This is a genomic window from Gordonia jacobaea (assembly GCF_965344965.1).
In the GTDB taxonomy this organism is placed as follows: Bacteria; Actinomycetota; Actinomycetes; order Mycobacteriales; family Mycobacteriaceae; genus Gordonia; species Gordonia jacobaea.
Genome location: NZ_CBDRLS010000004.1, coordinates 461,374 through 519,044, shown reverse-complemented (window position 1 = coordinate 519,044; position 57,671 = coordinate 461,374). Strand labels below are relative to the sequence as shown.

55 protein-coding genes and 2 tRNA genes (2 of these 57 only partly in view) are annotated in these 57,671 nt (G+C 66.0%); 18 read left to right on the top strand and 39 right to left on the bottom strand.

The genetic code is table 11. The annotated features are described in order from the left end of the window. Positions 1-425, bottom strand: the 5' portion of a protein-coding gene (locus ACRVY7_RS16570; RefSeq protein WP_431817824.1) for a hypothetical protein. The gene continues 25 nt to the left of window position 1, outside the view; 425 of the gene's 450 nt are visible here — the first part of the coding sequence; it begins with the start codon at positions 423-425; its stop codon lies off the left edge, out of view. Between ACRVY7_RS16570 and ACRVY7_RS16565 the strand changes: the two genes are divergently transcribed. After that, positions 424-1,107, top strand: coding sequence for an alpha/beta hydrolase family protein (locus ACRVY7_RS16565; RefSeq protein ID WP_431817823.1), 684 nt, complete (start codon positions 424-426; stop codon positions 1,105-1,107). The genes ACRVY7_RS16570 and ACRVY7_RS16565 overlap by 2 nt on opposite strands. Then, positions 1,104-1,520 (top strand): type II toxin-antitoxin system PemK/MazF family toxin, encoded by a 417-nt coding sequence (locus ACRVY7_RS16560; RefSeq protein ID WP_431817822.1) that lies wholly within the window; start codon positions 1,104-1,106, stop codon positions 1,518-1,520. The genes ACRVY7_RS16565 and ACRVY7_RS16560 overlap by 4 nt, the downstream gene beginning before the upstream one ends. Before the next feature lie 122 nt (positions 1,521-1,642). Here the strand turns inward: ACRVY7_RS16560 and ACRVY7_RS16555 are convergent, their stop codons facing one another. From ACRVY7_RS16555 to ACRVY7_RS16540, 4 genes are all read right to left on the bottom strand, one after another. Next, complete coding sequence (locus ACRVY7_RS16555; protein ID WP_431817821.1) at positions 1,643-2,491, bottom strand: transglutaminase family protein; 849 nt, start codon at positions 2,489-2,491, stop codon at positions 1,643-1,645. Beyond that, the gene (locus ACRVY7_RS16550) at positions 2,488-3,468 is read right to left on the bottom strand and encodes an alpha-E domain-containing protein (RefSeq protein ID WP_197494616.1); all 981 of its coding nucleotides are present in this window, start codon (positions 3,466-3,468) and stop codon (positions 2,488-2,490) included. The genes ACRVY7_RS16555 and ACRVY7_RS16550 overlap by 4 nt, the downstream gene beginning before the upstream one ends. Next, positions 3,468-5,219, bottom strand: coding sequence for a circularly permuted type 2 ATP-grasp protein (locus tag ACRVY7_RS16545; RefSeq protein WP_049698362.1), 1,752 nt, complete (start codon positions 5,217-5,219; stop codon positions 3,468-3,470). The genes ACRVY7_RS16550 and ACRVY7_RS16545 overlap by 1 nt, the downstream gene beginning before the upstream one ends. A 106-nt stretch (positions 5,220-5,325) precedes the next feature. Continuing rightward, positions 5,326-6,459: a sulfotransferase family protein gene (locus ACRVY7_RS16540; RefSeq protein ID WP_431817820.1), complete on the bottom strand. Its 1,134-nt coding sequence runs from the start codon at positions 6,457-6,459 to the stop codon at positions 5,326-5,328. A gap of 244 nt (positions 6,460-6,703) precedes the next feature. On the opposite strand from ACRVY7_RS16540, the gene rpsT reads away from it, so the two are divergent. Next, positions 6,704-6,964 (top strand): 30S ribosomal protein S20, encoded by a 261-nt coding sequence (gene rpsT, locus ACRVY7_RS16535; protein ID WP_049698364.1) that lies wholly within the window; start codon positions 6,704-6,706, stop codon positions 6,962-6,964. Between the two features lie 249 nt (positions 6,965-7,213). Here the strand turns inward: rpsT and holA are convergent, their stop codons facing one another. From holA to ACRVY7_RS16465, 14 genes are all read right to left on the bottom strand, one after another. Next, positions 7,214-8,188 (bottom strand): DNA polymerase III subunit delta, encoded by a 975-nt coding sequence (gene holA / locus ACRVY7_RS16530; protein ID WP_049698365.1) that lies wholly within the window; start codon positions 8,186-8,188, stop codon positions 7,214-7,216. A 46-nt stretch (positions 8,189-8,234) separates the two neighbouring features. After that, positions 8,235-9,764, bottom strand: a complete 1,530-nt coding sequence (locus ACRVY7_RS16525) for a ComEC/Rec2 family competence protein (RefSeq protein WP_431817819.1) — start codon at positions 9,762-9,764, stop codon at positions 8,235-8,237. 7 nt (positions 9,765-9,771) lie between these two features. After that, positions 9,772-10,881, bottom strand: coding sequence for a ComEA family DNA-binding protein (locus tag ACRVY7_RS16520; RefSeq protein ID WP_431817818.1), 1,110 nt, complete (start codon positions 10,879-10,881; stop codon positions 9,772-9,774). Between the two features lie 76 nt (positions 10,882-10,957). Next, positions 10,958-11,839 (bottom strand): DegV family protein, encoded by an 882-nt coding sequence (locus ACRVY7_RS16515; RefSeq protein ID WP_431817817.1) that lies wholly within the window; start codon positions 11,837-11,839, stop codon positions 10,958-10,960. A 9-nt stretch (positions 11,840-11,848) separates the two neighbouring features. Next, complete coding sequence (gene octT, locus ACRVY7_RS16510; RefSeq protein WP_431817816.1) at positions 11,849-12,655, bottom strand: diglucosylglycerate octanoyltransferase; 807 nt, start codon at positions 12,653-12,655, stop codon at positions 11,849-11,851. Further along, complete coding sequence (locus tag ACRVY7_RS16505; RefSeq protein ID WP_431817815.1) at positions 12,652-13,365, bottom strand: histidine phosphatase family protein; 714 nt, start codon at positions 13,363-13,365, stop codon at positions 12,652-12,654. Before ACRVY7_RS16505 ends, octT begins: the two co-directional genes overlap by 4 nt. Next, positions 13,362-13,724: a ribosome silencing factor gene (gene rsfS, locus ACRVY7_RS16500; RefSeq protein ID WP_005205149.1), complete on the bottom strand. Its 363-nt coding sequence runs from the start codon at positions 13,722-13,724 to the stop codon at positions 13,362-13,364. Before rsfS ends, ACRVY7_RS16505 begins: the two co-directional genes overlap by 4 nt. Then, positions 13,721-14,491 carry a nicotinate-nucleotide adenylyltransferase gene (gene nadD / locus ACRVY7_RS16495; protein ID WP_431817814.1) on the bottom strand — a complete coding sequence of 257 codons (771 nt, stop codon included), beginning with the start codon at positions 14,489-14,491 and terminating at the stop codon, positions 13,721-13,723. Before nadD ends, rsfS begins: the two co-directional genes overlap by 4 nt. 23 nt (positions 14,492-14,514) lie before the next feature. Beyond that, positions 14,515-15,954 carry a vWA domain-containing protein gene (locus tag ACRVY7_RS16490; protein WP_431817813.1) on the bottom strand — a complete coding sequence of 480 codons (1,440 nt, stop codon included), beginning with the start codon at positions 15,952-15,954 and terminating at the stop codon, positions 14,515-14,517. Continuing rightward, entirely contained in the window at positions 15,954-16,886 is a 933-nt protein-coding gene (locus tag ACRVY7_RS16485; RefSeq protein ID WP_431817812.1) for an AAA family ATPase, read from the bottom strand. Before ACRVY7_RS16485 ends, ACRVY7_RS16490 begins: the two co-directional genes overlap by 1 nt. Further along, positions 16,886-18,169: a glutamate-5-semialdehyde dehydrogenase gene (locus ACRVY7_RS16480; RefSeq protein WP_064870606.1), complete on the bottom strand. Its 1,284-nt coding sequence runs from the start codon at positions 18,167-18,169 to the stop codon at positions 16,886-16,888. The genes ACRVY7_RS16485 and ACRVY7_RS16480 overlap by 1 nt, the downstream gene beginning before the upstream one ends. Before the next feature lie 151 nt (positions 18,170-18,320). Then, positions 18,321-19,079 (bottom strand): HNH endonuclease family protein, encoded by a 759-nt coding sequence (locus tag ACRVY7_RS16475; protein WP_431817811.1) that lies wholly within the window; start codon positions 19,077-19,079, stop codon positions 18,321-18,323. A gap of 155 nt (positions 19,080-19,234) precedes the next feature. Continuing rightward, positions 19,235-21,517: an ATP-dependent DNA helicase RecG gene (gene recG / locus ACRVY7_RS16470; RefSeq protein ID WP_431817810.1), complete on the bottom strand. Its 2,283-nt coding sequence runs from the start codon at positions 21,515-21,517 to the stop codon at positions 19,235-19,237. Next, a complete protein-coding gene (locus ACRVY7_RS16465; RefSeq protein ID WP_431817809.1) occupies positions 21,517-23,178 on the bottom strand; it encodes a DAK2 domain-containing protein in 1,662 nt (553 codons plus the stop codon). The genes recG and ACRVY7_RS16465 overlap by 1 nt, the downstream gene beginning before the upstream one ends. Before the next feature lie 318 nt (positions 23,179-23,496). Between ACRVY7_RS16465 and rpmB the strand changes: the two genes are divergently transcribed. The 3 genes from rpmB to bluB all read left to right on the top strand — a co-directional run bounded on the left by rpmB (position 23,497) and on the right by bluB (position 25,217). Further along, positions 23,497-23,688, top strand: a complete 192-nt coding sequence (rpmB, locus tag ACRVY7_RS16460; protein WP_005180428.1) for a 50S ribosomal protein L28 — start codon at positions 23,497-23,499, stop codon at positions 23,686-23,688. A gap of 87 nt (positions 23,689-23,775) precedes the next feature. Beyond that, positions 23,776-24,588: an enoyl-CoA hydratase/isomerase family protein gene (locus ACRVY7_RS16455; protein WP_431817808.1), complete on the top strand. Its 813-nt coding sequence runs from the start codon at positions 23,776-23,778 to the stop codon at positions 24,586-24,588. Next, positions 24,585-25,217 (top strand): 5,6-dimethylbenzimidazole synthase, encoded by a 633-nt coding sequence (bluB, locus tag ACRVY7_RS16450; protein ID WP_431817807.1) that lies wholly within the window; start codon positions 24,585-24,587, stop codon positions 25,215-25,217. Before ACRVY7_RS16455 ends, bluB begins: the two co-directional genes overlap by 4 nt. A 69-nt stretch (positions 25,218-25,286) precedes the next feature. On the opposite strand, the gene ACRVY7_RS16445 is transcribed toward bluB, so the two are convergent. From ACRVY7_RS16445 to thiL, 3 genes are read right to left on the bottom strand one after another with little or no spacing between them, the layout of a single operon-like run. Next, entirely contained in the window at positions 25,287-25,967 is a 681-nt protein-coding gene (locus ACRVY7_RS16445; protein ID WP_431817806.1) for a uracil-DNA glycosylase, read from the bottom strand. A gap of 2 nt (positions 25,968-25,969) precedes the next feature. Next, on the bottom strand, positions 25,970-26,491 hold the full coding sequence (locus ACRVY7_RS16440; protein WP_049698377.1) for a gamma carbonic anhydrase family protein: 522 nt from the start codon (positions 26,489-26,491) through the stop codon (positions 25,970-25,972). Between the two features lie 43 nt (positions 26,492-26,534). Continuing rightward, the gene (gene thiL, locus ACRVY7_RS16435) at positions 26,535-27,593 is read right to left on the bottom strand and encodes a thiamine-phosphate kinase (RefSeq protein ID WP_431817805.1); all 1,059 of its coding nucleotides are present in this window, start codon (positions 27,591-27,593) and stop codon (positions 26,535-26,537) included. A 214-nt stretch (positions 27,594-27,807) separates the two neighbouring features. Between thiL and ACRVY7_RS16430 the strand changes: the two genes are divergently transcribed. Both ACRVY7_RS16430 and ACRVY7_RS16425 read left to right on the top strand, forming a co-directional pair. Then, the gene (locus tag ACRVY7_RS16430) at positions 27,808-28,053 is read left to right on the top strand and encodes an Lrp/AsnC ligand binding domain-containing protein (protein ID WP_049698379.1); all 246 of its coding nucleotides are present in this window, start codon (positions 27,808-27,810) and stop codon (positions 28,051-28,053) included. Positions 28,054-28,099: 46 nt separating this feature from the next. Continuing rightward, positions 28,100-28,765, top strand: a complete 666-nt coding sequence (locus ACRVY7_RS16425; RefSeq protein WP_431817804.1) for a DUF3515 domain-containing protein — start codon at positions 28,100-28,102, stop codon at positions 28,763-28,765. Between the two features lie 37 nt (positions 28,766-28,802). Here ACRVY7_RS16425 and ACRVY7_RS16420 read toward each other — a convergent pair whose 3' ends face one another. After that, complete coding sequence (locus ACRVY7_RS16420; RefSeq protein WP_049698380.1) at positions 28,803-29,816, bottom strand: NAD(P)H-dependent glycerol-3-phosphate dehydrogenase; 1,014 nt, start codon at positions 29,814-29,816, stop codon at positions 28,803-28,805. 137 nt (positions 29,817-29,953) lie between these two features. Between ACRVY7_RS16420 and cofC the strand changes: the two genes are divergently transcribed. From cofC to ACRVY7_RS16405, 3 genes are read left to right on the top strand one after another with little or no spacing between them, the layout of a single operon-like run. Continuing rightward, positions 29,954-30,865, top strand: coding sequence for a 2-phospho-L-lactate guanylyltransferase (cofC, locus tag ACRVY7_RS16415; protein ID WP_431817803.1), 912 nt, complete (start codon positions 29,954-29,956; stop codon positions 30,863-30,865). A gap of 7 nt (positions 30,866-30,872) precedes the next feature. Beyond that, entirely contained in the window at positions 30,873-33,071 is a 2,199-nt protein-coding gene (locus ACRVY7_RS16410; protein WP_431817802.1) for an RNA degradosome polyphosphate kinase, read from the top strand. Between the two features lie 45 nt (positions 33,072-33,116). Next, positions 33,117-34,031, top strand: coding sequence for an NUDIX hydrolase (locus ACRVY7_RS16405; protein ID WP_049698383.1), 915 nt, complete (start codon positions 33,117-33,119; stop codon positions 34,029-34,031). A 97-nt stretch (positions 34,032-34,128) separates the two neighbouring features. On the opposite strand, the gene ACRVY7_RS16400 is transcribed toward ACRVY7_RS16405, so the two are convergent. The 3 genes from ACRVY7_RS16400 to leuC form a co-directional block, all read right to left on the bottom strand. Then, positions 34,129-34,779 (bottom strand): HU family DNA-binding protein, encoded by a 651-nt coding sequence (locus ACRVY7_RS16400; RefSeq protein ID WP_049698384.1) that lies wholly within the window; start codon positions 34,777-34,779, stop codon positions 34,129-34,131. Positions 34,780-34,955: 176 nt separating this feature from the next. After that, positions 34,956-35,549 carry a 3-isopropylmalate dehydratase small subunit gene (leuD, locus tag ACRVY7_RS16395; protein WP_049698385.1) on the bottom strand — a complete coding sequence of 198 codons (594 nt, stop codon included), beginning with the start codon at positions 35,547-35,549 and terminating at the stop codon, positions 34,956-34,958. 70 nt (positions 35,550-35,619) lie between these two features. Next, positions 35,620-37,047 (bottom strand): 3-isopropylmalate dehydratase large subunit, encoded by a 1,428-nt coding sequence (gene leuC / locus ACRVY7_RS16390; RefSeq protein WP_049698614.1) that lies wholly within the window; start codon positions 37,045-37,047, stop codon positions 35,620-35,622. 114 nt (positions 37,048-37,161) lie between these two features. Between leuC and ACRVY7_RS16385 the strand changes: the two genes are divergently transcribed. Beyond that, a complete protein-coding gene (locus tag ACRVY7_RS16385) occupies positions 37,162-37,899 on the top strand; it encodes an IclR family transcriptional regulator (RefSeq protein ID WP_049698386.1) in 738 nt (245 codons plus the stop codon). 18 nt (positions 37,900-37,917) lie between these two features. Further along, positions 37,918-38,436, top strand: a complete 519-nt coding sequence (locus ACRVY7_RS16380) for a pyridoxamine 5'-phosphate oxidase family protein (protein ID WP_431817801.1) — start codon at positions 37,918-37,920, stop codon at positions 38,434-38,436. Positions 38,437-38,556: 120 nt separating this feature from the next. Here the strand turns inward: ACRVY7_RS16380 and ACRVY7_RS16375 are convergent. From ACRVY7_RS16375 to ACRVY7_RS16355, 5 genes are all read right to left on the bottom strand, one after another. Next, positions 38,557-38,629, bottom strand: a tRNA-Glu gene (locus ACRVY7_RS16375). Between the two features lie 50 nt (positions 38,630-38,679). Further along, positions 38,680-38,751 (bottom strand) — tRNA-Gln (locus tag ACRVY7_RS16370). A gap of 85 nt (positions 38,752-38,836) precedes the next feature. Further along, positions 38,837-40,315, bottom strand: a complete 1,479-nt coding sequence (gene gltX, locus ACRVY7_RS16365) for a glutamate--tRNA ligase (RefSeq protein ID WP_431817800.1) — start codon at positions 40,313-40,315, stop codon at positions 38,837-38,839. A 43-nt stretch (positions 40,316-40,358) separates the two neighbouring features. Beyond that, entirely contained in the window at positions 40,359-41,183 is an 825-nt protein-coding gene (locus ACRVY7_RS16360) for an alpha/beta fold hydrolase (RefSeq protein ID WP_431817799.1), read from the bottom strand. Beyond that, the gene (locus ACRVY7_RS16355; protein WP_431817798.1) at positions 41,180-41,953 is read right to left on the bottom strand and encodes a fumarylacetoacetate hydrolase family protein; all 774 of its coding nucleotides are present in this window, start codon (positions 41,951-41,953) and stop codon (positions 41,180-41,182) included. The genes ACRVY7_RS16360 and ACRVY7_RS16355 overlap by 4 nt, the downstream gene beginning before the upstream one ends. Positions 41,954-42,122: 169 nt before the next feature. Between ACRVY7_RS16355 and ACRVY7_RS16350 the strand changes: the two genes are divergently transcribed. Beyond that, positions 42,123-43,340, top strand: a complete 1,218-nt coding sequence (locus ACRVY7_RS16350) for an MFS transporter (protein ID WP_431817797.1) — start codon at positions 42,123-42,125, stop codon at positions 43,338-43,340. Positions 43,341-43,373: 33 nt separating this feature from the next. Here the strand turns inward: ACRVY7_RS16350 and ACRVY7_RS16345 are convergent, their stop codons facing one another. The 4 genes from ACRVY7_RS16345 to serA form a co-directional block, all read right to left on the bottom strand. Further along, on the bottom strand, positions 43,374-44,366 hold the full coding sequence (locus ACRVY7_RS16345) for a hypothetical protein (RefSeq protein WP_431817796.1): 993 nt from the start codon (positions 44,364-44,366) through the stop codon (positions 43,374-43,376). Further along, positions 44,363-44,713, bottom strand: coding sequence for a GntR family transcriptional regulator (locus ACRVY7_RS16340; protein WP_431817795.1), 351 nt, complete (start codon positions 44,711-44,713; stop codon positions 44,363-44,365). Before ACRVY7_RS16340 ends, ACRVY7_RS16345 begins: the two co-directional genes overlap by 4 nt. A 249-nt stretch (positions 44,714-44,962) precedes the next feature. Next, complete coding sequence (locus ACRVY7_RS16335; protein ID WP_049698394.1) at positions 44,963-45,973, bottom strand: 3-isopropylmalate dehydrogenase; 1,011 nt, start codon at positions 45,971-45,973, stop codon at positions 44,963-44,965. After that, complete coding sequence (serA, locus tag ACRVY7_RS16330; RefSeq protein WP_431817794.1) at positions 45,970-47,565, bottom strand: phosphoglycerate dehydrogenase; 1,596 nt, start codon at positions 47,563-47,565, stop codon at positions 45,970-45,972. The genes ACRVY7_RS16335 and serA overlap by 4 nt, the downstream gene beginning before the upstream one ends. A 344-nt stretch (positions 47,566-47,909) precedes the next feature. Here serA and ACRVY7_RS16325 point away from each other — a divergent pair, with 344 nt between their 5' ends. Then, positions 47,910-48,572 carry a chymotrypsin family serine protease gene (locus ACRVY7_RS16325; protein WP_049698396.1) on the top strand — a complete coding sequence of 221 codons (663 nt, stop codon included), beginning with the start codon at positions 47,910-47,912 and terminating at the stop codon, positions 48,570-48,572. Between the two features lie 189 nt (positions 48,573-48,761). On the opposite strand, the gene ilvC is transcribed toward ACRVY7_RS16325, so the two are convergent. From ilvC to ACRVY7_RS16310, 3 genes are all read right to left on the bottom strand, one after another. Then, the gene (gene ilvC, locus ACRVY7_RS16320) at positions 48,762-49,775 is read right to left on the bottom strand and encodes a ketol-acid reductoisomerase (protein ID WP_049698397.1); all 1,014 of its coding nucleotides are present in this window, start codon (positions 49,773-49,775) and stop codon (positions 48,762-48,764) included. A 98-nt stretch (positions 49,776-49,873) separates the two neighbouring features. Beyond that, positions 49,874-50,374, bottom strand: a complete 501-nt coding sequence (gene ilvN, locus ACRVY7_RS16315) for an acetolactate synthase small subunit (protein ID WP_049698398.1) — start codon at positions 50,372-50,374, stop codon at positions 49,874-49,876. After that, positions 50,371-52,341 carry an acetolactate synthase large subunit gene (locus ACRVY7_RS16310; protein WP_064870237.1) on the bottom strand — a complete coding sequence of 657 codons (1,971 nt, stop codon included), beginning with the start codon at positions 52,339-52,341 and terminating at the stop codon, positions 50,371-50,373. Before ACRVY7_RS16310 ends, ilvN begins: the two co-directional genes overlap by 4 nt. A gap of 335 nt (positions 52,342-52,676) precedes the next feature. On the opposite strand from ACRVY7_RS16310, the gene ACRVY7_RS16305 reads away from it, so the two are divergent. From ACRVY7_RS16305 to ilvD, 3 genes are all read left to right on the top strand, one after another. After that, positions 52,677-53,186 carry a PH domain-containing protein gene (locus tag ACRVY7_RS16305; protein ID WP_431817793.1) on the top strand — a complete coding sequence of 170 codons (510 nt, stop codon included), beginning with the start codon at positions 52,677-52,679 and terminating at the stop codon, positions 53,184-53,186. A gap of 56 nt (positions 53,187-53,242) precedes the next feature. Then, complete coding sequence (mgtE, locus tag ACRVY7_RS16300; protein ID WP_431817792.1) at positions 53,243-54,586, top strand: magnesium transporter; 1,344 nt, start codon at positions 53,243-53,245, stop codon at positions 54,584-54,586. A 316-nt stretch (positions 54,587-54,902) separates the two neighbouring features. Next, positions 54,903-56,747, top strand: a complete 1,845-nt coding sequence (gene ilvD / locus ACRVY7_RS16295) for a dihydroxy-acid dehydratase (protein ID WP_431817791.1) — start codon at positions 54,903-54,905, stop codon at positions 56,745-56,747. Between the two features lie 102 nt (positions 56,748-56,849). Here ilvD and ACRVY7_RS16290 read toward each other — a convergent pair whose 3' ends face one another. Next, positions 56,850-57,671 carry the 3' portion of a DoxX family protein gene (locus ACRVY7_RS16290; protein ID WP_431817886.1) on the bottom strand. Its footprint extends 414 nt past the window's final position, so only the last 822 of its 1,236 coding nucleotides appear in the window; the start codon falls outside the window, past its right edge — the gene reads right to left on this strand; it ends in the stop codon at positions 56,850-56,852.

Here is a 57,671-nt window from a genome sequence, read left to right as displayed (position 1 = left end):
GCGCGGTGCGAATCCCTGCGTGCGCGCACGGCGAGATGAGCCGTCGCAACGACTATCGATGCGACGAGCAACACAAGCGCGCCGAACGAGAGCAGAAGCCAGAAGTCAGCCCAGTTCGCGACGCCGACGAACACCAGCACGGCCATCGCGGGCACGACGAGCCATGAGACCCAGACGCGCAGCGCGACCGCGGCGATCAGTGGAGGTGATGCCAGCAGCACCCCCATCGCGATCAGCCTGCGCGGACCGAGCGCAGCGAAGATCGAGTCCTCACAAGTGGCGCCGGCGTGCGCACCGGCGACCGACAGTTCGCCGCTCTTGCCGCAACTCACCGTCACCTCGCCCACCGGCATGAACCCGCACGCCACCGCGTAGCCAACTGCCGCCACTGCCATCGCAAGCCACGCCACTCGTATGGCTCTCATGCCTGCAACTTATAACGTGGACGCCGTGAGTCCCGAGACCTTCACCGGCGACGGCGTCGTCGCAGACATCTACCGTCCGGACGGCCCACCTCGCGCGGTGCTCGTGTTGGCGCACGGCGCGGGAGGCAACCGACAGACCGCGATCATGCGGGCCTACGGCGCCGAGTTCAGCGCCCGCGGGCTGTTCGTCGCCTGTATCGATCTGCCGTACCGGCAGCGCAGGCCCAAGGGCCCGCCCAGCCCGTCGGGTGCGGCGGGCGATCGGGACGGCATCCGAGAGGCGGCCGCGCTGTTCGCATCCGAATCCGACGGTCCACTCGTCCTCGGTGGCCACTCGTACGGCGGCAGGCAGGCGTCGATGGTCGTCGCGGAGGATGGTGCCGCCACAGACGCGGCAGGGCTGCTGCTGTCGTCGTATCCGTTGCATCCGCCCGGCAAACCCGAACGCGCACGCACCGAGCACCTCGGCGACATCACGGTACCGACGGTGATCGTGCACGGAGCGTCGGATCCCTTCGCGACGACGGAGGAGATCACCGAAGCCATCGCGCTCATTGCCGCGCCGACCCGGCTCGTCGAGATCGAGAAAACGGGGCACGACCTCAAACCCGACAAGAAGCCGACTGCTCAGCTCGCGGCCGACGCCGTCGACGACCTGATCCTGAACGGACCGACGCGATGACCGCTCGCACGCGGGTGCGCCCCACCCATGAGGCGGCCCGCGAGATCGTCTACTCCCCCGACCTCGACGGCGCGGCCGATCCCGGCGAGATCGTCTGGACCTGGGTGCGTTACGAGGACGATCCGAGCAAGGGCAAGGACCGTCCGGTGCTGGTCGTCGGACGCGACCGCGGCGAAGAGCACACGCATCTCCTCGGCCTCATGCTCTCGAGCCAGGACTACCACCGCGACGACCCGAACTGGGTGGAACTCGGGGCCGGCGTCTGGGACGACGAACACCGCGAGAGCTACATCCGCCTCGACCGCGTGCTGTACGTCCTCGAACACGGAATTCGACGTGAGGGCGCGATCCTCGACGAGGAGCGTTTCAACGCCGTCGCCGACCGACTGCGGCGCGACTACGGCTGGCGGTAGATCGCTCGCGGTAGATCGGCGACCCGTCGAGCTATAGATGTGTGTCGAATCGAAGAATGTGGTTGCTGCAGCACCCAATTCCTTAGATTCGACACACATTCAGCGGCGGCGGCACGGGCCGGTCACGCCAGGCGCGTGATCTCCACGACGACGTCGAGGTCCGTCGCCTTGCCGCCGGTGTAGATGCCCTTGAGCGGCGAGACGTCGGAGTAGTCGCGGCCGACGCCCACCGAGACATGCTGCTCGGTGACGGGGGTGTCGTTGGTCGGGTCGTAGCCCCACCAGCCGCCGGTCCACACCTCGATCCACGCGTGGCTCTGCCCCTCGACGGTCTTGTCGATCTTGGCGTCGGGCTTCGGGTGCAGATATCCGGAGACGTACCGGGCGGGCACGCCGAGACCGCGCAGCATCGAAAGGCTGACGTGCGCGTAGTCCTGACACACACCCTTGCGCTCGTTCCAGGCGTCGACGGCGGTGCTGTGCACGCCGGTCGTTCCCGGTACGTACTCCATCTCCTCGTGCACGAACTTGCAGATCGCCTCGACGGCGTCCTCGGGCTCGAGCCCCTTGGCGATGCGACGCGCTGTCGCGCCCAGGCGCCCGTTCTTCGGCACATACGTTGTGAAGGAGAGCATTTCGTCGTAGCGGTCGGCGACGTACTCGCTCTCCAATTCCTCCCACGTCACGGCTTTGTCGGGGGCGGGACGCTCGCCGGCCTCGGTCTCGACGACCGACATCCCCGACACCTCCAGCTCCTCGTGCGGTGCATGGAGATCGAAGGCGGTGACCGCGGTGCCCCAGTAGTCGGTGTAGCGGTACGCACGGGTCGCGGGCACTGTCTCCACACGGTTGACGATCACGTTCTGCCGAGTGTCACTTCGCGGAGTCAGCCGGGCCTCGTTGAAGGACGAGGTGACCGGACTCTGGTAGGCGAAGCCTGTCGAATGCACGACCCTCAGACGCCAGCTCACAGTTCACTCTCCTCGATGAAGTGTTCTTCACCATCGCTGACCCGGGCGTCTGCCCACGACACATACGGTGACACATGGAAGTACTGACCCGTGACCGCCTCGTTGACGGCACGGCAGGTGTCCTGCAGATCGAGAAGTCGTTCCTGCAGTCCGTCGAGCAGTCGGCCCGGTTCCAGGAACTCGAGCGAGCTGCGCGCTCGACCCAGCAGCAGCAGCGCTTCGGCCTGCTCGCCGACGCGGCTCGGGCGCTTCTCGATCTCCGCGAGATTCTGCTCCGCGACACGAAGTGCGTGGAACACCGATCGCGGAAAGAGCCTGTCCAGCAACATGAACTGCACGATGTTCTCGGCGTCGAGCAGACCGCGATAGGTCCGCAGGTAGGTGTCGTGTGCACCGGCGGACACCAGAACATTCACCCACGCAGGCGAGTTGATCGGATCGTTGGCGCGCGAGAGCAGCATTCGGATGGTCATGTCGACCCGCTCCACCGAACGACCGAGCAACAGGTAGCGGTAGCCGTCGTCGTGACTCATCGTCGCGTCGGCGAGTCCGGCGAACATGGCGGCCCGGTTCTTCACGTACGAGAGGAACTCGTGAGGTCCGAGTCGACGCCCCCGACGCTCCGCCTCGGCCAGTCCGTTGTAGGTGGTGTTCAGACACTCCCACATCTCGCTGGACGTGACTTCCCGTGCGCCACGGGCATTCTCGCGCGCCGCACGGATGAGGTCGACGACCGATCCGGCCGACCCCTTCGCATACGCCACATGCTCGGTGAGCGACCACACGTCGAGCGGCCCGTCGGTGTCGGGCACCTCGAGTCCGAGAACCTGGATGACCATCCGAACCGCACCGTCGACGTCGGCGGAGGTGTCCTCGAGGAGCTGATGGATAGCGACGTCGAGCAGACGCGCCATGTCGTCGGCACGTTCGACGTAGCGGCCGATCCAGTAGAGGGATTCGGCGTTGCGGGCCAACATCATCGGGGATCACCGCTTTGCTGTTGCTGCTGTGTCTGTTCGAAGACCGGGTCGGGCGCGCTCTCGGCGGGCCTCGCCGCCTTGGCCGCCTTGGAGGTGACCACCTTGCCGCCGCCGAGTTCGCGCTCACTCTGTGTGGCCCTGCTTGCGAGCACCCACGTGTCCTTCGAGCCGCCACCCTGACTGGAGTTGACGACGAGTGACCCTTCGGGCAGTGCGACGCGGGTCAGTCCGCCCGGGAGCACCCAGACCTTCTCACCGTCGTTGACGGCGAAGGGACGCAGGTCGACGTGCCGCGGTCGTAGCGAGTCGCCGACCTTTGTCGGCACCGTCGACAGCTGCACCACGGGTTGGGCGATCCATCCGCGGGGGTCGTTGCGCACCTTGCGGGCGAGGGTGTCGAGCTCGGCCTTGGTGGCGTCGGGACCGAAGACGATCCCGTAACCACCCGATCCCTCAACAGGTTTCACGACGAGTTCGTCGATCCGATCGAGCACTTCGTCGCACTCCTCGGGGAGCCAGCAGCGCAGCGTGTCGACGTTGCCGATGATGGGCTTCTCGCCGAGGTAGTAGTTGATGATGTCCGGCACGTAGGTGTAGATGAGCTTGTCGTCGCCGACACCGTTGCCCACCGCGCTCGAGATCACGACGTTGCCCGCGCGCGCGGCGTTGAGCAGACCTGCCACGCCGAGCATCGAATCCGGACGGAACTGCATGGGATCGAGGAAGTCGTCGTCGATGCGTCGGTAGATCACGTCGACGCGTTGCTCGCCCTCGGTGGTGCGCATGTAGACGACGTTGTCGCGGCAGAACAGGTCTCGACCCTCGACGAGCTCGACGCCCATCAGCCGCGCGAGCAGCGAGTGCTCGAAGTACGCCGAGTTCGCGACACCGGGAGTGAGCACGACGATGTTGGGGTCGGCCTCGTTGAAGGCGGCCGAGGCCCGCAGGGCCCGCAGCAGGTGACTCGGGTAGTCGGCGACAGGGCGCACCTTGTGCGTGGAGAACAGGTCGGGAAAGACCCGCGCCATGGTGCGGCGGTTCTCCATCACGTACGACACACCCGACGGTGATCGCAGGTTGTCCTCGAGCACCCGGAAATCACCGTTGGCGTCGCGGATCAGGTCGATGCCCGCGACGTGAATGCGAACTCCGTTGGGAGGACGGATGTTTGCCGCCTGACGGTGAAAGTGCTCACACGAATGGACCAGCCGCTTGGGCAACACACCGTCGCGCAGGATCTCCTGCTCGCCGTAGACGTCGTCGAGGAACAATTCCAGCGCCTGCACGCGCTGGGTGATACCCGCTTCGAGCTTGTTCCACTCGCCGGCCGAAATGACCCGTGGCACAACGTCCAACGGGAACGGGCGCTCCATACCCGAGAGCGAGAACGTGATGCCCTGGTCGATGAACGCGCGCCCGAGTGCGTCGACGCGGGCTTCGAGGTCGGCGCGGTCGGACTCGGCCATGACCTTGAAGATGCCCCGATACGCGGGGCGTACCTCGCCGTCGGCGTCGAACATCTCGTCAAAGGCCTTGCCGTACGGCCCTTTCGAATATCCCTTGAAAATTCCGGTCTCGGTGGGGAGTGTCTCCCTGACGACCTTGGCCTTGGCGCTCTTGGCAACCTGTCCCGGTTCGGCACCCTTGCCGTTTGCCGACTTGGCGGCGGTGACTGACTTCGACGACGACGGGGGCGCGGTTTTGCGCGATGCCTTCTTGGCTTGCGCACCGGTTGACGCGGGACTCATAGACACACATGGTGCCTCAGATCGCCCCACTCGGCACGACGTCTGCGTGGGCGCGTCGCGGTGACCTTCTCCTGGCCCCATTCCTCGCTGCAGGCCGAGGCCAGCCCTAGCCCAGGGTTCGACGCAGCGAAACGACGCGCCGCCCGACCCGCCGAGCCACGTTCGCGGCGCGCGTCTGCAATCGGGCTCCGGTCTCGGGGTAAGGCATCGTCTTCGCGATTCCTGCGATCGCGTCGAGTGAGGCGTCGAGAATTTCGTCAACCGTCGGCGGCTGGGCGTCGTCGCCTGCCGTCGTGCTCACCGCGAGATCGCCGAGATCACCGGTCACGGGATATCCGGCCACGCGCACGGCGTCGATCATCGACTCGGCTTCGTCTGCGGCCCACGCACGCTGTTCGGTTGACAGTCCGAGAGGGGTGCCGCCGGTCTGTGCGAAGAGGACCTTGGCGATGATGTGACCCTTGACGACACGCTCGTACCGATCCCACTCGATGTCGTCGGGCTGCAGGCGCGAGTTCAGCCGTCGCAGGAGTTCTGCCTGCGCTGCCGAGAGCGAGGTGTTGTTGTTGGGAACGTCGATCGTCATCGGAGCCGGATCGACGTCGAGCACGGAGAGAAATCTCTCCCACAACGACGATGCGCCGGTTCCTGACTTCGCCACGGTGACCAGGTGAGCCCGTTCCGGTCCGACGAACTTGGCCCACCGTCCGAGGATGCCCACGTAGTCCTGGAATTCCCAGAAGGGCTCCTCCTCCATGTCGCCACCCCAGGACCCGGTTCGACGTGGCGCGTGCCGACGCACCGAGGTCACGAAATCGTCGAACGACGCAAGACGCTGGTTCTTGACGTTCTCCTGCCACACCGACGGCAGTTGTCGGGCCAGATCGCGAACGGTCACGATCACATGGACCTCGTCGGCGAAGGAGAGGTCGTTCACCAACGACTCGATCTGTTCCTCACGCGCCGTCGCGAACAACTCGTGCGACACCAGCGACGCCCCCGGCCACGCACGCATCTGCGAGACCATCGTCGACCAACTCCCGGCGAAGGCCGGGTCGACCCAGTCGAGATACCTGCCCGGCTGCAGATGCGTTGCGGCGTGAAAGTGATCGGCCATCTCGTTTCCCGGGTAGAGCAGCCCGGAGTGACGAAAAGCGAGGTCGCGGTTCCACCACAGGCGATCCTGGAGGTGCGTGGTGCCTGTCTTGGGTAATCCGACGTGAATGAAAACAACTGACATGATGGATCGAGCTTAGTTGCGCTAGGGCACATATCTGCGACCTCGTCACATGCCGCGTGGATTCACAGGAGATCGGTGACGAGTCGGGCCTGCGCACGCCGACGCCTGCGGATTTGGGACCCCTGTTTCCGGCTGGTAAAGTAGACCGCTGTCGCAGAGTCGACGGCGGACACGTGCTGTCCACCCGTCTGACCTGCTCAGGAACACCCAGCAACAATCACCAACAACTGATAGGTACAAACGCGTGGCAAACATCAAGTCCCAGGTCAAGCGCAACCGCACCAACGAGATCCGTCGGCAGCGCAACCAGTCCGTGCGCTCCTCGCTGCGCACCGCGATCCGTAGCTTCCGCGAAGCTGTCGACGCCGGCGACAAGGACAAGGCAGCCGAGCTCGGACAGACGGCAAGCCGCAAGCTCGACAAGGCAGCCAGCAAGGGCGTCATCCACGCCAACCAGGCAGCCAACAAGAAGTCGGCCATCGCTGTGGCCGTCAACAAGCTCTGAGGTAACAACCTCCGGCATCAGCCGGAACTGAACGAGTCAGAGCGCGCACCCGCGACGCGCCCCGTGCCCACGGGAGCACGCCGGGTCGCAGCGCCGACCGTTTCCCTTTCGAGACAACTCACCCCGGCGACTTCCACGCGGTCGCCGGGGTGAGTTGCGTGGTCGTGCACGCTTCAGTCCTGCAAGCTCCGGTCCTACAAGGCTTCGGTCCTACAACGCTTCGGTCGCTCGAGCTCAGCCCAGCGCGCTTCAGCGTCGACGCGATGACGGACGCAGCGAAGCCACGGCGTCGACCGCGTGCAGGAGCGCATAGTCTGCGTCGGCGGCCTGTCCCTTCACATCGCCGTTGAGCCCGGCGACCACCACGACCGCCTGTGCGATCGACGACGAATCCCATGCCCGTGCCTGCGACTGCACCTTCTTGACACGCGACGGCGGCATACCCAACTCCGACGCGGCCGCGTACTGGTCCATCGACCCGATTCCGCGTACGCGAGCAATCGCGTGCACCGCCTCTGCGAGCGCGTCGGCAAGCAGCACTCGCGGCACCCCGTGATGCACCGCCCACGCCAACGATTCAAGCGCCCCGGCCCGATCACCGGTGACGGCTTTGTCTGCGACCTCGAACCCGGTCACCTCTGGTCGCCCCTGGTAGTACAGCCGCACCGCATCGCGGTCGATTTTGCCGCCGGTGTCGGCAACGAGCTGACTGCACGCCGCGGCAAGCTCACGAAGCTCCGCACCGACCCCTTCGACGACCTGCTCGACGACCTCGGCGCTGACCTTGACGCCGAGCTCACGAAACTCCTTGCGGACGAAGTCCATTCGTTCCGACGGCCAGCGCGGCGCCGCGCAGTCGTGCTCGACCGCACCCGCCTTGCGGAGTTCGCCGACCATCGACTTCGTACGACCGCCCCCGGTATGGATCACCATCAGCGTGATGCCGTCGGGAAGCTCGCGTGCCGCCCGCGTGATCAGCGCTGCGGGCTCTTTGCCCGCCTCCGCCGCCGACTCGACGACGACGACGCGGTCTTCGGCAAACAACGACGGACTCAACAATTCGGCCAGTTCGTATTCGCTGACGTCGCCGGCTCGCACACGCGTGACCGGAATGTCGGCGCCTGCGTGGTGGGACAGCTCGCTCGTCACACCCGAGATCACACGTCCGGTGAGGAAGTCGTCGTCTCCGAGGAGCAGATGCAGGCGATCGGTCACGTCACTCATGGTGCCAGAACACCCCGACAGCGCGACGGCCCACCGGACACCTCCCCTACTGCCGACTGTGCGTCTCGTCGTGCCGACTGTGCGTCTCGTTGCGCCGACCGTGCGCACGACGCCGCGCCCACCCGATCACGCGCCGATTCAGCAGCGCCGCACCCAGGGCGGTGAACGTCATGACAAGCGCCATCCCGGCAAGCCCGTCGGGTACTTCGATTGCCGCCCAACTCAATCCGCCGAGTACGCGCGCAACGGTGATCATCCACCACAGTTCTGGCGACATCGCGCGTAGCAACACTTGCGCAACCACAGAACCCACGTCTCCGGCGAGGCCGATCAACGCGGCGAGTGTTCCCACCACACTGATCACTCCGACGACCGGCGCCACGACGACGTTGGCCAGAATCGAGACCACATTGAATGTCCCGCTGATCATCGCGATCAGCGGCGCTGTCACGACCTGGGCGGCGATGGCGATAGCGAACACCTCGGCCACGACAGGTGGGATTCTCCACTCGCGCAGCGTGTCTCGGATCGACGGCGCGATCAGCACGAGTCCGGCCGTGGCCACGACCGACAACGCGAACCCCGGCGCACTCGCAAGCTCCGGCCACCACAGGAGACCCCCGATCACGGCGACACCGTGCGCTGGCACCGCGCGGGCACGCCGCGTCGACAACAGCGCGAGCAGACCGACTCCGCCCATCATCGCCGCGCGCAGCACACTCGGTGACGGCCGTACCAGGACGACGAATCCGACGATGACGACCACTCCGCTGACCGCCGCCACCTTCGGTGATCCGCCGATCAACCGGATCAACGCGATCGCCGCACCGCAGGTGAGCGCAAAGTTGGCGCCGGAGACGGCGGTCAGGTGACTGAGCCCGGCCGCGCGGAACTGATCTCGGACATCTTCCGACAATGCACTCTCATCGCCGATGACCAACCCCGGCAGCAGTCCCGCCGATTCGCCGCTCAACGCCTGAGCCGAGTTCTGCTGCAGCGTTGATCGCACGACACCGGCTCCCCGCTGCAGCGGAGGAGGACGCCCCAGCAGCGTCGGCGGGCCCGACGCCGCCAATCTCGCAACACTCAAGTCACCCCCTCGAGGTGCGCGGATACTCACCAGGACGCGCACATGCTGCCCCGGCAGCAACCCCACCCATCCGGGCGCACGCGCGACGACGTCGGCGATGGCGGAGGGAACTCGACGCTCCCCGACGGCCAGCACCGTCACACGCGTGGTCACCTGACCCCGTTGTGCCGGTCCGAAGTTGCGCGGGTCGTCGCGGATCGACATCGTCACCGTCGCCTTGCCCGACATCCCCGACAGTGGATGTGCGTCGCGGGTCTCGAGCCGGAGCCACAGCGCCAGTGCGCATGTCGCCGCCATCCCCGCTCCGATCACCACGACGCCGACCACCTGCCAGGCAAGATTCCAGCGCCGTTGTCCGAACAGAGCTGCAGCGCAGATCACTCCGCCGATGACCAGCACGACAGGCATCGACCACGACGGCCCGAGCAGCCCGAGCAACGTGACAAGCCACACCACGAGAGCGGGCGCGACGAGTCGTAGATCCACCGCGGTGTCAGCCGGCGGTCACGAGGTCTCGCAGCTTCGCCAGCCGCGCGGGTCCGATGCCGTCGACCTCGCCGAGTTGGTCGACAGACGTGAACTTTCCGTGCTGCGACCGCCAGTCGATGATGGCCTTCGCAGTGACCGGGCCGACCCCGGGGAGAGCGTCGAGCTGCTCGGCACTCGCGGTGTTCAGGTCGACCTTTCCTCCCGCACTGTCCGACGCTCCCGAATCCCTTGCGCCGGAGCTCGTCTCGGAAGCGTCACCGGCCGTCGGCGGCGACGAAGAGTCCGACCTCCCCGCACCCGACGCGACCACCGCACTGCGAAGCGAGGCGTTCCCGTCCTTGCTCGCGTAGCCGACGAGCACCTGATCGCCGTCGCCCAGCACCTGAGCGAGGTTCAGCGACGTCGTGTCGGCTCCCTCGCGGGCACCTCCGGCACCCGACAGCGCATCGGCCACTCGGGACCGCGGTGCCAACCGCACCAGCCCGGGCTTCCGCACCAATCCGACGACGCTGACCACGATCTGGGCTGATGCAGCCGACGGCGCGGCGGCAGAAGGCACCGCGGGGGCGCCGGCCGACGGCACTGCAGCGACGGAAGGAATCGACGCGGACGGTCCCGCCGACGCGGGGAAGGCGACGGCCGGCACGACGTCGTCGCTGCGGAGTAGCCCGAATCCCGCTATCACACAGGCGATTACGCCCACAGCAATCAACGCTATGGCACCGGCAGGCGCCACTGCGAATCGACGACGTGGGCGGTACTCGTCCTCATCCGAATCGACATCTGCATCGTGGTCGAGGTCGAAGTCTTCTCGACGATCGTCGTCGAATCCGTTGGCACGTCGTCGTTCCCGACCATCGAGAGGGCGCCTGCGTTCCACCTCGGGAGCCAGCCAACCCGGCGTCGTGTCGATGCCCCAGGAACTCGACGACATGTCGTCATCCACAGGCGACGAGGTGGCGTCGAGTTCGGGCGTCCGGGTGGCGCCGGGTGCGGGGGCTGACAACCGGTCGAGCGGCGAGCGTCCGACCGCGGTGGGCGCGGTTCGCGAACCGCGCTCGACAACACCTCGCGCGGCGAATCCGCGGGCCGTCCGGGTTGGTTTGTCGCTCATAGCCTCTGACGCTACGGCGGACGCACCATCACACCGGCTCGTCGACTGTGCATCGACGCCGCCCTGTGGACGACGGTCAGGGTGTGGACAACCCCTCGGCCTCCGACTGTCCCCTGGTGATGGGATCGAGTTGGGTACCGATCACCACGCCGACCGCGCCGGGACCGACGTGACAGCCGAGCACAGGACCGAGATCGACGGTGATGCTCGACGTCACGCTCCGCAGGTTCTCCCGCAACCGGACGACGAGATCGGCTGCGGCAGCGGGAGCTTGGCAATGCTGCACTCCGAGAGTCACCGCGCGGCCGTCGGCGTAGTCGACGGCCGCTTCGGCCATCTTGTCCAGCGCTTTGGAGAACGTGCGCGTGCGTTCACGCAGAGTCAGCGTGCCGTCGACGACGTGCAGGATCGGTTTGATCGACAACGCGGACCCGAGCATCTTGCTCGCCGCGCTGATTCGCCCGCTGTTGCGGAGATTGTCGAGATTCTGCACGCAGAGCAGCGATTCGACAGTCGCGGCCTGGCGGATGGCGGCTTCGTACGCGCGATCCCGATCGGCCCCGTCGCGAGCGGCTTGCGCTGCTGCGATGGCGACGAATCCGACTGCCAGCCCGACCGACCGCGAGTCGACCACCCGCACCTGCCCCGAGTAGTCCTCCGCGGCCAGGCGCCCAGCGCTCCACGTGCCGGACAGCTTTCGCGACATGTGGACCGCGACGACCCCGTCGCCCTGACTGCGTTCGATGGCTTCGCCGTACGCCTGCACCAGATCATGCGGAGTGGCGCCCGCAGTCGTGACGCCCGGCGTCGACACGATGTCGGCGGGAACGTTGTCGTCGTCTTCGAGGTAGTCGACTCCGTCGAGCGTCAGATGCAGCGGAACCTGGATGATGTCGTAGCTGTCGGCGACGGCAGCGGGCAACCGCGCAGAGGAATCTGTGACGACGACAACAGGCACCCGTCTACGTTAGCCGGTGCGCCGTCCGGTTCGGACATCCGGATCGTCGAGCACCCGCAGAACCGGCGCCGCGACGACGTCGGCGACCGCCCGGTGGCACGCGAAGCCCCAGTGGATACCGTCGGGGTTCATCGCAGCGTCGGGGTTCATCACAGCGTCAGGGTTCGCAGCATCGGGATCGTCGTACGCATCGCGGGTCGGCGGATAGAAGTCGGCGTAGGAGACCCCGCGTCGCTCACACCACGCCCGCATCGCCGCGGTCGTCGGTATCCGCCCGCTGTGGACGTACCCGTAATAGGGGCTCCGATGCGTCGACGGCAGACACACGACGATCGGCAGGTCGGGGCGCAACTGGGTCAGCGCCTCGTAGATCTTGTCGAGGTAGTCGACGGTCACCGACGGCGGCAGGGCCACCGGCCAGCCGATCTTCGACGCACGCGGCTGGACCCACTGATACGCCGACCGGACGACCTGGCGGAGTCGGCCCGGCCGCACGTACCTGATCTGCTCACGCAACGCGGTCGGAAGCGGCGACGGCAACGAATCCATTCCGCCGAACGCGAGGATCACCGCGCGTGCGTGGGGTACCGCGGCCCAGATGTTCGGGTCCTGGGTCATCGCCCACCAGACGTCCCGGCTGGTCCAGCCGATCCGACCGAAGAGCCGCACCGGCAGACCACAGCGCGCCCCGACGATGTTCGGCCAGATGCGAGCGTCGTCGGCGGGTAGCCCGCCCTGCGGCCCGAAGTAGGCGAGCGAGTCGGAGAGGATGAGCAGGCAGTCGTCAGGCGTGCTCGCGACAACCGCGTCGGTCACTGCACCCCTGCGTCGGCGACCTCGGCCGAGGCGTTCCACACGTCCAGCCGCCACCGCGGCTTCTCACCGGGGAGTCCATGGCCCGACAGTTGCACCCAACTCGTGTTGGCCAGTCCGCCGAACACCGGCCAGTTGGCGACGGGAAGGTCGAGGAGCGCGGCGGTCATCGCGGCGATCACACCTCCGTGCGCGACGAGCACAACGGGCGACTCCGGGGTCGCGCCGCTCCCCCAGTCGTCCACACTCGCGAGCAGTTCGTCGACGACCGGTAGGGCGCGGGCCGCGACGTCGACGCGGCTCTCCCCGCCCGGCGGGCGCCACGTGGCGTCGTCGCGCCACAGCGCGCGCGCACCGGGCATGACGTCGTCGACCTCGTAGTGCGTCATACCCTGCCACTCACCGAGATGTGTTTCGCGGAGCCGTTGATCGGTGTCGACGGGCAGGCCGGTCAGCACAGCGAGCGCCTCCGCGGTGTCGCGAGCACGCCGCAGATCCGACGATCGGATGAGCATCGGATTACGTTCGGCGAGCGCGGCGGCGGCCGACTTCGCTTGCCGCACACCGAGATCGGAGAGATCGGTGTCGAGTTGGCCCTGCATCCGGCTCGTCGCGTTGTACTCGGTCTGCCCGTGCCGCAGCAGGATCAGCCTGCGGACCACCGGGGTGAGTCGTTCGACGGAGGTGTCGTGGTCGTCGGGCGCTCCACTCACGCCTGCGGCTCCAGGTCGATGACCGGGCAGTCCTGCCACAGCCGATCGAGCGCGTAGTAGGCGCGCTCGTCGGCATGCTGGACGTGCACGACGATGTCGACGTAGTCGAGCAGCGCCCAGCGACCCTCACGTGTGCCTTCGCGTCGGACGGGCTTGTAGCCCGCCTCGCGCATCTTGTCTTCGATCTCGTCGGTGACCGCGTTGACCTGACGCTCGTTGTCGGCCGACGCGATCACGAACAGGTCGGTGATGACGAGTTGTTCGGACACGTCGATCACCGTGACATCGGTGGCGACCTTGTCCTGCGCGGCAGCGACTGCCACCTTCGCCATGTCCAGTGACTCGGCTGCTGCTGTCACGTTCGTCCTTTCGAGCGTTGCGTTTCCGCACGGTGTGTTGAGGTGTCGGAGGTTGTCGGTGTGTCGTCGGCGTCGCTCTTGAGTGGCGCCGAGACACCCGGCGAGTTCACCCGCGGCCTGCGGTAGAGCCTGCGCTTGGCGATGTACTGGACGACGCCGTCTGGCACCAGGTACCAGACCGGTCGTCCCGTCGCCGCGCGTGCCCGACAGTCCGTCGAGGAGATCGCCAGGGCGGGAATCTCCATCAGATGAAGCGTATCGGCTGGCAGATTTCGCAGGTGCGTGGCCAGATGACTGGCGTTCAACTCGTATCCCGGTCGGCTCACCCCGACGAAGTTCGCGAGCTCGAACAGTTCCTCCCAGTCCTGCCACGACAGGATCGATTCCAACGCGTCGGCGCCGGTGATGAAGTAGAGCTGCGCGTCGGGAAGGGTTTTGCGCAGATCCCGCAGCGTGTCGACGGTGTAGGTGAATCCCTCCCGGTCGATGTCCACTCGACTCACGCTGAACTGCGGATTCGACGCCGTCGCGATGACCGTCATCAAATAGCGGTCCTCGGGGGGACTGACCTGCTTCGTCCGGTCGGGAACCGCCCCGCCGTCTTCGGTCAGCTTCTGCCATGGCCGTCCGGTCGGGACGAAGATCACCTCGTCGAGCGAGAACCGGTTGGCGACCTCACTGGCGGCCACGAGGTGCCCGTTGTGGATGGGATCGAACGTTCCGCCCATCACACCGATCCGTCGTGCACGCGGACGGTCATGTGCCATGAGGGGTCAGTTTACGCGAGCGATCACACCGGCAGGAGGTCGGCGATGACCGCGGACAGCTGGGTGGCGTTGCGGCACTCGAACATGTCGATGATCTCCGCGTAGTCGTCGGCCGCGGAATCGCCGGTACCCCAGTCGCCATGCGCCTCGGGGTTGAGCCAGTACGCGTGGCGCGCACGCTCCACCAACTCGCGCAGCGTGTTCTCGGAGGCGTCGTGGTAGTTGTTGCGGGCATCGCCGAGGATCAGCAGCGCTCCGCGATGTGTCAGCGTGTCGCCGTAGGCGTCGACGAACCCGCGCAGCATGTGCCCGTAGTCGGAATGACCGTCACGCGTGATGAGCCGGGCCTGCGTCAACATGCGATGCATCGCCTCACCGATGTCGGTGCCGCCGAACCCCTCGTCGTCGGTGAAGTACTCGGTGACGTCGTCGACGGTGTCGACGAACGCGAAGATCCGAACCTTCGCGAACTGCTGGCGCAGCGCGTAGACGAGTTGCAGCGTGAACTGCGAGAACCCGGACACCGAACCCGATACATCGCAGATGATCACCAGTTCGGGGCGACCGGGGCGCGGCTTGCGGTTCTTGAGTTCGATCGGCACCCCGCCCGTCGACATAGACGCGCGCAGCGTCGCCCGGACGTCGACGGCACCCCGGTGGGCGCGGCGTCGTCGAATCTCCAAGCGAGAGGCCAACAGACGCGCGAGCGGTGCGACGGTCCGTCGGATCTCGGTGAGATCCTTCTTGCCCGCCGAGAGGAAGTTGATGTTCTCGGGCAGCGTCGGCACCGCGTAGTCGCTGACCTTCTCGCGTCCGTTGCGGTCGGCCATCCGACGCTGCGTCTCCACCTCGATCGCGGTGCGCAGGCGGTTGGCGCGTTCGCGGGCGGCCCGCCGGAACGTCGGATCGTCGCCGACGCTCAGGTCGTCACCCGATCCGCCTGCCATCGCGGCGGCGATCCGTGCGATCAGTGTCTGGGGATCGATGCTCGAGAGCGCCTGATATGCCGAGTACGCCTCCCCGCGGCTCGACTGGTAGCGGCCCATCTCGTCGACCACCTGCGCCACCGCGGCGGACAGGCGTCCGTCGGCGTCGGCCGACTCGTCTGCGAGTAACTCTGCGAGCATCTCGCGCACGGCATCGACGTCGACCTCGCCGGACTCGTCGCGCGGCAGCTCCTCCTCCGCGCTGCGCGCGCCGATCGCGACGGGAAACCAGAGGTCGAAGATGCGGTCGAAGGCCGGCCGGTGCATGTGATCGTCGACGAGGGTCGCCGCGAGTCCCTCGCGCAGACTGCTGCGGTCGAGCAGGTCGAGGACCTCCATCGCCCGCGCGGCGTCGATCAGCGCCGACGGACCGACCGCGATCCCCCGTCGCCGCAGCGCGTCGACGAAGTCGGTGAGATGAGCGACGAGCGGCACTGCCGTCGCGATGTCGCCCGTGGCGGGTCCGGCCCCGGACATCAGCCCAGCTTGAGTTCTTTGACGGCGGTCTTCAGGTCGGGACGATGTTTGAGCACGACGCCCAGGGTGCGTGCGATCAGGCCTTCGTCGAGTCGGCCGCCCTTCGAGCGTTCCTCACCCGCGCCCAACGCGAGCAGTGTGTTCGCCCAGTCGATGGTCTCGGCGACCGACGGCTTCTTCCGAATGTCGAGGGTGCGCAGCACGCCGACGATGCGCACCAGTTCGGACGCGAGAGCGTCGGGCAGGTTCGGAACTCGTGATGCGAGAATCTCCTTCTCGCGCGCTGCGTCGGGGAAATCGATGAAGAGGTAGAGGCAGCGACGTTTCAGCGCCTCCGACAACTCCCTCGTCGCGTTCGACGTCAGGATCACGATCGGCCGACGCGACGCGACGACGGTCCCCATCTCCGGGATGGTCACCGCGAAGTCGCTGAGCACCTCGAGCAGCAGCCCCTCGACGTCGACGTCGGCCTTGTCGACCTCGTCGATCAGGAGCACGGTGGGATCGGTACGCGAGATCGCTGTCAGCAGTGGTCGCGGGAGCAGGAACTCCTCGGAGAAGATGTCGGTCTTCGCCTCGGCCCAGTCGCGCGTGCCGGTCGCCTGGATGTGCAGGATCTGCTTGGCGTGGTTCCACTCGTAGAGTGCACGCGCCTCGTCGATTCCCTCGTAGCACTGCAGACGCACGAGCTCTGCGTCGGTGGCCGCGGCGATGGCACGCGCCAACTCCGTCTTGCCCACTCCCGCAGGACCTTCGACGAGCAGTGGCTTACCGAGCCGGTCGGCGAGGAAGGTCGACGTCGCCGTCGCGTCGTCGGCCAGATAGCCGGTGGCGCGCAGCCTGTCGACGACGTCGGGCACGGCTGCGAACGAGGGAACGATAGGAGCCGCGTCCTGTGTCGCCGGGCCGTTCGTCGTTGTGGAGTCGGTCATCACGCGGGCCGGATCTGGCCGTCGCCCCACACGATCCACTTGGTGGAGGTGAGTTCCGGCAGTCCCATGGGTCCGCGGGCATGCAGCTTCTGCGTCGAGATACCGATCTCCGCACCGAAGCCGAACTGCTCGCCGTCGGTGAAGGCGGTCGACGCATTGACCATCACGGCTGCTGCGTCGACCCGGTTGGTGAACTCCTCGGCCGCGGCGAGGTCGGTGGTCACGATGGCCTCGGTGTGGCCGGTCCCATAGGTGTCGATGTGTGCGACAGCGGCGTCGAGTCCGTCGACCACCTTTATCGCGATGTCCATCGAGAGGTACTCGTCGGACCAGTCGGACTCGTCGGCCGGCTCCATGCCCGGCTCGTCGCCGTGGATCACGACACCCTGTGACTGCAGCGCCTGACTGATCTTGGGCAGCGCGTCGGCGGCGATCGCTTTGTCGACGAGCACCGTCTCGGCCGCGTTGCACACGCTCGGTCGTCGGGTCTTGGCGTTGAGGATGATGCGTGTCGCGACGCCGACATCGGCGAGCGCATGCACGTAGACGTGGCAGTTTCCGGTTCCGGTCTCGATCGTGGGGACCGTGGCGTTCGCGACGACCGCGTTGATCAGGCCTGCGCCCCCGCGCGGAATGACGACGTCGACGAGCCCACGCGCTCGGATCAAGGCGGTGACACTCGAACGGTCGTCGCTGGGCAGCAGCGACACGACATCGGACGGAATGCCCGCGCCTGCGACGACGTCGCGAAGAATGCGGACGAGCTCCGCGTTCGACGACGCCGCCGACGACGAACCGCGAAGCAGCACAGCGTTTCCGGACTTGAACGCTATTCCGAAGGCGTCGACCGTCACGTTCGGCCGCGCCTCGTAGACGATGCCGACCACACCGAGTGGCACGCGAACCTGCCGCAGGCGCAGACCGTTGGGGAGCGTCTTGCCCGCGACGATCTCGCCGATCGGATCGGGGAGGATCGCAACCTGACGCAGTCCGTCGGCGATCCCCGCGACGCGCTCCGGGGTCAGACGCAGACGGTCGATCAGGTTCGCCTCGGTTCCGGCCTCCTCGGCGCGCGCGACATCGTCGGCGTTCGCGGCCAGGATGGTCTCGGTATTCGCGTCGACGGCGTCGGCAGCGGCGAGCAGCGCAGCATTCTTGGCTGTCGTGGTGAGCGCTGCCAGCGCTCGGGAGGCGGTACGGGCGGCGCGGGCCTGCGCGTGCACGACCTCTTCGACGTCGGGCCCGGTCGCGGCCTGCCTTCCGGTCACGGTGGGTGCGCTCATCAATACCTCGGTTTCGAGTTCACGGCAGACGATTGGGTCCTGCGCGGCACTGCCGGTGGACAACATGTCCAGGGTACGTCCCCGCACCATTCCGCCCCAAGATCGCCCACCCGAGAACGCCACCGCGGGCCGGACGTCGAGATGCCGCATGTCAGCAGCGGTTGAGTATTCCGGCGAGCACACGCCGCGACGCGGCATCCACCGCCAATCCGTATGCGCGGCTCACCACGACGAACTCGATTGCGTATTGACAGTGGAAACCGCGATTGGGCGGCAGCCACCGGGCGGGTTCGCTGTCGCTCTTCTCCTGATTCGACGCCGCGTCGACCGCGACCAGGTTGGGCGGGTCGTTTGCCAGCTCGACGCGACGCCGAGCCGACCACCCGAACGCACCCATGTCCCACGCGAAGGCCAGCGGCACGATGTGGTCGATCTGAACCGCGGTCGCATTGCGATCACGCCGAAACACAACGGTCTTGCCCGTGTACGGACTGCGCAGTTCGCCTGCGAGGACAGCGCGCGGACACGACGTCACCGGCCCGACGCGCACATCTCCGAGGTCGCGGGTCAGCACGTCGTTTCGGGTATCGCAGCCGTTTCCGCCTCCCGTCACGCTCGCATCGTCGGTCCACGACGCCCCGAACGCCGACCGCTCGTAGTCGTCGCGACCGGTACGCGCCGCGACGACGGGCACCCCTGCGAGTTCGCGCAATGCCTGCTGAGCAGCGGCGTGCCACTGCCCCGATCGCGCGCGCGGGACGTCGCGGTACACACCCACGGCCACGACGACTGCCGTGAGCACGAACGCGACCGTGACCGCCCACCTGCGCGCAGGCCACTGCGCGTCGCGTCGAGCGTGCCGGTAGCGCATCCGCAGCCGGTACAGCGGCACCGCGATGACGGGATTCACGCCATCTTCGACGCCGCGCGACGGTCCACGGTTCCCCTAGTTGGCAGCGGCGTCGCAAACGCGGCTCGATCTGGTGAACGCGGTCGGTACACCAGCCGCGTCTGCGGGTTCGGGCCGCGTGTGGCGCGCGGCCGCGGGGGCGCGGGCGGCTCGGGTCAGGATTTGTCGAGGTAGCGCACCTTGTTGGGCACGAGAATGGCGTCGACGAGGTCGGCGAGTGGCCGGTGGTCGGCCAGCGGGAGGTCGGTTGCCACCACGGATTCGGCCAGCTCGCGAGCGTCGGCAATCACGTCGACGTCGTCGAGCAGCGAGAGGTGACGCAGCGACGACACCCCACCCGACTGCAGCGAGCCGAGCAGATCACCCTCGCGGCGCTGCAGCAGGTCGACGCGTGCGAGTTCGAATCCGTCGGTCGATGCCTCCACGGCCCGCAGCCGTTCCATCGCCTGCGACACCGGCTTTGTCGACGTCATCAGCAGGCACAAGCCGGGATGACCGCCACGACCGACACGTCCGCGGAGTTGGTGGAGTTGGCTGACCCCGAATCGCTCTGCGTCGACGATGATCATCATCGACGCATTGGGGACGTCGACACCGACCTCGATCACGGTCGTCGCCACGATCGCGTCGATCTCACCCCGCCCGAACGCGTCCATGACCTCGTTCTTCTCATCGGCGGGAAGCCGCCCGTGCAGGACCGCGAGCCGATGGTGGCCGAGCGGTCCGACGAGCAGCTCGTCGTAGAGGTCGAGCACGGAGGTGGTCTGCTGCTGCGAGTCGGCTTCCTCGCCTGCTGCGCGCTTGCCCGCGCCACGCTTGGGGGCGGCAGGCTCGACGTCGCCGATGCGCGAACACACGATGTACACCTGCCGCCCGGCGTCGATCTCCTCCGCGGCACGCCCCCACATGCGTTCGATCCATTGGGGTTTCGCCGTCGGCACCACCGTCGTGGTGATCGGTTGACGTCCCTTGGGGAGTTCGGTGAGCACCGACGTGTCGAGGTCGCCGAACGCCGTCATCGCCACCGTCCGCGGGATCGGCGTCGCCGTCATCACCAGGAAGTGGGGCATGAGATGGTCGCGGCCACGGCCCCGCAACACATCTCGTTGTTCGACACCGAAGCGGTGCTGTTCGTCGACGACGACCATGCCGAGATCGAAGAACTCGACCCTCTCCTCGAGCAGCGCATGCGTTCCGACGACGATGCCCGCCTTACCGGTCACGACGTCGAGCAGCGTCTGGCGTTTGCCCTTGGTCTTCATCGATCCGGTCAGCAACACCACACTCGTCGCGCCGTCGGCTGCGCCGAGTTCACCAGCAGTGCCCAGATCGCCGAGCATCGAGGTGATTGTCCGAAGATGCTGCGCGGCAAGAACTTCCGTCGGCGCGAGAATCGCGCACTGGTGACCGTTGTCGACAACGCGCAGCATGGCGAGCAACGACACGAGGGTCTTGCCCGAACCCACCTCACCCTGCAGCAGCCTGCTCATCGGCGTCGGGTGGCCGAGGTCGTCGGCGATCTCGGCGAGCACCAACTGCTGCCCATCGGTGAGAGTGAACGGAAGTCGTTGCAGCAGGCGGTCTTCCAGGCCGCCGGGAACGTGCGGGCACGCGGGTGCCGACTCTGCACGACCCGCGAGGCGGCGCTGCGCGAGCACGGTCTGGATCGCAAGCGCCTCGTCGAATTTCAGCCGTTCGTTCGCGGCGGTGACGTTCGCATCGGAGTCGGGGACATGGATGGTGCGGATCGCCTCGTCGAGCGGCATCAACCCGCGGCGTTCGCGTTCGTCGTCGGACAACGGGTCGACGAACGGCTCGACGTCGTCGAGGACCTGACGAATCGACGCCCAGATGTCCCACGTCTGGATCTCACGGTTCGCGGGATACAGCGGCACGATTGCTCGATCGAAGGCGGCGGCGATGTCGGCCGACTGCGCTCCCGGGCGCCGCTGCTCGCCGGTGATCTCGGCCTCTGCCGCGTACATCTCGGCGAGCATCGCCGATCCGACGACACGATCGACCTCGACGTCGCCGTCGGGCAGGACCATCCACTCGGGATGGGAGAGTTGCGGCTGCTCGCGGAAGAACTTCACGGTTCCCGCCACCATGAGCCGAGTGCCGGGTTTCAGTGCGTTCTTGATGAAGCGCGGGTTGAAGAAGCTGACCTCGTAGGAGCGGTTGCCGTCGTCGACGGTCACCTTCAGGAACTGCCCGTGACGCTTCTTCATCCGGATCAGGTCGGCACGCGTGATGCGTCCGACAACCGTGACCCACTCCCCCTCGGTCAGGTCCTGCTCCTCCGAGGGTTGACCATGCGTGAGATACCGACGCGGTGCGTAACGCAGCAGTTCCCCGACGGTCGCGAGCCCCAACGACGCGAGACTCGCCGCACGTTCGGTGTTGAGGACATCGGACAGAGAGTCGGATGCACGGACCACTATTCGATACCCACTTGCATCAGATCGTCGGTCTGACCGGTCTCGTACACAACCATTTCGACGCCTGGATATGCCCGCCGGATCTGCGCCTCGAGCGCCGCCAACGCCTCGCGGTCGACGCTCGAACCCGCAAGGACGGTGACCATCTCGCCACCTGTCGCCAACATGAGATCGACCAGCGACACGACAGCTGCTGTCTGCTCGGGCGCGATGACAAGGACATCAGAGCCGATGAGGCCCAACACATCTCCGACGTCGCAGGTTCCGGCGAGGGTGATCATCCGCTCGTCGGCGAGCAGCAGCGAACCCCAGCGTGCACCCGCGGCGGCTTCGGCCATCGCGTAGGCGTCGGCATCCGGCGACTCGGAGGGGTCGTGGACCGCGAGGGCCGCGAGACACTGCGCCATCGATGAGGTCGGCAACGAGATCACCGACCGTTGCGCAGACCGGACCTCCGCTGCGACGCTCACCAGATCCTGCGACGTCAACGACCCGTTCGCCATGACCACCACGTGTGCCGAATCGGTGGCGCGAATGGCGGCGGCAAGCGCTTCCGGCGTGACACCGTCGTCGGCGCGGACAACGGCTGCCCCGGCCTCGGCGAAAAGCTCCGCAGCGCCGTCGCCGCGTACGACCGCGACGACGGCGCGCCGGTGACGAGGCGGCGGCTCCATCGAATTGGCTTGTGCACGAATCGAATCGAGAGCAAAGCAGGAGATCCGGATGTCGGAGACGTTGCCGTGCGCTATCGCTGCCTCGACCGCGGCGCCCGGGTCGTCGGTGTGGACGTGCACCGAGAACCGTTCACCCGACGGCGAACTGTCGCCGACGATCACCACGGCGTCGCCGAGTTCGCCGAGTTCGGATCGCAGCGTCGCGATGCTCTCGCCCGCAGCCCCGGTGAGCAGATACATCACCTCGAAGTCCATGTCGCCCGGGCCGTCGCACGTCTCGTCGACGGGATGTCCGGGCTGCCCTCCCCCGGTGAGGATTCCGCGGTACCGACGACGTCGCTGTGTGACACCGGTGAGCACCCCGACCATCGCGTCGAGCATGGCGAGGAAACCCCGACCGCCGGCGTCGACGACGCCCGCCGACGCCAGTTCGGGGAGCTGTTCGGGAGTGCGCTCCAGACCATCGGCCACATCGTCGGCGATCGCGCGGGCCTGGTCGGCGGCGGTCTCGCCGGAGTGACGCGCCGCAGACTCCGCGGCGATGGTCAGCAGCGTCAGGACGGTGCCCTCCCTGGGGTCGCTCACCGCGCGCTGCGCTGCCAACGATCCAAGCCTCAGACCCGATATCGCGAGCTGCGAAAACGTCAACTGCCCGTCCGGTGCGCCGATCTCCACGGCGTCGGCGAGGCCGACCAGGATCTGCGACATGATGACGCCGGAATTGCCGCGCGCGTTGGCCACAGCACCTTCTGCCATGGCCCGCGTCACGGCGACCACGTCGGCGTCGACAGGAAGGGCGGTGACGACGTCGGCAGCAGACCGCATGGTGAACAGCATGTTGCTGCCGGTGTCCGAGTCCGGAATCGGGAAGACGTTGAGGTCGTTGATCTCACCGCGCAGTTCCTCGAGCCGGGCAACACACTCCTGCGCCCAGTCACGCAGAACCTGCGGATTCATCACGCGAACGAGTCCACCGTCAGTCGACATGGGTCCTCCTTCACCGCGGGGGCTCACGTGTGTCTCCACGCCGTCGAAAATCCACGTCGTCGAGAAAGTGCCACGACACGCGCTGCCCAGGATGTGTGAGAGATTACTCGGAGTCGCCGACACGGTCGCCGTCGGCGGGTCCGGCGCATTCGCCCCAAGCCCTGCGGCAGATCACGCTCGGCCCGGATTTGGTGGTGACGCACCCGGACGGTTACCCTTGCAGGGTTGCCTTGCCGCCGCCGTGGATGACGTTGCGTTTCCGCGAGTAGCGAGCTGGCGTAACCGCAAGATCATTCCATCTATCAAGGGAGTTCGACAATGGCTGCCGTCTGTGACGTCTGCGGCAAGGGTCCGGGCTTCGGCAAGTCCGTTTCGCACTCGCACCGCCGTACCAACCGCCGCTGGAATCCCAATATCCAGTCCGTGCGTGTCGAGGTGGCCCCGGGCAACCGCAAGCGTAAGAACGTCTGCACCTCCTGCCTGAAGGCCGGCAAGACCACTCTCGCCTGATCGCGAGAACTGACAACCCGATCCCGACCGAGCGAACGCTCGGCCCCGGGGTCGGGTTGTCTGCATCTCCGGGTTAGGGTGTCGTCCATGACCTCGACCACAACGTCCCCAGCAGACTCGGCTGTGACACAGGACGGCGACGTCCTCGTCCTACGCATCTCCGATGCGAGCAAGGGCGGCGCACTCGACGACGCCTCACTGAAATCGGCAACAACCGCCCTGCGTGAGATCGCACGCGGCGAACGCGAAGCCGGCGCGATCCTGTTGCTCGGCGCTGGCCGAAACTTCTGCGCGGGCGGCAACGTGCGCGATTTCGCCGCCGCCGAGCACCGCCCCACCTTCATCCGCGCTCTCGCCGACACCTTCCACGACTTCGTCACCGCCCTGCTCGACGCCGATCGGCCGGTCGTCGCGGGTGTGCGTGGTTGGGCTGCGGGGGCCGGGCTGAGCATCGTGCTGCACGCAGACATCGCGATCGGTGGGCCGTCGACCAACCTGCGTCCGGCCTACACCGGAATCGGCCTGTCGCCGGACGGCGGCATGACGTGGACCCTCCCGCGCACCGTCGGAGCGGCCCGCGCCCGCGACATAATCCTCACCGACAGAGTCATCACCGCCGACGAGGGACTCGCGTGGGGCATCCTATCGCGCCTCGTCGACGACACCGAGATCGACGACACCGCCGCCGAGATCGCCCGCACACTCGCCGCGGGTCCGCGCGCCGGACTGGCCGCGACGCGCGCACTCCTGAGCGGGTCGGCCACCGCAACCCTCCGCGATCAGCTCGCTGCCGAGGCGCACGCGATCTCCACCAACAGTGGCTCCGCGGAGGGTGTCGAGGGCGTCGACGCGTTCGTGGGCAAGCGGACGCCCGACTTCGCAGCGGCACGCGAGCGGTGACGACGTTCGACGCCTCGTTCATCGACGACCTCGACACGTTGTTCGCGTGGCGTCGTGACGTCCGACATTTCCGCTCCGATCCACTCGAGCCAGAGTTGCTCGACGAACTGCTGGCACGAGCCGAACTCGCGCCGTCGGTCGGCAACAGCCAACCGTGGCGGTGGGTGCGCGTCGACTCGGCCGAGGCTCGCGCTCGCATCCGCCGTAACTTCGTCGAGTGCAACGCCGAGGCACTCGACGGGTACGCGGGCGAGCGCAAGCGTGCGTACGCGGAGCTGAAGCTCTCCGGACTCGACGACGCTCCGATCCAGCTCGCCGTCTTCACCGACCACGCGGGCACACAGGGACACGGCCTCGGTAAGCGGACGATGCCCGAGACCCTCGACTACTCGACGGTCACCGCCGTCACGACGCTATGGCTGGCCGCACGGGCGCGCGGCGTCGGAGTCGGCTGGGTGTCCATCCTCGACGGACCCACCGTGGCAACCGATCTCGGTGTACCCGACACGTGGCGACTCACGGCATATCTGTGCCTTGGTTATCCCACCGAGGCCGACGACATTCCCGAACTCGAGAGGGTCGGCTGGCAGGAGCGCACCGACGCCGATGCCCGACGCTTCGTCCGCTGACTCGACGGGCCTGTCCCCTCATTGAGGACGTCGCCTCGGGAGAGCAGGGGCCTCAGGAGAGCAGGGGCTTCAGGAAGGCAGGCGCCAGTCGATCGGTTCGCCGCCGAGGTCTTCGAGTTCGGTATTGGCCCGGCTGAACGGACGCGAGCCGAAGAAGCCTTTGCTCGCCGACAACGGCGAGGGGTGTGGCGACACGATCACCGGGACGTCGGGCATCCACTGCTGCAGGCCGGCGGCGTCGCGTCCCCACAGGATGGCCACGAGTGGCTCGTCGCGCGACACGAGCGCTTTGATCGCACACTCGGTTACCGCCTCCCACCCCTTATTGCGATGCGACGCGGGCTCGCCGGGAGCAACGGTCAACACTCTGTTGAGCAGTAGCACACCCGATTTCGCCCAGGGTGTCAGATCGCCGTTGGCGGGCTTGGGATACCCGAGGTCGGAGCAGTACTCGGTGTAGATGTTCGCCAACGAGCGCGGGATGGGCGAAACATCCTCTGCAACAGAGAAGCTCAGCCCCACCGCATGGCCTGGCGTCGGATACGGGTCCTGCCCGACGATGAGCACGCGGACGTCGTCGAAAGGTTGTGTGAACGCGCGCAACACATTTCGCCCGGCCGGGAGGTAGCCGCGGCCCGCGGCGTTCTCGTCGCGCAGGAACTGCCCCATCTGCGCGATGTCGTCTTCGACCGGCGCAAGTGCGTGCGCCCAACCGGGATCGATGAGTTCGCTCAACGGTTGTGGGGTCATGATCAGTCGAGTCTCCTGAGCTTCGATCGGTAGTACAGCGAATTCTGGTAGTACATTTCGACGTTCAGGTCGACATGGTCGGCGGGCACCTCGAATCCCTCACGGATGCGCGCGGGCACGCCGAGTGCCATCGCACGCGCGGGAACCGAGAACTTGAATGGCACAACGGCTCCCGCTCCGACAATCGCGCCGTCGCCGACCGTCGACCCGTTGAGGACAACAGATCCCGACGCGATCAGACAGTTGTCGCCGATCGTCGAACCCTCGATGTGGGCGTTGTGTCCGACGACGCAACCGGCGCCGATGACCGTCGGATCGATCGGCGTGCAGTGGATGACCGTGCCGTCCTGGATGTTGGTTCGCCGGCCGATGGAGATGGTCCCGTAGTCGCCGCGCAGTACGGCTCCGGGCCACACCGACACCCCGTCTGCCAGTGTCACGGCGCCGATCACCGTCGCGTCGGGGTGGATGTACACGTCGTCACCGAGGACCGGTTCACGATCGTCGAGTGCGTAAATCGCCATGTGACGATCTAATCACCGCCGTGACGGCCGCCACCTACTGGTGTCAGAAGGACTGCCATCCGCGCAGGTCACCCGCCGCAATGCCGTCGAGAGACACCAGTGCGCGATCGCCGGTGCGTTCGCGGACATCTCCGATGACGACCCACCCCGACGGAACGTCGGATGCCGCGAACGCGGCCAGCAACTGGTGATCCTCGCCCCCGGTGAGTGCCCAGACGTCGTCGGACTCGCCAAGTTCGGTCGCGGCGCGCGTGGTCGCCTCCGTTCGCGGAACTCGCGAGACATCTACTGCGAGAGCGACATTCGACGCCGCCGCGAGGGTCTCCAGCTCCTCGACGAGCCCGTCGGACACATCGGTCATGGCGTGAGCACCTGCGCGCGCCGCCACGACACCCGCCGAGAGGTCGGGGTTGGGCAGACGGTGCGCATCCACCACCTCGGCATGCTGTGCGAGTAGCCGGTTGGAGCGCTCCGAATCGTCACCATCGCACTCGTCCGCGTCGCGGTTATCAGTGGCGAGCAGGACGGCGAGCCCGGCGGCGGCGCTGCCGAGCGGTCCGCTCACAGCCAGCACATCGCCGACCTGCGCGCCGGTCAACGCCACCGGGGTGAGTCCGTCGAGTGCGCCCACCGATGTGACGGTCAGCACCACCTCGTCCGCTGCGACGAGGTCGCCGCCGAGCACGCGACCGCCGAGACGATGGGTTGCGGCGAGGATGCCGTCATTGATCTCGGTCAGAGTGGCTGCGGGAGTGCTCACCGGACATGCGATCGATACGACGACGCCGACCGTACGTGCTCCCATCGCCGCGATGTCTGCTGCACTCTGGATCACCGCACGCTCGCCTATCTGGCGCGGCGTTGACCAGTCGAAGCGAAAGTGGCGGTCCTGCACGGCGGTGTCGGTGCTGATGACGGTCGGGCCGCCCGCGTCGAACACGGCGGCGTCGTCGCCGGATCCGACGACGATGTCGCCCGACGTTGCGGTCGTCGCCGCCGAGGTGAACAGCGAGATGAGTGCCCGCTCGCCCAGGTCACCGACGGTGACGTCGGCGGGATGGGCGTGGTCGGGGGTTGTGGCGCTCCCGTCGCCACCTGCCACTGTCAACTCCTCGTCGGCTCCACGGTTATTCGTTTCGGTTCGCGCTCTCGCGGCGTTGTGGTGACAATATCCCCACAGTGTAGTGACTTCGTGTGGCGCTTCGACGCGCGAAGTGGTTTCCGGGAGACCGGAGCCGGATGCCTTCGGCGGCTTGCCGCGGGCGTCGACTCGCCGCTCCCCAGCCCGGGGCCGACGGCACAGTGGATACGAGAGGATGGCCGTGGTTCAGGCATACATACTGATCCAGACGGAGGTCGGACGAGCCGCATTGGCGGCGGCGACGATCGCAGAGATCTCCGGAGTTGCCTCCTCCGAGGAGGTCAGTGGACCCTACGACGTGATCGTGCGGGTCGAGGCCACCGATGCGGGCCACCTGACCAACGACGTCGTACCTCAGATCCAGAAGGTCGACGGCATCACACGCACCCTGACCTGCCCGGTGGTGAACGCGGCGCACTGACCGGCACGCCACAGGAGCGGCGAGGCGATGTCCTAGGGTTGTCGTCGTGACCCCACCCGGACCGGACGAACCCGACAACAACGCCGACCGTGCGGAGAAGCCCGACACCGTCAGCGCGGCCGACTCCGCCGAAAGCGTCGAGAAGCCCGACGACGCCGACGCCACCGAAAGCGCCGAGGACACATCGCACGCACGCTACGGCGACTCCGGCCCGCGGCTGAATCCGGCGCTGATCGCCACTCTGGTGACGATCCCGGTGATGGTGATCGTGGGCTTCATCGTCTTCGCGGCGCTCCGTCCGGACTCCTCGGACTCGACGCCCGTCGAGTCGTACACCGCGGAGTCGTCGACTCCCGCAGAATGCGCGAAGTTCCTCGCCGCGCTGCCGCAGACCTTCGAGGGCTACGGCGACAAAAAGGTCTCGGACACGCAGGCGAGTTGGCCTGCGGACAAAGAGGGTGATCCGGTGATCGTGCGGTGCGGCGTCTCCCGCCCGGCGGAGCTCTCACCCACCAGCAACCTGCAGGTGGTCAACCCCGTGCAGTGGTTCATCACCGATTCCATCGAGGGTTCCGGGCAGGCGTTCGTGTGCGTCGATCACCGCCCCTACGTCGCGCTGTGGGTTCCGGTGAACGCGGGCAACGGACCGATCACCGACGTGTCGGCCGCCATCGAACGGACACTACCCCGGGGACCACTCGACTTCGGCTGAGTGGCAACCCCTCTCGCGCGGCTCGAGCGCGAGTGGCTTATGCGTGGCCGGAACGGAACTCCGGTTTGGTCTTGCGACCCAGCAATGAGCTGACCGCGTCCGCCACGGGCAGTCCGTCGTGACAGACACTGTTCACCGCTTCGGTGAGTGGCATGGAGACCTGGTACTTCTCGGCGAGTGCCGTGACGGACGTACACGATTTCACGCCCTCTGCGACCTGACCCGACGCTGCAGCCTGCGCCTCTTCCATCGTCGCCCCCTGCCCGAGATGAGCACCGAAGGTGCGATTGCGCGACAGTGGCGACGAGCAGGTTGCGACGAGGTCGCCGATACCCGCGAGACCGGCGAGGGTCTCTATCTGCCCACCGACCGCGCTCGAGAGTCTGATGGTCTCCGCGAGGCCACGCGTGATGATCGTCGCGAGGGTGTTCTGCCCGAATCCGACGCCGCTGGCCATACCGCACGCGAGCGCGATGACGTTCTTGACCGCCCCGCCGATCTCGCACCCGATGACGTCGGTGTTGGTGTAGGGCCGGAAGTACCCGGTGTTGAACATCTGCTGCAGTTGCTCGGCACGTGAGAGGTCTGTGCACGCGATCACCGTGGCCGCGGGCTGGCCCTCGGCGACCTCACGGGCGAGGTTCGGCCCGGTGAGCACCGCGATCTGTTCGGAGGGAACCTCCGCGACCTCCGCGATCACCTCGCTCATCCGCATCAGCGTCGACGTCTCGATGCCTTTGGCCAGCGAGACCAATGTGGCGTCATCGCTCAGGTGCGGACGCCAGTCGGAGAGGTTGTCGCGCAGTGACTGCGCCGGGACAGCGCACACCACGAGATCCGCGCCGGTCAGTGCGTGCGCGATGTCACTCGACGCCGTGAGATTCGAGGGAAGGGTGATTCCCGCCAAATAGTCGGCATTCGTGTGCGACTCGTTGATCCGATCGGCGAGTTCTTCTCGCCGACACCACAGAGTGGTGTCGGTCCCCGCGTCGCTGAGCACCTTCGCCGTCGCCGTGCCCCAAGACCCGGCACCCATCACAACCGCCCGCACAACTCTCCTCATTCGCCCGACATCGCTTCGGTCAAGGGTAGACCGCCGATGATGCCCGTCCGGTCGATTCGAGAACCTGCGGCGCCCAGCACCCCGGGCATCCACACGTGCTCTCCCGCATGGGTCATCATGTCTACATGACCCTCTCGTGTGTACGCGGTCATCCGAACGAGCGACGACGCATGCCTGCCGACGCTCCGCGACCCGCCGATCGCGGTCAGCACTGCGACGACTCCGGCGACGAGTGCACGCTCGGCACCATGGTCGCGGTCCTCGCGGTCAAGCGCCTCGGCGACGCCAAATCACGCCTCGTCTCCACCATGAGCGACGACGCGGCGCATGACGGGCAGACGAGCGACGGGCAGACGAGCGGCAGGGAGATCGCTGCCGACAGTGCTCCGGCAACGCTCTCGCCCGCCCAGCGCGAGCGCCTGCGCGCCGACCCCGGTGCGTTCGTGCTCGCCATGCTCGCCGACACCATCGCCACCCTGCACGAAGCGGGGATTCGCGACGTCGTCGTCGTGACCCCTGATCACCGTGTTCGCGAGCGGGCGCAGCAGCTCGCGGCACACGTCGTCGACGAGCCCAGCGACGTCGCAGGCGACTTGAATGCCGCGTACGCGCTCGGTGCCGCCACGGCTCGGACCAGGTGGCCTGCGCATCGGCAGGTCTTGATCGTCCAGGCCGACCTTCCCGCCGCGCAGCCGACGAGTCTGCGCGAGATCGTCGACGCCGCGGTCGAACGAGGCGAGTCGATGGTGACCGACCGTGCGGGCACCGGCACGTCGCTTCTGCTGCGGCCGATGACGGCACACGAGTTACCGCGTTTCGGGCCGGATTCGGCTGCGGCACACCGTGCCGCGGGAGTTGTCGAACTCGACCCCGAGCATCTCCTCTGGCCCGACGTGCGCACCGATGTCGACACCGTCGGCGATCTCATCGCAGCACTGCGACTCGGCGTCGGCGAGCACACGAGGTCGGTACTCGGAGATGTCCGGATTCCCGGCGCGACGGCCAGCGGTGTCGGCGAACAGTCCGATGCGTCATGATTGAACGGTGAGCACAGCCGACGACACCACGACGACTCAGGTCTCAACACAACCGATCAGTGCGATTCCTGGTGCGCCGCCCGCGGCAACTCTCGAACCGGGCGAGTCAGCCGATCTTCCTGAGGACAGATATCTCAATCGCGAGCTGAGTTGGCTCGACTTCAATTCGCGTGTCCTCGCCCTCGCCGAGGACACGTCGATCCCGCTGCTCGAACGCGCGAAGTTCCTCGCCATCTTCGCGTCGAACCTCGACGAGTTCTTCATGGTCCGCGTCGCGGGTCTCAAGCGCCGTGACGAAACCGGCCTGTCGGTCCGTTCAGCCGACGGACTCTCCCCACGCGAACAATTGCTGCGCATCGCCGGCCGCACTCAGACTCTTGCCGACCGGCACGCCAGAGTGTTTCTCGACTCGGTGCGTCCTGCCTTGGCGGACAACGACATCTACGTCGTCGGGTGGTCGGAACTCACCGAGGCCCAGCAGGCCCGGATGGTCGAGTACTTCCACGATGACGTGTTCCCGGTGCTGACGCCCCTCGCCGTCGATCCCGCCCACCCCTTCCCCTACATCAGCGGACTGAGCCTCAACCTCGCTGTCACCGTGCGCGACGCGGGCGAAGGCGGCGAGCACTTCGCGCGAGTCAAGGTGCCCGACAACGTCAATCGGTTCGTCCGTGTCGATCGACTGATGCCGCCGAGCACAGAGAAAGACGGAAAAGGACATCGCACCGCGATCTTCCTGCCGATGGAAAATCTGATCGCCGCCAATCTCGGACATCTGTTCCCCGGCATGGAGATCGTGGAGCATCACGCGTTCCGCATCACGCGCAACGCAGACTTCGAGGTCGAAGAGGATCGCGACGAAGACCTGCTCCAGGCGCTCGAACGTGAACTCGCACGGCGCCGGTTCGGTTCGCCGGTCCGACTCGAGGTCGCCGACGACATGACCGAGCACATGCTCGAACTCCTCCTGCGTGAACTCGACGTCAACCCCGCAGACGTCATCCAGGTTCCCGGGCTGCTCGACCTGGCGTCGCTGTTCGAGATCGGCTCACTCGACCGGCCACAGCTCAAGGACCCGCCGTTCGTTCCGTCGACGCATCCCGCCTTCGGCGAGCGGGAGACACCCAAGAGTGTGTTCTCGACGCTGCGCGAAGGCGACGTCCTCGTCCACCACCCCTACGATTCGTTCTCGACGAGCGTGCAGCGCTTCATCGAACAGGCCGCTGCCGACCCGCAGGTTCTCGCGATCAAGCAGACCCTGTATCGCACCTCGGGCGACTCGCCGATCGTCAACGCGCTCATCGACGCTGCCGAGGCAGGCAAGCAGGTCGTTGCGCTCGTCGAGATCAAGGCGCGCTTCGACGAACAGGCCAACATCAAGTGGGCGCGACAGCTCGAGCAGGCAGGCGTGCACGTCGTCTACGGCCTCGTCGGACTCAAAACCCACTGCAAGACATGCCTTGTGGTGCGTCGTGAGGGATCGTCGATCCGACGCTACTGCCACATCGGCACCGGCAACTACAACCCGAAGACCGCGCGGCTCTACGAGGACGTCGGGTTGTTCACTGCCGCACCGGACATCGGCGCCGACCTGACCGACCTGTTCAACACGCTCACCGGTTACTCCCGCAAACGCGAGTACCGCAACATCCTGGTCGCTCCCACCGGGGTTCGTTCCGGCATCGTCGAGCGCATCAACCGTGAGATCGAACTCAAGCACGAGGGCGATCCGCGCGCCCGAGTTCGGTTGAAGGCCAACGCTCTCGTCGACGAGCAGGTGATCGATGCCCTGTACCGCGCATCACAGAACGGTGTTCCGGTAGAGATCGTCGTGCGTGGAATCTGCGCCTTGCGTCCCGGGATGCCGGGCGTCAGCGACAACATTCATGTGCGCTCGATCCTCGGCCAATTCCTCGAACACTCACGCATCTTCCACTTCGGGGCGCAGGATGAGTATTGGATCGGTAGCGCCGACATGATGCACCGCAACCTCGATCGACGCATCGAGGTGATGGTGCAGGTGCGCGACGACCGACTCACCGCTGAACTCGGCGACATCTTCGATTCGGCACTCGACCCCCGCACGCGATGCTGGGTCCTGCAGTCGGACGGTAGCTGGCGGGCCTCACCCGCTGCGGGCGAGGAGGTACGCGACCATCAGCGACAGATGATGCGGCGTACCCGACGTCGCGACGCGGGCATGTGACGAGGCCACCCTTTTCGTAACCTTCGGCCACTAACATCACAGGCAATGTCTAAGACACACAAGACGATCTGGGCTGCTGGCGGCGTGCTGTGGCGGCCGCGGGAGAACAACAGTGTCGAGATCGGTGTGATCCATCGACCTCGCTACGACGACTGGACGCTTCCCAAGGGGAAGATCGAAGCCGACGAGACACTGGTCATGACCGCGGTCCGCGAGATCGGCGAGGAGACCGGCTACCGCGTACGCGTGGGCAGGTATCTCCGCGACGTCAGCTACAACATCTCGAGCGGCCGAAAGCGCGTGCGCTACTGGTCGGCTCGAGCCGTCGGCGGAGATTTCGTCGAGAACCATGAAGTCGACGAGATGGAGTGGCTCGGCGTCGACGCCGCCGAGCGTCTTCTGAGCTACTCGCAGGATCGCCGCGTACTACGTGAATTCTTAAGGCTCCCAGCCGATCTCGATACACTGGTGCTGGTTCGCCACGCCAAGGCGGGCAGTCGCTCCAGGTATCACGGCGACGACAGGCTGCGTCCACTCGACGCCGAAGGACGCGCACAGGCCGACGCGCTGTCGGTGATGCTTCCCGCGTTCGGTACCAACGAGATCCACAGCGCCGACCGGACCAGGTGCGAACAAACCCTTGCACCGACCGCGCGTGCGTTGGGGGTGCCGATCATCATGGAATCGACGCTGTCAGAAGAGGCTTTTCGCGACGACCCCGTTGCCGCGCAACGACGCATCGTCGACCTCGCGACCGACTCGGGACCCGTCGTGCGCGCAGTGTGCAGTCAGGGCAAGGTGATTCCGCCCCTCATGGAGTGGTGGGGCAAACAGGACGGCGCCTCGTTGCCTGCCGCGCGCAATCGCAAGGCGAGCGCGTGGGTGGTGTCGACACATCAGGGCAAGCTCGTCGCCGCCGACCATATCGACAGTCCACTCCCCCACCGCGACGTGGAATGACCTGTCACACGGGTTAATCGGTCCGGATACACCTCACCCCCGACGGGGGAAGGCCATCGGGGGTGAGTTGAGGGTGTGTACTCGACGCTGCTGACTCTCAGCGACGGGTGGTCTTCTTGGCGGCTGTCTTCTTGGCCGTCGTCTTCTTTGCCGGCGTGGCCGTGGTCTTCTTGGCCGCGGTGGTGGTCTTCTTGGCCGGCGTGGTCTTCTTTGCCGCGGTGGTCTTCTTCGCCGCGGTGGTGGTCTTCTTGGCCGGCGTGGTCTTCTTTGCCGCGGTGGTCTTCTTCGCCGCGGTGGTGGTCTTCTTGGCCGGCGTGGTCTTCTTGGCCGCGGTCGTCGTCTTCTTCGCAGCGGTGGTCTTCTTCGCCGCGGTACCTGTCGACTTCTTTGCCGCAGTGGTCTTCTTGGCCGCAGTGCCCGTGGTGGCCGCGCTGCCACGCTTCACGGCAGGACCCGACGAGGCGAGCTTCTGCTTGCCGGAGACGACTGCCTTGAACTGAGCGCCGGGACGGAACGCGGGCACCGATGTCGCGCGGACCTTCACGGTCTCACCCGTGCGCGGGTTGCGCGCGACGCGCGGTGCGCGACGACGCTTCTCGAAGACACCGAAGCCGGTGATGGTGACGCTCTCACCCTTGTTGACTGCGCGCACGATCGAATCGACCAACTGCTCGACCGCCTGGGTCGCGGTCTTTCGATCCGTGTCGAGTTTTACTGTCAGCTCATCGATGAGCTCTGCCTTGTTCATTGGATACCTCCGCAAGCCGATCTGGCCCTCTTATCAGGCCAGCTACCACCACACGGTAAACGTCGACGCCGAAAACTTCCATCTTCCACGCCAATTAGCGCGACGTGTCACCAATTCGTCACGCTTTCGGGCACTTCCGTCGTGGTATCGCGGAAAGGCTTATGCAGAGCCTTAAATCAGAGCGGCAATGTTGTCGGCTTCCATGACGGGCGACGCTGCTCATACTCAGAAATCGCGTCTACCTGCCGTAATGTCAGGCCGATGTCGTCGAGGCCCTCCATCAGACGCCACCGCGTGTAGTCATCAATTGTCAACGGCACCACGAGGTCTCCCGCGGTCACGGTCCGATCTTCGAGGCTCACAGTCAGTTCGAGACCCGGCTGCTCTTCGAGACGCTTCCAGATCAGTTCGACGTCGGATTGCTCGACCTGCGCGGCGACGAGGCCGGCCTTTCCGGCGTTGCCGCGGAAGATGTCTGCGAACCGCGACGAGATGACGACGCGAAACCCGAAGTCCGACAGTGCCCAGACGGCGTGCTCACGTGACGAGCCGGTGCCGAAGTCGGGACCCGCGACCAGAACCGAGCCGCGGTTCCAGGGCTCGACGTTGAGGATGAAGTCGGGGTCGGTCCGCCAGCCGGCGAACAGTCCGTCCTCAAAACCCGTGCGGGTCACGCGCTTCAGGTAGACGGCGGGGATGATCTGGTCGGTGTCGACGTTGCTTCGACGCAGCGGAACGCCGATGCCTGTGTGGGTGATGAACGGTTCCATGGTGTGTGCCTCTTGCGATCTGGGAGTTGGCTTCGGTGATGGCGGAGTCAGACGGCGCGTCGCGCGCCCGTCACAGATCCGCGGGCGACGACAGCGTGCCTCGCACAGCCGTTGCCGCGGCAACGGCGGGTGACACGAGATGTGTACGGCCGCCCTTGCCTTGTCGCCCTTCGAAGTTGCGGTTCGACGTCGACGCGCAGCGCTCGCCGGGCGCGAGCTGATCTGGGTTCATTCCAAGACACATCGAGCATCCGGCCTGACGCCACTCCGCGCCTGCCGTGGTGAAGATCTCGCCGAGACCCTCCTCGTCGGCCTGCGCACGCACCCGCATCGAGCCCGGGACCACAAGCATCCGAACACCTTCGGCGACCGTCCGACCGTCGAGGATCTCGGCGACGGCACGCAGATCCTCGATCCGACCGTTCGTGCACGAGCCGACGAAGACGGTGTCGACGCTGATCTCGCGCAACGGGGTTCCCGGGGTGAGGTCCATGTACTCAAGGGCTTTCGACGCGGCGCCGGCCGCGTTCTCGTCGCCGAAGTCGGCCGGGTCCGGGACCGAAGCCGAGAGTGGCGCTCCCTGGCCGGGATTCGTACCCCATGTGACGAAGGGACTCAACGACGCGCCATCGATGTGCACTTCTTCGTCGAATTCGGCGCCGTCATCGGTGCGCAATGACTTCCAATACTCGACGGCCGCATCCCAATCCGCCCCCTTCGGAGCATTCGGACGGCCCTTGAGGAATTCGAAGGTGGTCTCGTCGGGAGCAATCATGCCCGCACGCGCACCCGCCTCGATCGACATGTTGCAGATCGTCATCCGCGCTTCCATCGAGAGATTCTCGATGGCGCTACCGCGATACTCGAGCACGTAGCCCTGTCCGCCACCCGTACCGATTTTGGCGATAACAGCCAGGATCAGATCCTTACTCGTGACACCGGGCGGCAACTCGCCGTCGACAGTGATGGCCATCGTCCGAAATGGTCGCAACGACAGCGTCTGCGTCGCGAGTACGTGCTCGACTTCCGATGTCCCGATTCCCATTGCGAGGGCACCGAAGGCACCGTGGGTCGACGTGTGGCTGTCACCGCAGACAACCGTCATTCCGGGCTGGGTCAGTCCCAGCTGAGGACCGACGACGTGAACGATGCCCTGTTCCTTGTCGCCCATGGGGTGCAGGCGGATACCGAACTCTTCACAGTTGCTTCGCAGGGTGTCGACCTGCGTGCGCGACACCGGGTCGGCGATGGGCAGGTTTGTGTCGACCGTCGGCACGTTGTGATCCTCGGTCGCGATCGTCAGGTCCGGCCGGTGGACGGGCCTGCCCGCGAGCCGCAGACCCTCGAATGCCTGCGGACTCGTGACCTCGTGAACGAGGTGGAGATCGATGAAGATCAGATCGGGGTCGTTGCCACCGTTCGCGTCTCCGCGTACGACGACGTGGTCGTCCCACACCTTCTCGGCGAGAGTACGAGGCTTACTTGCGCTGTTCGTCATCACTGCACTCATTCTGGCTGTAGCACTTGTGGTTTCGGGTGGGGTGCGGCGAGGGTCGGCGGGCTGTGCCGTCTCTCGCGTGCATCTCACGATGTGGACCGCTAGTATCGTCCTATGGGAAAGGATAGCGCACCGGAACCGCAGAGCGGAATCGGTGTCCTCGACAAGTCCGTGATCGTATTACGGGCCGTCGCGCAGGCTCCGGCCAACCTCACGGAGCTCTGCGAGCGCACCAACCTGCCACGGGCAACGGCCCATCGGTTGGCAGTCGGCCTGGAGACGCATCGCCTGCTCGCACGCAACGCCGCCGGACGGTGGTACCCCGGGCCGGCTCTGGGCGAATTGGCGTCGAGCGCGCACGATCCCATCCAGGAGGCCGCACTCATGGTGCTCCCCCGACTGCGTGAGATCACCGGCGAATCCGTTCAGGTCTATCGCCGTGAAGGCTCCGAACGCGTCTGCATCGCAGCCATGGAACCGCCAACGGGACTGCGCGACACCGTACCTGTGGGCACCCGCTTCCCGATGAGCGCCGGCTCGGCGGCCAAGGTCCTGCTCGCCTGGGCCGAACCGTCGACTCAGCGGGCACTTCTGCACGACAGCGTCTTCAGCGAACGTGCGCTCTACGAGATCCGCCGACGCGGCTGGGCGCAGAGCGCCGGCGAGCGAGCCGCGGGTGTCGCCAGCGTCTCGGCACCGCTGCGCGACGCCAACGGCGATGTCGTTGCGGCGATCTCGGTCTCCGGGCCGATCGATCGCATGGGCCGACGCCCGGGCGCGCGGTGGGCGGCCGATCTCCTCGCCGCCGCCGAGGCCATCCAGAAACGGTTAGTGCCAACCGCGCGAGGCTGATTCGGTTAGCGTCTGGGCATGGGAACAAACCAACGTCAACAGATCGTCATGTCCGACGCCGAGATCACCGACTTCGTCGAACGCAGTCGCACAGCAACTCTCGCGACCCACGGCGCCGACGGCGGCATCCACCTCGTCGCCATGTGGTACGGCGTCATCGACGGCGAGATCTGGTTCGAGACAAAGGCCAAGTCGCAGAAGGCGGTCAACCTCGGCCGCGACGCACGCTGTTCGGTCCTCATCGAGGACGGCGACACCTACGACACTCTGCGCGGCGTCGCATTTGAAGGACATGCGGAGATCTACGACGATCCCGACCATTGCCACCGCATCGGCGTGAGCGTCTGGGAGCGATACACCGGCCCCTACACCGACGAGATGAAGCCCTTCGTCGACCAGATGATGCACAAGCGCGTCGCCGTGCGGCTCGTCCCGTCCCGCGTTCGGTCCTGGGATCACCGGAAGCTGGGCCTCGACCCGATGCCGGTCGCCGGGTCGACGGCCGTCGTCGACACCTCATCGACCTCACCAGCCTGACTGGCGCATTCTGATTGACGCATTCTGATTGACGCATTTCGATTGACGCTCTCGATGGTGCGCAATAAAGGGCGGCAACGAAAAAGTGCACCTCTCCGAGGAGAGGTGCACTTTTTGTTGTAGCCCCGACGGGATTCGAACCCGCGCTACCGCCTTGAGAGGGCGGCGTCCTAGGCCGCTAGACGACGGGGCCAAGACTCGATATTCAGTTGTAAAAGCCAGGGTTTGGTGTCCCGGCTTTCGCTGGGGTACCAGGACTCGAACCTAGAATGGCGGTACCAGAAACCGCTGTGTTGCCAATTACACCATACCCCAAAGGTCTCGTTCTCCGTGAGGAAAACAACCTGCGATAGCCTAGCAGAGGCCGACCGGGTTACTACAAATCGCCTGGTCAGACCCGCTAACTGGCCACCTGGCCCACCGCCGAGCGGAGCCGCGCGAGGCTCTTGTCGCGTCCGAGCAACTCCATCGACTCGAACAGCGGCGGGCTGATGTGCGATCCGGTGATCGCCACCCGCACGGGTCCGAATGCCTTTCGTGGTTTGAGCTCGAGTCCGTCGACGAGCGCGGTCGTCAGGGCTTCCTGGATGGCATCGGTATTCCACTCGGCAAGCGAGGACAGCGTCGAGATCGCGGCGTCGAGGACCGGCGCGGCGTCGGCTCCGAGGTTCTTTGCTGCCGACTTCTCGTCGATCGCGAACTCGTCATCGCTGACGTAGAGGAACGAGATGAGCGGCCATGCCTCACCGAGAACCTGGATGCGGGTCTGGACCAGTTCTGCGATCGTGGCGAACTGCTCGTCGTCGATCGGATCGGTGAACAATCCCTGGGTGACCAGGTATGCCTTGAGCCTCGCCGCGAAGTCGTCGAGTTCGAGCATGCGGATGTGCTCCGCGTTGATCGCGTCGGCCTTCTTCTGATCGAAGCGTGCCGGGTTGGAGTTCACGTCGCGGACGTCGAATTTGTCGATCATCTGCTCGAGCGTGAACACGTCGGTCTCGTGGGAATAGCCCCACCCGAGCAGGGCGAGGTAGTTGAGCAGACCCTCCGGGAGGAACCCGCGGTCGCGATGGTGGAAGAGGTTCGACTGCGGGTCGCGCTTGGAGAGCTTTTTGTTGCCCTCCCCCATCACGAATGGCAGATGCCCGAATTCCGGGACGCGCTCGGCGACTCCGATTCGGATGAGCGCCTCATACAGCGCGATCTGACGGGGCGTCGACGAGAAAAGGTCTTCACCGCGCAGCACGTGGGTGATCTTCATCATCGCGTCGTCGACGGGATTGACGAGTGTGTAGAGCGGGTCGCCGTTGGCGCGGGTGAGTGCGAAGTCGGGAACGGTGCCGGCCTTGATGGTCGTCGGCCCGCGTACGAGATCGTTCCAGGTGATGTCGTGGTCGGGCATCGGAAGGCGGACAACAGCTTTGCGTCCCTCTGCGCGATAGGCCTCACGCTGTTCGTCGGTGAGGTCGCGGTCGAAGTTGTCGTAACCGAGCTTGGGGTCACGCCCTGCCGCGCGGTGGCGAGCCTCGACCTCCTCGGGCGTCGAGAACGCCTCGTAGGCCTCACCCGCGTCGAGGAGTTGCTTGACGACGTCCTGGTGGATGCCGCGACGCTCCGACTGTCGATAAGGCGCGTACGGGCCCCCGACCTCCGGGCCCTCGTCCCAGTCGAGCCCGAGCCAGCGCAGGGACTCGAGGATGGCGTCGTAGGATTCCTGGCTGTCGCGCGCGGCGTCGGTGTCTTCGATCCGGAAGACGAAGGTGCCCTTGTCATGACGCGCCTGGGCGAAGTTGAACAGCGCGGTCCGCACCATTCCGACGTGCGGTGTGCCCGTCGGCGACGGACAGAAACGGACACGGACTCCCTGCGCGCTGCTCATGGAGGTCAGCGTATCGAATGGGTACCGACCGCCGACCGCCTGCTCAGTCGCGGTGGCGACCGAGGAAGTCGACCAGCAGTCGATTCACCTCGGCCGGCTGCTCGAGATATCCGAAATGCCCGGCCTTCTCGACCTGCGCATACTCCGCTGTCGGGATCGCGTCGGCCACTTCGCGAGCGAGCTCGACAGGAAGCCGTCTGTCGTCGCTGAATCCGACGACCAGCGACGGGACGGCGATGCGTCGGTACGCGTCGAGTCGGTTGGGCTCGTTCGTGTGGATTCCGAGTTGCGCACGCATACCGGGCGTCATCTTCTGCTGCGAGAACATCATGACGTCGAGCCAGTCGCGGGTCGTGCGATCGTCGGCGAGTGTGTGTGCCGAGAGGTTCAGTTCGGCAGTGATCGCCGCCTCGTACTCGGGCGGCAGCTCGACCCCGTTGTCGTAGAGCGCACGCTCGCCCACCGAGAAGGTCTCCTGCAGAACGGTGGTGCGCCCATAGGTCGCCATCATCACCGCGCCGCGGACGAGATCCGGTCGCGCAAGCGCCAGCTCCTGCGTGATCCGTGCGCCGAGAGAGGTTCCGACGACGAATGCCGGTGCAATGCCGAGCGATGCGATCAGGCTCGCGGTGTCGGCGACCATGTCGTCGAGGGTGAAGCCGTCGGCACACTCCGACGATGGCGCGATCCCGCGATTGTCGAATGTGACGACCTCGTACCCCGCTTTCACAAGCGCGGGAACCTGATTGGCCTTCCACACCCGCCCGGGGCCGCCGCTGCCCATCACCATCACGACGGCGGGACCCGTCCCCGTGCGCTCGTAGGCGATCTCTATTCCGTTGACGCGTGCGACGCCCGATCCACTCACGGCTTGTCGACCACCGGATTGCTCAAGGTGCCGATGCCCTCGACCGTGACCGAAACACGTTGTCCGGCAACCATCGGACCGATTCCCTCGGGAGTTCCGGTGAGTATCACGTCGCCCGGGAGCAGAGTCATCACGCGTGAGACCCATTCCACCAGTGCGCCGACGTCGTGAAGCATCAGCGACGTGCGACTGCGTTGACGTACCTCGCCGTCGAGCTCGGTGGTGATCGCAGCGTCGGACGGGTCGAACGTGGTCTCGATCCAGGGTCCGAGCGGGCAGAAGGTGTCATACCCCTTGGCGCGCGTCCATTGGCCGTCGATCTTCTGCTGATCGCGCGCGGTCACATCGTTGGCGACGGTGTAGCCGAGGATCGCAGAGGCGGCGTCGGCAGCCTTCACGTCCTTGCACGGGCGTCCGATCACGACCGCGAGTTCGCCCTCGAAGTCGACACGTTCCGACGACGGCGGACGCACGATCGGCACCTCGGGTCCGACGATGGAGGTGTTGGGTTTGAGGAAGATCACAGGACTCTCCGGCGCTTCCGAGCCCATTTCGGCGGCGTGTGCCGCGTAGTTCTTCCCGACGCAGATCACCTTGGACGCGAGGATCGGCGCCAGCAATCGAACGTCGGCCAAAGGCCACGATCTGCCCGTGAACGTCGGTGTACCAAAGGGATGTTCGGCGATTTCCTTGGCGATCGAGGAGCCACCTGACTCTTCGATCGAGACGAAAGCCACACCATCAGGACTCGCAATTCGGCCAAGACGCATACCTAGAACACTAGCGCACACATCGCGTCCACTCTGTGGGACGTGAAATTGAGCCGACGTCGCATCAGTCTTAGAATGTGAACTCTGCATCTCATTATTTGAGAGCTTCGAGATGCGCGACGACGCCACCTGGCCACCGCTGCCAGGACACACCCGAGGGAGGTCCGCGATGACGACCACGTCCACCATCACCAACACCAGGCGCTGGACCATGCTCGCGTGCTCGCTCATCGCCGCGATGACGACTGCTGTTGTCGTGGGAGGTGTCGCCTACCTCATCCCCGCGCTACACACCCAGCAGGGCATGTCGCTCGCCCAGGCCTCTGTGCTGGCCACGATCCCGACGATCGGCCTCATGATCGCGATCGTCGGCTGGGGCACGCTGCTCGATCGATACGGCGAGCGGACGATCCTGCTGATCTCGGTCTCCGTCACCCTTGTCGGCACATCCGCTGCCGCAATCACCGCGGCCGCCCAGGCGTCGTACGTCGCGATCGCGGCCTGTCTGTTCATCGCCGGAGTGGGTTCCGGTGCGGCCAACGGCGCGAGCGGACGCATCGTCGTCGGATGGTTTCCTCCCGAATTGCGTGGCACGGCAATGGGAATCAGGCAAATGGCACAGCCGCTCGGCATCGGCGTCTGCGCACTGACGATGCCAGTGATCGCCGCACGACACTCCGTCGCGGCCGCGCTGGCGGTGCCCGCTGTGGTGACCGCAATCGGTTTGGCTGCCGTCGTGTTCGGTGTGATCGATCCGCCCACACCGTCGACAACCGGCGCCACCGCCGCAGCGCAACGTCGAAACCCCTACCGCGAGAGCTGGTTTCTGGCGCGGGTCCACGCGGTCAGCGTCTTGTTGGTGATCCCGCAGCAGATGCTGTGGACATTCGTACCGACCTGGCTGATCGTCGCGCGGCACTGGTCACCCGCCGCAGCGGGCATTTTGGTGACGATAACCCAGGTGATCGGCGCGTTGGGCAGGATCGCGGCCGGTCGCTGGTCGGATGCCTGGTTGTCACGGATGCGGCCGATTCGGCTGATAGCGCTCGGCGCGGCGGCGGCGATGGCGCTGCTCGCCGTCACCGACTGGCTGCACACGCCGTTGGCGCCCGCATTGATGATGATTGCCTCGGTGATCACGGTTGCCGACAACGGTCTCGCATTCACCGCGATCGCCGAATATGCAGGGCCGCAGTGGAGTGGCCGCGGACTCGCTATTCAGAACACCGCCCAGTACCTGGCAACGGCGGCGACCACACCCCTCTTCGGACTTCTGATCGGCGCCGCAGGATTTCCGCTCGCCTTTCTCGTCAGCGCTGTCGCTCCCGCCGTGGCGACCCCACTCATCCCGAAAGACGCAGTGCCGCAAGAGGAGTTGGTCGCCTGACTGCGCGACACATTTCACCACCGGGTGAGACACTCATCGATGCGAGGATGCCTGCGCGAGACTCGCATTCACCAACCCTGCGGCCTGCTGCGCATCGGGAACGACGACGAGTTGACGGCTTCCGTCGGTTCGAGTGATCAACAGAGCCGGGCCTGACCGCAGGACGATCCCGCGTACCCCACGCAACCGCCCATGCACACAGAGCCGCTCGCCGTAACCACCGAAGTCGCGCAACGCTTTGACCTGAGTGACCTCAGCGCGCACGACGTCACTCATCGGGACGGTCATCCGAGGCCATCCGACAACGCCTCGCACGGCGATTCGCTCCCGATCAACAGTCACGCGGGCAGACCACAGGATCGCGCCGGCCAACGCGGCGATGACACCCGGCAGCAACAACCATGGCTCCCGCAGGAGCACCGCGAGCATGACGATCGACACCAGCACAAGGCCGAGGACGACCAGCGAACCCGCCGACGTCGATACCCGACGCTGCCACAAAAAGCGCTCTCCCACTGCGAGTTCGGCCATGGGTAGTTCGCCGACCGGCACAGGTGCTGCCTGCTGGGTCGGGCGCACCAGCGCAGCGGTGATCAGACCCACGACCAGTCCGATCACTCCCGCGACGGCGAGTTCGATTGCCGGAATACCGATCTCGTACACCGTGGCGGTACCGCGTTGGGAGCCAACGCTACCCACGATCCCGAGCACCATGAACACGGTCAGTCCGTTGACGAGTGCGAGCGCCAGTCGTAGCAGCCTACCGTCACGTATGAACCATCCTGCCGCACCTCCGAGAACCGCGCCGAGAACCGCAATCACCACCACGGAGGCGACGACGCCGATCACACTCATCGTGCCGTCGACTCCGTGTGAGTTCCAATGCGTAGCAATCTCTTTCGGCAGCTCCGCACACCAGATCCGCAAGAGCACCAGCGCGACGGCGAGCACCGCGATCGACGGCAGCGTGCCCAACAGGACGGCTGCCACCCTCCCCGAACGGCGTTGAGACGACGGATGGTTCATGACATCCTCCTGGTGATTTCGACGTTCAGTTCCGCTGGCCCGACTCCGAGGCGGCGGGCCGCGTCGACGAGTCGGTCCAGCGCATCAGCGAGTTCGGCATTGCGCGGCGCATCGCCGGAGACCACAGCACCTCGGCCCCTGCGGAGCTCGACCAGTCCTTCGTCGCGCAATTCCTGGTAGGCGCGCAACACGGTGTGGATATTGACGTCGAGCGATGCAGCGAGGTCGCGAGCGGACGGAAGCCGCTCACCCTGGGTCAGCTCTCCCCGCGCGATGCCGCCACGTACCGACGCGGCGATCTGGGTGAAGATCGGCGCGCGATCTGCGGTATCGATGCGGATGAGCACGCCCCAATCATATAGTTCTAGTTCAAATAGAACAACTATCGTCGCCGGGTCGATCTGCTGCGCGCTGCGCTGCGCAGAAAGTTACGTCCCGTGGGTCGCTCGTATGTACCGGTACATGCGGATGTCCCGAGGGAGGTCGTTTTCTGCGGGTGAAAGTAGCGGGTGAAAGTATCTGCGGGGGTTGAGCCAGTGCCCACAAACGACTCGGGCCGGAACCCGAAGGTTCCGGCCCGAGAAGTGGACAGCTGACTAGAGACGATCCAGGATGCGCTTGCCGATCTCGCCGGTCGACAGCGTCGCGCCGTCGCGGTCGAGAAGATCGTCGGCGACGGCCTTTTCGACGCGGCGCGCCTCGTCGGCGTATCCGAGGTGATCAAGCAGGAGCGCCACCGACAGGATTGCCGCGGTCGGGTCGGCCTTCTGCTGCCCGGCGATGTCGGGAGCGCTGCCGTGCACCGGCTCGAACATCGAGGGGTTGGTGCCCGTTGCGTCGATGTTGCCCGACGCCGCCAGGCCGATGCCGCCGCTGACCGCTGCCGCGATGTCGGTGATGATGTCGCCGAACAGGTTGTCGGTGACGATCACGTCGAACCGGCCCGGATCGGTCACGAGGTAGATCGTCGCGGCGTCGACGTGGCAGTAGTCGACGCTCACGTCGGGGTACTCCGCGGCGACGGCGTCGACGGTGCGACTCCACAACGATCCCGCGAAGGTCAGCACGTTGGTCTTGTGGACCAGCGTCAGATGCTTACGACGGTTGGTCGCACGCTCGAAGGCGTTGCGCACCACTCGTTCCACCCCGTAGCGGGTGTTGACGCTGACCTCGGTCGCGACCTCGTGCGGGGTGTCGACGCGGATCGCTCCACCGTTTCCGGTGTACGGCCCCTCCGTGCCCTCGCGGACCACGACGAAGTCGATGTCCGGGTCGCCCGCCAACGGCGAGGTCACCCCCGGGAAGCGATGCGACGGCCGCAGATTGACGTGATGGTCGAGCGCGAACCGCATCTTGAGCAGCAGGCCGCGTTCGAGCACTCCCGAGGGCACCGACGGATCGCCGATGGCGCCGAGGAGGATCGCGTCGTGCTCACGTAGCGACGCCAGATCGTCGTCGGTGAGCAGTTCTCCGTTGCGGTGGTAGCGACGAGCACCGAGGTCGTACTCGGTGACCGCCACGTCGGGCACGAGCGTCGTCAAAACTCCGAGTGCCTCGGAGATGACCTCCGGGCCGATGCCATCTCCGGCGATGACCGCGAGTTTCATGACAGATCCACCTGCTCGATCAGAGTGGAGTCGACAGCGTTCGAGATCTCGGCGACCACGGCGTCGTCGACCTTCGTGCTCACGCGCAGCATCATGGTCGCGCCGCCGCCGTCCGCGTCCTGCGAGAGCGCCGCGGCGAGGATGTCGATACCCGCGTTTCCGAGCAGCGTACCGATCTTGCCCAGCGAACCGGGCTGGTCGACGTAGCTGACGAGCAGGTTGAGGCCCTCGGCCCGCAGGTCGAAGTTGCGGCCGTTGATGTTGACGATCTTCTCGACCTGGCGCGGCTCTGTGACGGCACCCGAGACGTTCTGCACCGAGCCATCGGCGTACACGGCCTTGACGTCGACGACGCTGCGGTGGCTGGGGCTCTCGGTGTTGGTGACGACCTCGCTGGTCACGCCACGCTCGGCAGCAACCGTGGGCGCGTTGACGAAGGTCACGGGCTCGTCGAGTGCGGCGGAGAAGAGTCCACGAAGGGCAGACAGTGCGAGGACGTCGACGTTGCTCGACGCGAGCTCACCGCGAACGTCGACGACGATCGACGACGGCAGTTCGCTGCTCAGGGCACCGATCAGCACGCCGAGCTTGCGCGACATCTCCAGCCACGGAGCGACCTCTTCGTCGACGGCTCCACCGGTGATGTTGACCGCGTCGGGAACGAAGTGACCTGCCAGCGCGAGACGCACGCTCTTGGCGACGTCGGTACCTGCGCGATCCTGCGCCTCACTGGTCGACGCACCGAGGTGCGGCGTGACGACGACCTGCGGCAGCTCGAACAGCGGCGAATCGGTGCACGGCTCGGTGGCGAAGACGTCGAGGCCCGCGGCACGCACCTGCCCCGAGGTGATCGCGTCGGCGAGAGCCTGCTCGTCGACGAGCCCACCGCGGGCGGCGTTGACGATGATCACGCCCTTCTTGGTGCGCGCGAGCTGGTCGGCGCCGATCAACCCGAGGGTCTCCGGCGTCTTCGGCAGGTGCACGGTGACGAAGTCGGCACGCTCGAGCAGTTCGTCGAGGCTGACCAATTCGATGCCCAGCTGCGCCGCACGCGCGGGCGAGACGTAGGGGTCGTAAGCGATGACGTGCGTCTCGAACGCGGCGAGACGCGCGGCGACGAGCTGGCCGATGCGACCGAGCCCGACGACGCCGACCGTCTTGTCGAAGATCTCGACGCCGTTGAACGACGAACGCTTCCAGGTGTGCTCACGCAGGGTCGCGTCGGCGGCGGGGATCTGACGGGCGGCCGAGAGCAGCAAGGAGACCGCGTGCTCGGCGGCGGTGTGGATGTTGGAGGTGGGGGCGTTGACAACCATCACGCCACGCGCGGTCGCGGCAGGTACGTCGACGTTGTCGAGACCCACGCCTGCGCGGGCGATGATCTTGAGGTTCTTGCCCGCCTCGAGCACCTCCTCGTCGACGGTGGTGGCGGACCGCACGAGGATTGCGTCCGCGTCGACCACTGCCTCGAGGAGCTTGGGACGGTCAGGGCCGTCGACCCACCGCACCTCGACGCCATCGCCGAGCGCTTCCACGGTCGAGGGGGCCAGTTTGTCGGCGATCAGGACGACCGGACTGCCAGCTGAGGTCACAGTGAATTCTCCGTAGATCGGTTACACAGGAATCGAGACGCCGAAGACGTGTCGACATGTCGAGGGACGTGATCGAAGCGCCAAGGACGTACGGGACTCAGCTTAGAGGGGCGTCCGAGGCGCCTGAACAGCCGGTCTGCGTCGTCGAAGCACTTACTCAGGAAACACCTGTACATTGTGATCGTCATTACGCGGCTGGCGATCGTCAACACGAGTCATCACGAGCAGGTTGCAAAGCAACCGCATCTGGATTCCATGTGCAGATCGTCTTGGCCGCTGACCGTTACGGTGTGCATGACCCGCCGCTCAGGCGGGACCGGTGTTAACAAGAGTGGAGCATGTGAATGATGAGGAAGCTGACAGCGATGCTGGCTGTTCTCGCAGCGGTATTGCTTGCCGGCTGGGGGTCCGGTAGCGCCACTGCTGCCCCGGCAAAAATCTATCTCGGCGGCGGCTCGGGAATCCTGGTCCTCAAGGGAGGCAACAGCGCGGCCGCCTGCACCCTCACCACGATCGGCAACGCCAAGACCGGCGAGTTGATCGGTATCACCGCGGGCCACTGTGGCAAGCCGGGACAAAAGGTGGTCTCCGAGACGTTCCAGAGCCGCGGCCAGGCGGGCACCATCACCTATTCGGATCCCAAAGAAGACGTGGCGATCATCGAGTTCGACAGGAGCCGCGTCGTACCGCTGCGCACCGTCAACGGTGTGACGATCAACCGCATCGACCCCACGCCCCTCAGCTTCCCCACCATCGCGTGCAAGCAGGGTCGCACCACCGGTAACACCTGCGGCATCGCGTGGTTCTCCGACGGTGACGCTCACTTCTCACAGATCTGCGTCATCGAAGGCGATTCGGGCAGCCCCGTGGTTGTCGGCGACCGGCTCGTCGGCATGGTCAACGCGTACTACTTCGTCGGCTGCATCGGACCGGAGACCGGAACGAACATCGGCCCCGTGCTCGATTACGTGAAATCGACCCGGTACAAGGGTTTCTCGCTGATCTGATCGACTGACCCCAGAACCGACGCAACACCCCGAGGCAAGCAATTTGCCTCGGGGTGTTGCGTTTTCGCGTGAACGACTTCAGGTCGACGCCGAGCACCACCGCCGACGCGCACCCGCACAACGACACCCGCATAACGACACCGGCCCGGCTCCCTGACGGGAACCGGGCCGGCGCTGAGTGCTTGGTTATCAGGCGGTTTCGGTGATCGGACGATCCACCCAGCTCATCAGGTCGCGCAGCTTCTTGCCGGTGACCTCGATCGGGTGCTCGGCGTTCTTCTTACGCAGATCCTCGAGCTCCTTGTTGCCGCCCTCGACGTTGGCGACGAGGCGCTTGACGAAGGTGCCGTCCTGGATGTCGGAGAGGATGGCGCGCATGCGGTCCTTGGTGTCGGCGTCGATGACGCGCGGGCCCGACAGGTAGCCACCGAACTCGGCGGTGTCGGACACCGAGTAGTTCATGCGGGCGATGCCACCTTCGTAGATCAGGTCGACTATGAGCTTGAGCTCGTGCAGCACCTCGAAGTAGGCCATCTCGGGTGCGTAGCCCGCCTCGACCATGACCTCGAAGCCGGTCTTGATCAGTTCCTCGGTGCCACCGCAGAGCACAGCCTGCTCACCGAAGAGATCGGTCTCGGTCTCTTCCTTGAAGGTCGTCTTGATGACACCGGCGCGGCCACCACCGATGGCCGAGGCGTACGACAGTGCGAGCGCCTGTCCCTCACCCTTGGGGTCCTGGTCGACGGCGATGAGGGCGGGAACGCCCTTGCCGTCGACGAACTGACGACGCACGAGGTGGCCGGGGCCCTTCGGGGCAACCATCGCGACGGTGACGTTCTCCGGAGCCTTGATCAGGCCGAAGTGGATGTTGAGGCCGTGGCCGAAGAACAGCGCGTCGCCGTCCTTGAGGTTCGGCTCGATGTCCTCGGTGAAGATCTTGGCCTGCGAGGTGTCGGGTGCGAGCAGCATGATGACGTCGGCCCACTCGGCGGCCTCGGCGTTCGACATGACCTTGAGGCCCTGCTCTTGCGCCTTCTCGCGCGACTTGGAGCCCTCACGCAGGCCGATCGCCACGTCGACGCCGGAGTCGCGCAGCGACAGCGAGTGCGCGTGGCCCTGGCTGCCGTAGCCGATCACAGCAACCTTGCGGCCCTGGATGATCGACAGATCGGCATCGTCGTCATAGAACAATTCGATCGCCACAGTTGGATTCCCTTCGATATCTACTTGTGCCCCAGTCGAAGTGGTCTCGAGGCGGGGGCTCGTATGTTGTCTTACGACAGGTTGTTTTCTTCAGAACGTCAGCGGTTGGCCGACATGCTCTTGGGTCCTCGACCCAGTGTGACCGCGCCGGACTGCGCGATCTCGCGGATGCCGTACGGATCGAGCATCCGCAGCAGGGCCTCCAGTTTCTCCGACGTTCCGGTCGCCTCGACGGTCAACGACTCGGGCGAGACGTCGATCACCTTGGCGCGGAACAGATTCACGACCTCGATGACCTCACTGCGCACCGAAGCGTCGGAGCGCACCTTGACCATCATCAGTTCGCGGGACACCGACGACGCCGGGTCCTGCTCGACGATCTTGATCACGTTGATCAGCTTGTTGAGCTGCTTGGTGACCTGCTCGAGTGGGAAGTCCTCGACGGAGACCATGATGGTCATTCGCGAGACACCCTTCATCTCGGTCGGGCCGACAGCAAGTGATTCGATGTTGAATCCGCGGCGCGAGAAGAGCGACGACACGCGTGCGAGGACACCGGGAAGGTCCTCGACCAGAACGCTCAGGGTATGAGTACTCACTTCCGACCCTCCTGGCCGAGATTGGTCTGCTGGTTGACGATTTCGTGGATGTCGGCGACGTCCTCCGCGGCCGACTCGTCGTCGTCGAAGAGCGGCCGGATGTCGCGTGCGGCCATGATCTCGTCGTTGCCGGTACCCGCTGCGACCATCGGCCAGACCTGGGCGTCGGCGCCGACGATGAAGTCGATGACGACCGGGCGGTCGTTGATCTCACGCGCCTGGGCGATCACGTCGTCGACGTCGGCTTCGTTCTCGACGCGGAATGCCGCGCAGCCCAACGCTTCCGCGAGCTTGACGAAGTCGGGGATGCGTCGCGAGTGGGTCGAGAGGTCGGTGTTGGAGTAGCGCTCCTCGTAGAAGAGCGTCTGCCACTGACGGACCATGCCGAGGTTGCCGTTGTTGATCAGCGCCACCTTGATCGGGATGCCCTCGATCGCGCACGTGGCCAGCTCCTGGTTGGTCATCTGGAAGCAACCATCGCCGTCGATGGCCCACACCTCGGCGTCGGGATCGGCCATCTTGGCGCCCATCGCCGCGGGAACGGCGTAGCCCATCGTGCCGAGACCACCGGAGTTCAACCAGGTGCGCGGCTTCTCGTAGGAGATGAACTGCGCTGCCCACATCTGGTGCTGACCGACGCCCGCGCAGTACACGGCGTCGGGGCCCGCGAGCTGCCCGACGCGGGAGATGACGAACTCCGGCGACATCGAACCGTCGGCGGGACGGTCGTAGCTCACCGGGTAGGTGCGGCGGATGCGGTCGAGGTATGCCCACCACTCGGTGAGATCCTGCGACGTGTCGCTGGTGGCACGCTCGTTGCGCAGCGTCTCGATCAGATCGGAGATGACCGCCTTGCAGTCGCCGACGATCGGGACATCGGCAACGCGGTTCTTGCCGATCTCGGCGGGATCGATGTCGGCGTGGATCACCTTCGCGTCGGGCGCGAACGACGCCAACTGTCCGGTGACGCGGTCGTCGAAGCGTGCGCCGAGAGTGATCAGCAGGTCCGAACGCTGCAGTGCCGCAACGGCTCCCACAGTGCCGTGCATGCCGGGCATGCCGAGGTGCTGCTGGTGCGAATCCGGGAAGGCACCGCGAGCCATCAGCGTGGTGACAACGGGGATGCCGGTCAGCTCGGCAAGCTCGAGCAACTCGGGCGACGCGTTGGCCTTGATCACACCGCCACCGACGTAGAGCACGGGGTGCTTCGCGGCGTTGATCAGTCGAGCTGCCTCACGAACCTGCTTGCCGTGCGGCTTGGTGACCGGACGGTAGCCGGGCAGATCGATCTGCGGCGGCCACGAGAAGGTGGTCTGCGCCTGCAGGATGTCCTTGGGGATGTCGACGAGAACCGCTCCGGGACGGCCACTCTCGGCGATGTGGAACGCCTCGGCCATGACCCGGGGGATGTCGACGGCATTGCTCACCAGGAAGTTGTGCTTGGTGACCGGCATCGTGATGCCGGAGATGTCGGCCTCCTGGAACGCGTCGGTACCGATCAGTGCCCGGCCGACCTGGCCGGTGATCGCGACGACGGGCACCGAGTCCATCTGCGCGTCGGCCAGCGGCGTGACGAGGTTGGTCGCACCGGGACCCGACGTCGCCATCATGACACCGGCGCGGCCGGTGACCTGTGCGTAGCCGGTGGCAGCGTGACCAGCGCCCTGCTCGTGACGAACGAGAACGTGGCGCACCTTCTGCGAGTCCAGGAGGGGGTCGTAAACCGGCAGAACAGCGCCGCCCGGAATACCGAAAACAACCTCGACGCCGAGCTCTTCGAGTGATCGAACCACCGACTGCGCGCCGCTGACCCGCTCGGGTGCGACGGTGTTCTGCGGCACGGCGCGGAGCGTGCCCGCCGCCGGTGATTGTTCGCGCAGCACGTTGGCTGCGGTGCCATTACTCTTGGCTGCGGGCTCGGTTGTGGCATCGGCCCCGCTGGCGGCGCGTGCTGTTGGTGCGCTCACTGCACGGTCCTCACATCTTCTGTTCGGCGTCCTGCGACGGACTGGGATTCGATTGATTTGTGATTGCGCATGGAGATCGGTTCACCATGTCGTTGACAACAAAAAACCCCCGACAGCAAGGCTGTTCGAGGGTGGCGCGTCGATGCTTGTTGGGTCTACGAAGTGACCGATCAGGCGACGACGCGCCGGCCGATTACTACGAGAAGATCCTTGTGCATCACGTCGTTCACGGTAGGGCTGTGCACATCACTGAGTCAAACTACGGACACTTGAGTCCCACATCGTGGGAATGCACTGCATGAAGGGCAGTCTCGCGAGGATGTCACAATGGGGTCGTGCCTTCGTCTGACCAGCCGACTTCCAGCGACCTCCCCGACGACGTCCCCCCGAGCGAGGACCTGTCTCGCGAGGATCACCTGTCACACGAGGACTCCTCGACAGAGGACGCAGTCGAGTTGCCACAGGCATTCCGGGTACAGAAGCTGGCGTACTTCGCAGTGCCCGCGGCGTTCGTCGTGGCGATCATCCTGGCGGGCACGTCGCTGGTGTGGCTCGGCTGGACGCTGATCATCCCGATCCTGCTCGCCCTGTGGATCGGACGAATCCGGACCGTCGTCACCGAGGACGGGATCACCGCGGTCGGCACGTTCCGCACCAGGCACATCGCGTGGTCGGACATCGCGGGCCTCCAGTTCTCCAAGTGGGGACCCGTGCGCGCGGTGTTGTCGGACGGATCGAGGGTCCGGTTGCCCGCGCTGATGTTCCGCGACCTCCCGTTGCTGTCGGCTGCGAGTCGCGGCCGCATCCCCGATCCGTACGCCGCGGCCGCAGCAGCAGAATCCTGACATCACCAGCGCTGCTGGCCCGGCCGGATCCCGGCCTTCGCGTTAAGGTTCTTCAGGTGGCAAGCCCCACTGTTTCCGCCCACGACATCGACGACCTGATCAACGCGGGCGAGCTGGCCCAGACGTCTGAATACCTGGCCAGCCTTCCCCACCACGACGTTGCGGCCATTCTGGACAGACTCCCCCGCGAGCACAGCGGTATCGCGTTTCGACTACTGCCCAAGGACGTCGCCGTAGACGTCTTCGACGACCTCAGCCCGCGGTCGCAGCGTCACCTGATCGACGACCTCGGCACCACGGCGGTCGCCGAGGCGTTCGACAACCTCGATCCCGACGACCGCGCAGAGCTGCTCGATGAATTGCCCGCGGCCGTCGCCAAGACGTTGATCGCGGACCTGACGCCAGAAGAACGTGACGCGACCGGCGTCGTCCTCGGCTACCCACGAGGTTCGGTCGGCAGGCGGATGAGCCCCGAAATAGTCCATGCCTACGTCGACGAACCGGTGGCCGCGGCTCTCGCGCGCGTCAAGGAGCGCGGCTCCGAGGTCGAGACGATCTACACGATCCCGGTGATCAATCGCCATCGCGTCCTCGAGGGCGTGGTGAGCTTGCGCGATCTCCTGCTCGCCGAGCCCGAGACCCCTGTCGGCGACCTCATGCGCAAGCCCGTCGCGGCCAACGCCGACGACGACGCGGAGTCGACCGCACAGCGCTGCGTCGACCGCGGCATCCTCGCGATGCCGGTCGTCGACAGCGAGAACAGGGTCGTCGGGGTGCTGACCCTCGACGACGCCGTCGAGGTGATCGAGCAGGCCCGCGACGTCGACGAGGCACGTGCGGGCGCAAGCGAACCACTCGACGAGCCGTACCTGCTCGCCTCGGTCTTCTCCATCACGCGATCACGGATCGTGTGGCTCTTCGTCCTTGCCATCTCGGCGATACTCACCGTCAACGTGCTCGAGATCTTCGAGGCGACGCTCGACGAAATGGTGGCTCTTGCCCTGTTCATCCCCTTGCTGACCGGCATCGGCGGCAATACCGGTTCGCAAGCCGCGGTGACGGTCACCCGAGCCCTGGCCGTCAACGACGTCACACCTCGCGACGTCGTCCGGGTCGTCGGCAAGGAGTTCCGGGTCGGACTGACACTCGGCGTCAGCCTGGGGCTCGTAGGATTCGTGGTCGCGGGCCTGGTCTACGACTTCCGGATCGGCACGGTCATCGGCGTGACCATCGTGTCGATCTGCACCATGGCCGCGACGGTCGGCGGACTCATGCCGCTGATCGCCAAATCGATCAAAGTCGACCCCGCGGTGTTCTCCACTCCGTTCATCTCGACCTTCTGCGACGCAACGGGCCTGCTGCTCTACTTCATGATCGCCAAATCGGTACTGGGTATCTGACCGCTGCAGCTGAAGCGCAGGGCGGCCGGGCCGTCGGCCGACATCTGTTTTGTTCCCGCACGTCAGCGGGGAGTACCGTTGACGAGCGAACCCGCTTCGCCACGCCCATCGGAGTGACGACGCGAGTTGGCTCAGCCCAGTCGAACCCGGTGCGGACCCGCCGAGGTGTCAGGCCAGACGAACGTTTCCGATCGCACACGAAGACGGTGAGCGAATATTCGCGTCTGGTGTGGCGTTGACACGTCACAGCGCCGTAGTCGGCGCGCGAGTCCACACGGTCCGCCTCGCGCGGACACCGAACGATCGAGGAATTCCCATGCCAGCCCTGAGGTCGCGAACCACCACCGTCGGACGAGAAGCAGCCGGAGCCCGCGCACTGTGGCGTGCCACCGGTATGACCGATGACGATTTCGGCAAGCCGATTGTTGCGATCGCGAACTCGTACACGCAGTTCGTGCCGGGCCATGTGCACCTCAAGAACGTCGGCGAGATCGTGGCCGATGCCGTGCGCGCCGCAGGCGGCGTTCCCCGCGAATTCCACACGATCGCCGTCGACGACGGCATCGCGATGGGTCACAGCGGCATGCTCTATTCGCTGCCGAGCCGCGAGATCATCTCCGACTCTGTCGAGTACATGGTCAACGCGCACACCGCCGACGCCCTGGTGTGTATCTCGAACTGCGACAAGATCACTCCCGGCATGCTCAATGCCGCGATGCGCCTGAACATCCCGACGGTCTTCGTCTCGGGTGGCCCGATGGAAGCGGGCAAGGCTGTGATCGTCGACGGTGTCGCGCAGGCGCCAACCGACCTCATCACCGCCATCTCGGCGTCGGCGAACAACGACGTCAACGATGACGGCCTCACCGAGGTCGAGCGTTCGGCCTGCCCGACGTGCGGTTCCTGCTCCGGTATGTTCACCGCCAATTCGATGAACTGCCTGACCGAGGCACTCGGTCTGTCGCTGCCGGGCAACGGCTCGACGTTGGCGACACACGCCGCGCGTTACGACCTGTTCAGTCGCGCAGGCACCACCGTGGTCGAGGCGGCCAAACGCTACTACCGCGACGACGACGATTCGGTCCTCCCGCGCAGCATCGCGACCACGACGGCCTTCCGTAACGCGATGGCGCTCGACGTCGCGATGGGCGGCTCGACCAACACCGTGCTGCACATCCTCGCCGCCGCTCAGGAAGGTGAGGTCGCCGACTTCGATCTCGATGTCATCGACGAGATCAGCCGCAACGTGCCGTGCCTGTCCAAGGTTGCGCCCAACTCGGACTACCACATGGAAGACGTCCACCGCGCCGGCGGCATCCCCGCCATCCTGGGCGAGCTTCGTCGTGGCGGACTGATCGACGACACCGTCTCCACTGTGCACTCGAAGACCATGGCCGACGCCCTCGACGACTGGGATATCCGCGGCGGCAAGGCCACTGACGCCGCGATCGAACTGTTCCATGCCGCACCGGGCGGCGTGCGGACCGTCGAACCGTTCTCGACGAAGAACCGGTGGAGTTCACTCGACACCGACGAAGAGGGCGGTTGTATCCGCGACGTCGAGCACGCGTACACCGCAGAGGGCGGATTGTGTGTGCTGCAGGGCAATCTGGCCGAGGACGGGGCCGTGCTCAAGACGGCAGGCATCAGTGAAGACCTCTGGCATTTCGAGGGTCCCGCACGCGTCGTCGAAAGCCAGGAGGAGGCCGTGCAGGTCATCCTGTCCAAGACCATCCAGGCCGGCGAGGTGCTCGTCGTGCGCTACGAGGGTCCGTCCGGCGGCCCGGGCATGCAGGAAATGCTGCACCCGACGGCCTTCATGAAGGGCACCGGCATGGGCAAGAAGTGCGGGCTCATCACCGACGGCCGGTTCTCCGGTGGCTCGTCGGGTCTGTCGGTCGGCCACATCTCGCCTGAGGCCGCCGCTGGCGGCGTCATCGGTCTGATCGAAGACGGCGACCCGATCCTCATCGACGTCAAGACCCGCGCGTTGAAGGTGCTCGTCGACGACGACGTGCTCGCCGAGCGTCGCGCCAAGATGGAGGCTTCCGAGCGTCCATGGCAGCCCAAGGATCGCCAGCGCACGGTGACGACGGCGCTGCGCGCCTACGCCAAGCTGGCCACGTCCGCTGACAAGGGCGCTGTTCGCCGGGTCGACTAAGCGTCCGGCGAAGAACGCCGACGAGAAGGGCCCGACCAACTGGTCGGGCCCTTCTTCATTGCGTTCTGTAGTTGTAGCGGGGCTGTCTCAATTGCGGGGCCGTCAGCTCGGGTTGCCCGGAGAGGTGAACGGGTCGGTGCCGTTGCAGAAGATCCAGATCACGCAGGCGACGGCGATCCCGATGACCAGCCACAACACAGAGCCGACGAACGGTCTGCGAGCCCAGCCACGCGGATAGTCCAGCGAGTAGAGCCCCGGCCCGGTGAGGATGATGGCTGCGGCGGCAGCGGCCATCGTGAGCTCGAACTCGACGCCGTTTGCGCTCGCGAAGAACTCGAATCCACCGGCGATGGTTGTTTTGAATGCGGCTGCCAGCAGCGCCACGGCGAGAATCGCCGACGCTCCGATCGGCGTGAGCAGCCCGACGATCACCATCAGACCGCCGATTGTCTCGGCGAGCGCGATGCCTGCCGCCAGCGGCTTGGCGGCATCGGCTGCGAACCCGATCGCGGGGTTCGCGGGGTTGAGGAGTTCGTTCTGAAACCCGTCGAGGCCCGTGCCGTTCCACCAACCGAACAGCCGCGACAAGCCGTGCGCCATCGCGACGACACCGACGGCCACGCGTAACAGCAGCAGCCCGAGGTCGAGGGTGCCGCGTCGCGCGCGTGGCTCGGCGACCGCGACCGAGTCGTCGTGGTCGGCGTGCACCTGCGCAGGCGCAGCGTCGGCGTGGGCAGAGTGGGCGTGCGCACTGTCGAATCCAGCCGTATCGGCGGGTTCGGGGGTGGCAGGGTCGGACCCGGGGTTGCCCGTGTCGATGATGGCCGTGTCGTGGCGCTCCGACGAACTGTCGGCCGAGGGATCGGCGACCTCCGCGTACCCGCGCGTGGGCTCGGACGTTGCAGGTACAGGTGTCGCGGGCTC

Coding starts and splice junctions, on each gene's coding strand:
- ACRVY7_RS16545 (WP_049698362.1), bottom strand. CDS start 5,219: ATGAGTCCCGCGTCAACCGGTGCGCAAGCCAAGAAGGCATCGCGCAAA.
- leuC (WP_049698614.1), bottom strand. CDS start 37,047: ATGACGAACAGCGCAAGTAAGCCTCGTACTCTCGCCGAGAAGGTGTGG.
- ACRVY7_RS16400 (WP_049698384.1), bottom strand. CDS start 34,779: ATGAACAAGGCAGAGCTCATCGATGAGCTGACAGTAAAACTCGACACG.
- ACRVY7_RS16345 (WP_431817796.1), bottom strand. CDS start 44,366: ATGAACCATCCGTCGTCTCAACGCCGTTCGGGGAGGGTGGCAGCCGTC.
- nadD (WP_431817814.1), bottom strand. CDS start 14,491: ATGGCACATGACCGTCCGCGTGCACGACGGATCGGTGTGATGGGCGGA.
- ACRVY7_RS16490 (WP_431817813.1), bottom strand. CDS start 15,954: ATGTCCGGGGCCGGACCCGCCACGGGCGACATCGCGACGGCAGTGCCG.
- leuD (WP_049698385.1), bottom strand. CDS start 35,549: ATGGAACCGTTCATCACCCACACAGGCATCGGCGTTCCGCTGCGTCGA.
- rpmB (WP_005180428.1), top strand. CDS start 23,497: ATGGCTGCCGTCTGTGACGTCTGCGGCAAGGGTCCGGGCTTCGGCAAG.
- ACRVY7_RS16565 (WP_431817823.1), top strand. CDS start 424: ATGCCTGCAACTTATAACGTGGACGCCGTGAGTCCCGAGACCTTCACC.
- ACRVY7_RS16440 (WP_049698377.1), bottom strand. CDS start 26,491: ATGGCGATTTACGCACTCGACGATCGTGAACCGGTCCTCGGTGACGAC.
- ACRVY7_RS16485 (WP_431817812.1), bottom strand. CDS start 16,886: ATGACCGACTCCACAACGACGAACGGCCCGGCGACACAGGACGCGGCT.
- ACRVY7_RS16385 (WP_049698386.1), top strand. CDS start 37,162: ATGGGAAAGGATAGCGCACCGGAACCGCAGAGCGGAATCGGTGTCCTC.
- ACRVY7_RS16335 (WP_049698394.1), bottom strand. CDS start 45,973: ATGAAACTCGCGGTCATCGCCGGAGATGGCATCGGCCCGGAGGTCATC.
- ACRVY7_RS16520 (WP_431817818.1), bottom strand. CDS start 10,881: ATGAGCGACAAACCAACCCGGACGGCCCGCGGATTCGCCGCGCGAGGT.
- ACRVY7_RS16445 (WP_431817806.1), bottom strand. CDS start 25,967: ATGACCCCACAACCGTTGAGCGAACTCATCGATCCCGGTTGGGCGCAC.
- ACRVY7_RS16355 (WP_431817798.1), bottom strand. CDS start 41,953: ATGCGTCTTGGCCGAATTGCGAGTCCTGATGGTGTGGCTTTCGTCTCG.
- ACRVY7_RS16405 (WP_049698383.1), top strand. CDS start 33,117: ATGTCTAAGACACACAAGACGATCTGGGCTGCTGGCGGCGTGCTGTGG.
- ACRVY7_RS16325 (WP_049698396.1), top strand. CDS start 47,910: ATGATGAGGAAGCTGACAGCGATGCTGGCTGTTCTCGCAGCGGTATTG.
- ACRVY7_RS16540 (WP_431817820.1), bottom strand. CDS start 6,459: ATGTCAGTTGTTTTCATTCACGTCGGATTACCCAAGACAGGCACCACG.
- ACRVY7_RS16560 (WP_431817822.1), top strand. CDS start 1,104: ATGACCGCTCGCACGCGGGTGCGCCCCACCCATGAGGCGGCCCGCGAG.
- ACRVY7_RS16380 (WP_431817801.1), top strand. CDS start 37,918: ATGGGAACAAACCAACGTCAACAGATCGTCATGTCCGACGCCGAGATC.
- cofC (WP_431817803.1), top strand. CDS start 29,954: ATGACCCTCTCGTGTGTACGCGGTCATCCGAACGAGCGACGACGCATG.
- ACRVY7_RS16465 (WP_431817809.1), bottom strand. CDS start 23,178: ATGTCGACTGACGGTGGACTCGTTCGCGTGATGAATCCGCAGGTTCTG.
- ilvD (WP_431817791.1), top strand. CDS start 54,903: ATGCCAGCCCTGAGGTCGCGAACCACCACCGTCGGACGAGAAGCAGCC.
- ACRVY7_RS16455 (WP_431817808.1), top strand. CDS start 23,776: ATGACCTCGACCACAACGTCCCCAGCAGACTCGGCTGTGACACAGGAC.
- holA (WP_049698365.1), bottom strand. CDS start 8,188: ATGAGTGACGTGACCGATCGCCTGCATCTGCTCCTCGGAGACGACGAC.
- ACRVY7_RS16350 (WP_431817797.1), top strand. CDS start 42,123: ATGACGACCACGTCCACCATCACCAACACCAGGCGCTGGACCATGCTC.
- ACRVY7_RS16550 (WP_197494616.1), bottom strand. CDS start 3,468: ATGTTGGCCCGCAACGCCGAATCCCTCTACTGGATCGGCCGCTACGTC.
- gltX (WP_431817800.1), bottom strand. CDS start 40,315: ATGAGCAGCGCGCAGGGAGTCCGTGTCCGTTTCTGTCCGTCGCCGACG.
- ACRVY7_RS16430 (WP_049698379.1), top strand. CDS start 27,808: ATGGCCGTGGTTCAGGCATACATACTGATCCAGACGGAGGTCGGACGA.
- ACRVY7_RS16480 (WP_064870606.1), bottom strand. CDS start 18,169: ATGAGCGCACCCACCGTGACCGGAAGGCAGGCCGCGACCGGGCCCGAC.